The organism is Klebsiella sp. JB_Kp031 (assembly GCF_040064295.1).
Classification (GTDB): Bacteria; Pseudomonadota; Gammaproteobacteria; order Enterobacterales; family Enterobacteriaceae; genus Klebsiella; species Klebsiella quasipneumoniae.
In genome coordinates, this window is record NZ_JBEAJW010000001.1 from 57,672 (window position 1) to 115,342 (window position 57,671).

50 protein-coding genes, 1 tRNA gene and 2 pseudogenes (1 of these 53 only partly in view) are annotated in these 57,671 nt (G+C 58.9%); 21 read left to right on the top strand and 32 right to left on the bottom strand.

Annotation, left to right across the window (positions count from 1 at the left end; all coding sequences use genetic code 11):
• The first annotated feature begins 324 nt into the window (after positions 1-324).
• Positions 325-1,824, top strand: coding sequence for an APC family permease (locus tag ABLV64_RS00245; protein WP_002892820.1), 1,500 nt, complete (start codon positions 325-327; stop codon positions 1,822-1,824).
• Positions 1,802-2,395, top strand: a complete 594-nt coding sequence (locus ABLV64_RS00250) for a DUF3156 family protein (protein ID WP_080935934.1) — start codon at positions 1,802-1,804, stop codon at positions 2,393-2,395. Before ABLV64_RS00245 ends, ABLV64_RS00250 begins: the two co-directional genes overlap by 23 nt.
• A 6-nt stretch (positions 2,396-2,401) precedes the next feature.
• On the opposite strand, the gene ABLV64_RS00255 is transcribed toward ABLV64_RS00250, so the two are convergent.
• The 3 genes from ABLV64_RS00255 to ABLV64_RS00265 all read right to left on the bottom strand — a co-directional run bounded on the left by ABLV64_RS00255 (position 2,402) and on the right by ABLV64_RS00265 (position 5,507).
• On the bottom strand, positions 2,402-3,517 hold the full coding sequence (locus ABLV64_RS00255; RefSeq protein ID WP_271039998.1) for a class II histone deacetylase: 1,116 nt from the start codon (positions 3,515-3,517) through the stop codon (positions 2,402-2,404).
• Positions 3,518-3,533: 16 nt separating this feature from the next.
• Positions 3,534-4,706: an MFS transporter gene (locus ABLV64_RS00260; protein WP_117137612.1), complete on the bottom strand. Its 1,173-nt coding sequence runs from the start codon at positions 4,704-4,706 to the stop codon at positions 3,534-3,536.
• A 117-nt stretch (positions 4,707-4,823) separates the two neighbouring features.
• Positions 4,824-5,507: a helix-turn-helix transcriptional regulator gene (locus ABLV64_RS00265; RefSeq protein WP_004202446.1), complete on the bottom strand. Its 684-nt coding sequence runs from the start codon at positions 5,505-5,507 to the stop codon at positions 4,824-4,826.
• Positions 5,508-5,932: 425 nt separating this feature from the next.
• On the opposite strand from ABLV64_RS00265, the gene ABLV64_RS00270 reads away from it, so the two are divergent.
• From ABLV64_RS00270 to ABLV64_RS00285, 4 genes are all read left to right on the top strand, one after another.
• Entirely contained in the window at positions 5,933-7,120 is a 1,188-nt protein-coding gene (locus ABLV64_RS00270) for an anaerobic sulfatase maturase (RefSeq protein ID WP_017900833.1), read from the top strand.
• 45 nt (positions 7,121-7,165) lie between these two features.
• Positions 7,166-8,899, top strand: coding sequence for an arylsulfatase (locus ABLV64_RS00275; protein WP_348843411.1), 1,734 nt, complete (start codon positions 7,166-7,168; stop codon positions 8,897-8,899).
• Positions 8,900-8,985: 86 nt separating this feature from the next.
• On the top strand, positions 8,986-9,762 hold the full coding sequence (locus ABLV64_RS00280) for an SDR family oxidoreductase (RefSeq protein WP_004202438.1): 777 nt from the start codon (positions 8,986-8,988) through the stop codon (positions 9,760-9,762).
• Between the two features lie 25 nt (positions 9,763-9,787).
• Positions 9,788-10,579, top strand: coding sequence for a MoaF C-terminal domain-containing protein (locus ABLV64_RS00285; protein ID WP_017901098.1), 792 nt, complete (start codon positions 9,788-9,790; stop codon positions 10,577-10,579).
• An 897-nt stretch (positions 10,580-11,476) separates the two neighbouring features.
• On the opposite strand, the gene ABLV64_RS00290 is transcribed toward ABLV64_RS00285, so the two are convergent.
• From ABLV64_RS00290 to ABLV64_RS00300, 3 genes are all read right to left on the bottom strand, one after another.
• Positions 11,477-12,430: an aldo/keto reductase gene (locus ABLV64_RS00290; protein ID WP_004202435.1), complete on the bottom strand. Its 954-nt coding sequence runs from the start codon at positions 12,428-12,430 to the stop codon at positions 11,477-11,479.
• Positions 12,431-12,558: 128 nt separating this feature from the next.
• Positions 12,559-13,335 (bottom strand): ABC transporter substrate-binding protein, encoded by a 777-nt coding sequence (locus ABLV64_RS00295; RefSeq protein ID WP_004202434.1) that lies wholly within the window; start codon positions 13,333-13,335, stop codon positions 12,559-12,561.
• Positions 13,336-13,354: 19 nt separating this feature from the next.
• Complete coding sequence (locus tag ABLV64_RS00300) at positions 13,355-14,533, bottom strand: M20 aminoacylase family protein (protein ID WP_348843118.1); 1,179 nt, start codon at positions 14,531-14,533, stop codon at positions 13,355-13,357.
• 233 nt (positions 14,534-14,766) lie between these two features.
• Here ABLV64_RS00300 and ABLV64_RS00305 point away from each other — a divergent pair, with 233 nt between their 5' ends.
• Entirely contained in the window at positions 14,767-15,354 is a 588-nt protein-coding gene (locus ABLV64_RS00305) for a YSC84-related protein (protein ID WP_100051316.1), read from the top strand.
• A gap of 60 nt (positions 15,355-15,414) precedes the next feature.
• Here ABLV64_RS00305 and ABLV64_RS00310 read toward each other — a convergent pair whose 3' ends face one another.
• Together ABLV64_RS00310 and ABLV64_RS00315 are read right to left on the bottom strand one after the other, a co-directional pair.
• A complete protein-coding gene (locus tag ABLV64_RS00310; RefSeq protein WP_048294342.1) occupies positions 15,415-15,870 on the bottom strand; it encodes an RcnB family protein in 456 nt (151 codons plus the stop codon).
• Positions 15,871-16,048: 178 nt separating this feature from the next.
• Positions 16,049-16,438 carry a hypothetical protein gene (locus tag ABLV64_RS00315; protein WP_002892699.1) on the bottom strand — a complete coding sequence of 130 codons (390 nt, stop codon included), beginning with the start codon at positions 16,436-16,438 and terminating at the stop codon, positions 16,049-16,051.
• A gap of 269 nt (positions 16,439-16,707) precedes the next feature.
• Here ABLV64_RS00315 and ABLV64_RS00320 point away from each other — a divergent pair, with 269 nt between their 5' ends.
• The 3 genes from ABLV64_RS00320 to ABLV64_RS00330 are packed head-to-tail and all read left to right on the top strand — an operon-like array spanning position 16,708 to position 19,709.
• The gene (locus ABLV64_RS00320; protein ID WP_017898794.1) at positions 16,708-17,826 is read left to right on the top strand and encodes an ABC transporter substrate-binding protein; all 1,119 of its coding nucleotides are present in this window, start codon (positions 16,708-16,710) and stop codon (positions 17,824-17,826) included.
• A gap of 60 nt (positions 17,827-17,886) precedes the next feature.
• Positions 17,887-18,915 carry an iron ABC transporter permease gene (locus ABLV64_RS00325; protein WP_072140534.1) on the top strand — a complete coding sequence of 343 codons (1,029 nt, stop codon included), beginning with the start codon at positions 17,887-17,889 and terminating at the stop codon, positions 18,913-18,915.
• Entirely contained in the window at positions 18,912-19,709 is a 798-nt protein-coding gene (locus ABLV64_RS00330; protein WP_017898796.1) for an ABC transporter ATP-binding protein, read from the top strand. Before ABLV64_RS00325 ends, ABLV64_RS00330 begins: the two co-directional genes overlap by 4 nt.
• A gap of 41 nt (positions 19,710-19,750) precedes the next feature.
• Here the strand turns inward: ABLV64_RS00330 and ABLV64_RS00335 are convergent, their stop codons facing one another.
• The 3 genes from ABLV64_RS00335 to ABLV64_RS00345 form a co-directional block, all read right to left on the bottom strand.
• Positions 19,751-20,893, bottom strand: coding sequence for an HlyD family secretion protein (locus tag ABLV64_RS00335; RefSeq protein WP_017898797.1), 1,143 nt, complete (start codon positions 20,891-20,893; stop codon positions 19,751-19,753).
• Positions 20,893-21,237 (bottom strand): DUF3302 domain-containing protein, encoded by a 345-nt coding sequence (locus ABLV64_RS00340; protein WP_004202413.1) that lies wholly within the window; start codon positions 21,235-21,237, stop codon positions 20,893-20,895. The genes ABLV64_RS00335 and ABLV64_RS00340 overlap by 1 nt, the downstream gene beginning before the upstream one ends.
• Positions 21,238-21,374: 137 nt before the next feature.
• Complete coding sequence (locus tag ABLV64_RS00345) at positions 21,375-22,016, bottom strand: Crp/Fnr family transcriptional regulator (RefSeq protein ID WP_072206897.1); 642 nt, start codon at positions 22,014-22,016, stop codon at positions 21,375-21,377.
• A gap of 238 nt (positions 22,017-22,254) precedes the next feature.
• On the opposite strand from ABLV64_RS00345, the gene ABLV64_RS00350 reads away from it, so the two are divergent.
• The 5 genes from ABLV64_RS00350 to ABLV64_RS00370 all read left to right on the top strand — a co-directional run bounded on the left by ABLV64_RS00350 (position 22,255) and on the right by ABLV64_RS00370 (position 28,769).
• Complete coding sequence (locus ABLV64_RS00350; protein ID WP_348843119.1) at positions 22,255-23,178, top strand: aminoimidazole riboside kinase; 924 nt, start codon at positions 22,255-22,257, stop codon at positions 23,176-23,178.
• Between the two features lie 164 nt (positions 23,179-23,342).
• On the top strand, positions 23,343-24,860 hold the full coding sequence (locus tag ABLV64_RS00355; protein WP_004202408.1) for a carbohydrate porin: 1,518 nt from the start codon (positions 23,343-23,345) through the stop codon (positions 24,858-24,860).
• A gap of 104 nt (positions 24,861-24,964) precedes the next feature.
• Positions 24,965-26,335 carry a sucrose-specific PTS transporter subunit IIBC gene (locus ABLV64_RS00360; protein WP_004202407.1) on the top strand — a complete coding sequence of 457 codons (1,371 nt, stop codon included), beginning with the start codon at positions 24,965-24,967 and terminating at the stop codon, positions 26,333-26,335.
• Entirely contained in the window at positions 26,335-27,735 is a 1,401-nt protein-coding gene (locus ABLV64_RS00365; RefSeq protein WP_049117075.1) for a sucrose-6-phosphate hydrolase, read from the top strand. The genes ABLV64_RS00360 and ABLV64_RS00365 overlap by 1 nt, the downstream gene beginning before the upstream one ends.
• A 23-nt stretch (positions 27,736-27,758) precedes the next feature.
• Positions 27,759-28,769: a LacI family DNA-binding transcriptional regulator gene (locus tag ABLV64_RS00370; protein WP_017898803.1), complete on the top strand. Its 1,011-nt coding sequence runs from the start codon at positions 27,759-27,761 to the stop codon at positions 28,767-28,769.
• 53 nt (positions 28,770-28,822) lie between these two features.
• On the opposite strand, the pseudogene ABLV64_RS00375 reads toward ABLV64_RS00370, so the two are convergent.
• From ABLV64_RS00375 to ABLV64_RS00395, 5 genes and pseudogenes are all read right to left on the bottom strand, one after another.
• Positions 28,823-29,426, bottom strand: a pseudogene (locus ABLV64_RS00375) (hypothetical protein).
• A 184-nt stretch (positions 29,427-29,610) separates the two neighbouring features.
• Positions 29,611-30,633 carry an ABC transporter permease gene (locus ABLV64_RS00380; RefSeq protein ID WP_004152946.1) on the bottom strand — a complete coding sequence of 341 codons (1,023 nt, stop codon included), beginning with the start codon at positions 30,631-30,633 and terminating at the stop codon, positions 29,611-29,613.
• Positions 30,634-30,652: 19 nt separating this feature from the next.
• On the bottom strand, positions 30,653-32,137 hold the full coding sequence (locus ABLV64_RS00385) for a sugar ABC transporter ATP-binding protein (protein WP_004202401.1): 1,485 nt from the start codon (positions 32,135-32,137) through the stop codon (positions 30,653-30,655).
• 32 nt (positions 32,138-32,169) lie between these two features.
• Positions 32,170-33,093, bottom strand: coding sequence for a sugar ABC transporter substrate-binding protein (locus tag ABLV64_RS00390; protein WP_002892597.1), 924 nt, complete (start codon positions 33,091-33,093; stop codon positions 32,170-32,172).
• Positions 33,094-33,522: 429 nt separating this feature from the next.
• A complete protein-coding gene (locus ABLV64_RS00395) occupies positions 33,523-34,542 on the bottom strand; it encodes a LacI family DNA-binding transcriptional regulator (RefSeq protein ID WP_048294337.1) in 1,020 nt (339 codons plus the stop codon).
• Between the two features lie 103 nt (positions 34,543-34,645).
• On the opposite strand from ABLV64_RS00395, the gene ABLV64_RS00400 reads away from it, so the two are divergent.
• Entirely contained in the window at positions 34,646-35,653 is a 1,008-nt protein-coding gene (locus ABLV64_RS00400; protein WP_004202399.1) for a Gfo/Idh/MocA family oxidoreductase, read from the top strand.
• A 377-nt stretch (positions 35,654-36,030) separates the two neighbouring features.
• On the opposite strand, the gene ABLV64_RS00405 is transcribed toward ABLV64_RS00400, so the two are convergent.
• The 3 genes from ABLV64_RS00405 to iolE are packed head-to-tail and all read right to left on the bottom strand — an operon-like array spanning position 36,031 to position 39,161.
• The gene (locus ABLV64_RS00405; protein ID WP_049093707.1) at positions 36,031-37,062 is read right to left on the bottom strand and encodes a Gfo/Idh/MocA family oxidoreductase; all 1,032 of its coding nucleotides are present in this window, start codon (positions 37,060-37,062) and stop codon (positions 36,031-36,033) included.
• Between the two features lie 9 nt (positions 37,063-37,071).
• The gene (locus tag ABLV64_RS00410) at positions 37,072-38,244 is read right to left on the bottom strand and encodes a Gfo/Idh/MocA family oxidoreductase (RefSeq protein ID WP_004202397.1); all 1,173 of its coding nucleotides are present in this window, start codon (positions 38,242-38,244) and stop codon (positions 37,072-37,074) included.
• Complete coding sequence (iolE, locus tag ABLV64_RS00415) at positions 38,241-39,161, bottom strand: myo-inosose-2 dehydratase (RefSeq protein ID WP_023319878.1); 921 nt, start codon at positions 39,159-39,161, stop codon at positions 38,241-38,243. Before iolE ends, ABLV64_RS00410 begins: the two co-directional genes overlap by 4 nt.
• A 573-nt stretch (positions 39,162-39,734) precedes the next feature.
• Between iolE and ABLV64_RS00420 the strand changes: the two genes are divergently transcribed.
• The gene (locus ABLV64_RS00420; RefSeq protein WP_202678164.1) at positions 39,735-40,160 is read left to right on the top strand and encodes a hypothetical protein; all 426 of its coding nucleotides are present in this window, start codon (positions 39,735-39,737) and stop codon (positions 40,158-40,160) included.
• A 131-nt stretch (positions 40,161-40,291) separates the two neighbouring features.
• Here ABLV64_RS00420 and lysS read toward each other — a convergent pair whose 3' ends face one another.
• From lysS to ABLV64_RS00455, 7 genes are all read right to left on the bottom strand, one after another.
• Entirely contained in the window at positions 40,292-41,809 is a 1,518-nt protein-coding gene (lysS, locus tag ABLV64_RS00425) for a lysine--tRNA ligase (protein ID WP_004202393.1), read from the bottom strand.
• A gap of 319 nt (positions 41,810-42,128) precedes the next feature.
• Complete coding sequence (dtpD, locus tag ABLV64_RS00430; protein WP_004202391.1) at positions 42,129-43,604, bottom strand: dipeptide permease DtpD; 1,476 nt, start codon at positions 43,602-43,604, stop codon at positions 42,129-42,131.
• A 59-nt stretch (positions 43,605-43,663) separates the two neighbouring features.
• A complete protein-coding gene (gene cadA / locus ABLV64_RS00435; RefSeq protein WP_002892486.1) occupies positions 43,664-45,811 on the bottom strand; it encodes a lysine decarboxylase CadA in 2,148 nt (715 codons plus the stop codon).
• Between the two features lie 82 nt (positions 45,812-45,893).
• Positions 45,894-47,228, bottom strand: a complete 1,335-nt coding sequence (gene cadB / locus ABLV64_RS00440) for a cadaverine/lysine antiporter (protein WP_004202389.1) — start codon at positions 47,226-47,228, stop codon at positions 45,894-45,896.
• A gap of 365 nt (positions 47,229-47,593) precedes the next feature.
• On the bottom strand, positions 47,594-49,162 hold the full coding sequence (gene cadC / locus ABLV64_RS00445; RefSeq protein WP_004202388.1) for a lysine decarboxylation/transport transcriptional activator CadC: 1,569 nt from the start codon (positions 49,160-49,162) through the stop codon (positions 47,594-47,596).
• 290 nt (positions 49,163-49,452) lie between these two features.
• Entirely contained in the window at positions 49,453-49,725 is a 273-nt protein-coding gene (locus tag ABLV64_RS00450) for a DUF1471 domain-containing protein (protein ID WP_004202387.1), read from the bottom strand.
• 100 nt (positions 49,726-49,825) lie between these two features.
• A complete protein-coding gene (locus ABLV64_RS00455) occupies positions 49,826-50,746 on the bottom strand; it encodes a Kdo(2)-lipid IV(A) acyltransferase (RefSeq protein WP_017898813.1) in 921 nt (306 codons plus the stop codon).
• A 508-nt stretch (positions 50,747-51,254) separates the two neighbouring features.
• On the opposite strand from ABLV64_RS00455, the gene ABLV64_RS00460 reads away from it, so the two are divergent.
• The gene (locus tag ABLV64_RS00460; protein WP_004202384.1) at positions 51,255-52,121 is read left to right on the top strand and encodes a GNAT family N-acetyltransferase; all 867 of its coding nucleotides are present in this window, start codon (positions 51,255-51,257) and stop codon (positions 52,119-52,121) included.
• Positions 52,122-52,193: 72 nt separating this feature from the next.
• Here the strand turns inward: ABLV64_RS00460 and ABLV64_RS00465 are convergent, their stop codons facing one another.
• The 4 genes from ABLV64_RS00465 to ABLV64_RS00480 form a co-directional block, all read right to left on the bottom strand.
• On the bottom strand, positions 52,194-53,498 hold the full coding sequence (locus ABLV64_RS00465) for a citrate synthase (protein WP_049004659.1): 1,305 nt from the start codon (positions 53,496-53,498) through the stop codon (positions 52,194-52,196).
• Between the two features lie 45 nt (positions 53,499-53,543).
• Positions 53,544-53,684, bottom strand: coding sequence for a hypothetical protein (locus tag ABLV64_RS00470; protein ID WP_181962758.1), 141 nt, complete (start codon positions 53,682-53,684; stop codon positions 53,544-53,546).
• 368 nt (positions 53,685-54,052) lie between these two features.
• Positions 54,053-54,454: a hydroxyisourate hydrolase gene (gene uraH, locus ABLV64_RS00475; RefSeq protein ID WP_002892366.1), complete on the bottom strand. Its 402-nt coding sequence runs from the start codon at positions 54,452-54,454 to the stop codon at positions 54,053-54,055.
• Between the two features lie 393 nt (positions 54,455-54,847).
• Entirely contained in the window at positions 54,848-55,141 is a 294-nt protein-coding gene (locus ABLV64_RS00480; protein ID WP_004202381.1) for a hypothetical protein, read from the bottom strand.
• Positions 55,142-55,439: 298 nt separating this feature from the next.
• On the opposite strand from ABLV64_RS00480, the pseudogene ABLV64_RS00485 reads away from it, so the two are divergent.
• Positions 55,440-55,577, top strand: a pseudogene (locus tag ABLV64_RS00485) (integrase); the annotation flags it as partial.
• Positions 55,578-55,592: 15 nt separating this feature from the next.
• On the opposite strand, the gene ABLV64_RS00490 reads toward ABLV64_RS00485, so the two are convergent.
• A tRNA-Arg gene (locus tag ABLV64_RS00490) sits at positions 55,593-55,669 on the bottom strand.
• 339 nt (positions 55,670-56,008) lie between these two features.
• On the opposite strand from ABLV64_RS00490, the gene folD reads away from it, so the two are divergent.
• Both folD and ybcJ read left to right on the top strand, forming a co-directional pair.
• Positions 56,009-56,875 (top strand): bifunctional methylenetetrahydrofolate dehydrogenase/methenyltetrahydrofolate cyclohydrolase FolD, encoded by an 867-nt coding sequence (folD, locus tag ABLV64_RS00495; protein ID WP_288464461.1) that lies wholly within the window; start codon positions 56,009-56,011, stop codon positions 56,873-56,875.
• 1 nt (position 56,876) lies between these two features.
• The gene (ybcJ, locus tag ABLV64_RS00500) at positions 56,877-57,089 is read left to right on the top strand and encodes a ribosome-associated protein YbcJ (protein ID WP_004143016.1); all 213 of its coding nucleotides are present in this window, start codon (positions 56,877-56,879) and stop codon (positions 57,087-57,089) included.
• Positions 57,090-57,134: 45 nt separating this feature from the next.
• On the opposite strand, the gene cysS is transcribed toward ybcJ, so the two are convergent.
• Positions 57,135-57,671: the 3' end of a cysteine--tRNA ligase gene (gene cysS / locus ABLV64_RS00505; RefSeq protein WP_114506120.1), read on the bottom strand. It continues 849 nt past the right edge of the window; 537 of the gene's 1,386 nt are visible here — the last part of the coding sequence; its start codon lies off the right edge, out of view; it ends in the stop codon at positions 57,135-57,137.

Consider the following 57,671-nt stretch of genomic DNA (forward strand, 5'->3'; position numbering starts at 1 on the left):
CACCGGGAGTTTTGAGGCCGCCAACACCGGCAGTTTCAGTCAGCATGGTGAATAAATTAAAGGCAGGCCGCGCGGATCGTAGGCCGGGTAAGGCGCAGCCGCCACCCGGCAGAAACAGGCGCAACGTGGCAAGACGGATGGCCCCGGTTTTCGGGGTCATCTTGTTTATCCACCCTCACATTCATGGACTGCGTCACAGAATCATGCGCCACCCTCCACCTTCCGGACGATATTCGTTGAGTAGGATGCCCGCCTAAATTATGACTATCCGGGAGTGGCGCTGGCTATTCCCTGCCCTACCCCATTATTGTGCAGAGGTTGACTATGTTTAGTAACAGACTTGCCAGCCATCTTGAGCGCGGCGTCGTCGGCTTCCCGACCACCCTCGCCAGCTCCGTCGGGCTGATTATGGCCAGCCCGGTGATCCTGACGGTGACCAGCGGCTTCGGCATGGGCGGCGATACCTTCGCGCTGGCGGTGCTGCTGGCCTTTATTATGATGCAGGCGCAGGTCACCACCTTTGCCGAGGCGGCAACGCTCATTCCCACCACCGGTTCGGTGTACGACTATATCTCCTGCGGCATGGGCCGCTTTTTCGCTATCACCGGCGCGCTGTGCGCCTATCTGATCGTCCATATTTTCGCCGGGACGGCGGAGACGATCCTAGCGGGCATTATGGCGCTGGTGAACTTCGAATCGATCAACGCCCAGATGGCCGCTCACCAAAACACCTGGATGGTGGGCGTCGGCATGGTGGTGATTTTCGGCCTGCTGAACGCCATCGGCGTGGAAATCTTCGGCAAGGTCGAAGTGGTGCTGACCTTCGGCATGTGGACCACGCTGACCATTTTCGGCCTGTGCGGCATTTTTATGGCGCCGGTGACCCATCTTTCCGGCTGGTTCGGCACGCCGCTGAACGTTAGCGATATCAACGGCCTGTTCGGCTATATCGGCATGGCGATGTTTATGTTCGTCGGTTGCGAACTGGTGACGCCGATGGCGCCGGAGATCAAACAGGCCCACCGCACCATACCGCGGGCGATGGCGCTGGGCCTGCTGGGGGTCGCCAGCTGCATGTTTATCTACGGTGCGGCGATCAACCGCCAGGTGGAAAATACCGTGCTCGACGCGGCCAACAACGTCCATCTGCTGGATACGCCGATGGCGATCCCGGCCTTCGCCGAGCGGGTGATGGGCCACGCCGGCCAGTACTGGCTGGGGGTCGGGCTGCTGCTGGCGGGCTGCGCCACCATCAATACGCTGATGGCCGCCGTGCCGCGCATTATCTACGGTATGGCGCTGGACGGCGCGCTGCCCCGCTTCCTGACCTGGCTGCATCCGCGCTTTAAAACGCCGGTAATCGCCATCGCCATCGGGGTGGCGATCCCCTGCCTGCACGCCTGGTATCTGAACGGCGATCTGGACCGCATCGTGCCGCTGATCCTCGCCGCGGTCTGCGCCTGGGGCGTCGCCTATCTGCTGGTGACGCTGTCGGTGGTGATGCTGCGCATTCGCCGCCCGGACCTGCCGCGCGCCTACCGCTCGCCGTGGTTCCCACTGCCGCAGATTATCTCCAGCGTCGGCATTATCATCGCTATCGTCAATATCACCCCGCCGGGGATGGACAGTCGCCAGGTGCTGGTGCCGTTCGGCATTATGCTCGGCCTGACCGCCGCCTACGCCCTGTTCTGGACGGTGTGCGTGCAGCGCGTCAATCCGTTCAAGCCGCTGGTGGTGGAAGAGGTAGTGGAGCGCGCCATCAACAACTACGAAAAACAGACCCGCGGGGAGATGACGCCAGATGTCCTCCGTCCCCTGGTTTGAAACGCCGTTAATGAACGCGGTGCAGCGCGATCTGGCCGGCTGGCCCTGCGAAAAGCTGAGCGAGCGCAGCGCGCTGCTGCGCTTGAACAACGCCACCGCCGTGACCTTCAGCGTGCGTCAGAAGCGGCTGTTTATGGCCAGCATTCACAGCTGCGAGTTTGTCGTCGAGGGGCCGGTGACCCGGCCCGTACGCGGTAAAATTCGCGCCCATCAATCCGGCTGGTGGAAACGCCAGCCGATCCGCTTTATCGGCGGCAAAGGCAACGAGGCACTCGCCGGCTATCTCAATGGTTTCCCTAATCTCCAGCAGACCTTAAGCGAGCTGGACTACCGCCGCTTTTCGCTGACCTTTGACGGTCGCGGCTGGCGCTGCAGCATTGAACCCTGGGCCGCCAGCGAAGTGGTCTGTAAAATGCCGCCGCTGCGCCGTTATCTGCGGCTGGAAGCGCAGCAGCGGATGCTGCTGCTCAGCGTGCTGGCGATGATCGATCAGGCAGTAAGTCTGTGGATGCGCGGTGAAATCGTAGAAGAGAAAGCATTGACTTCCCCGCCATCACCGCGGGGAAGCTGAGGCGTTTTATAGCAGGCCAAACTGCTGCGCCAGCCGATCGAGAGCCTGCCTCTGGAACTGCGCAAACTCTGCCCGCGGCTGTTGTTGTTGAATAAATTCCCGCAGCGGATCCTGGACCTCGGTGCGGATGCCGCTCAGAGCCTCCATCACCGCCAGGCCGCAGAACGGCACGTAGGATTCGGCGTAGCCGCCTTCGTGCACCATCACCAGTTTCCCGCCGCACAGGCGATCCGCCGCCTGCTGGACCTGTTCAGTCATCGCCCGGAAGCTGTCGCTGTGCAGCTGCATGCGCGCCAGCGGATCCATGGCGTTGGCATCATAGCCGCAGGCGATGATAATCAGCTCCGGCTCAAAGCGCGCCAGCGCCGTAATAACGATGGTTTCCAGCGCATAGCGCCAGCTGTCATCCCCCGCGCCGGCCAGCAGCGGAATATTGATGTTGTAACCCTCCCCCGCCCCCACGCCGCGATCCTCCTCGCCAGAGTAGCCCGGCGGGAAGCAGCCGTCCTGATGCAAGGAGATAGTCAGCACGTCGTCGCGCTGCAGGTAGATGTGCTGGGTGCCGTTGCCGTGGTGAACGTCCCAGTCAATGATCGCCACCTTGCCGAGCCCGAGCAGCGCTTTCGCTCGCTCCACGGCAATGGGGATATTGGCAAGAAAACAGAAGCCCATCGACTGGTCCGGCAGGCAGTGGTGTCCGGGCGGACGCGACAGCGAATAGGCGTTATCCAGTTCCCCCTTCAGCACCGCTTCCACCGCCGCGCAGGCCAGCCCGGCGGAAAGACAGGCGATTTCATAACTGCCCGGCCCCAGCGGCGCCTCTTTGCCGAGCATGCCGCCGCCGTTATCGCTAATCGCCTTGAAGCGCTCCAGATAACTGTCGGGATGGATCCGCCGCAGGTCCGCAAGGCTCGCCGGCGCCGCGCTGCGCAGCGCCAGCTGTGGCGTCAGCCCGGAGACATCCATCAGGTTTTTCATCCGCCGTTTGGTCTCCGGCGATTCGGCATGACCGCCGCCGGCGGGTGGCTGTACCCACCCGCCCACCGGCAGCGTCACTGCGTGCAGCCCGGTACTGTGCCAGAAACAACGTTCATCAAAGAAGAAACCGGTTTTTCTTTTCACTCTATCCTCCCGTGGGCTAACCCTTCCCGGCGGCGGAAGCCGCCACAATTAAAATCAGTGACAGCAGCGCGCAGACGCCTGCCGCCGCCAGCAGCGGGTCGGCGCTGGCGAAGCGTTGCAGTAAGGCCCCCGCGAGCGCCGGGCCGGCCGCCATGCCGCCGCCGATCACCAGATTGATGCTGTTCATCAGCCGACCGCTGTTATCGAGCCCGGCGACGCGGGCGAGAATAAAGGGCAGCACGAAGGTCCAGGTGAACTTAAACAGCAGCGCCGCGATGGCGTAGCGCGCCAGCAGCGGCTGGCCAACCAGCAGCCCGACGCTGACTATCAGCAGCCCATAGCCCAGCCACACCGGTAAGCGATCGGCGCGCCGGGTGCCGCGCAGGGCCGCGCCGCCGGCGCCGATAATGCCGCAAACCGTCGCCGCCGCCAGCACCAGCCCCACCTGCGTCGGGCTCAGCCCCGCCGTGCTGCCGATGGTGCCGATAAAGGTCCACACTGCGCTGAGGCTGATATAGAAAGTGAGCACCGCCAGCACCGCCAGCGCCTGACGCCACAGCGCCGTCGACGGCTGCTGGCGGGAGGCAGAGAGCGGTTGAAAGCGCGGCGGGAAAGCGGACACCAGCGGCAGGCAGCAGAGCATGATGGCGGCGAGGATCAGATACACCACCTTCAGGCCAAAGGTCGCGAACAGGCCGGGCAGCGCCAGCAGGCCAAGCATCCCCAACAGCAGTTGCCCGAGCACCCAAAAGGCGTAGACCCGCGACGGGTTCGGCGTTCCCGCCGCGCAGCTGATGCACAGAATCATCAGCGTGCCGCCCGCCAGTGAGGCGATAAAGCGCGCCGCCAGCAGCGTCTCATACTGGGTGACCACCGCCGAGGCGAGGTTGGCGGTCAGAAACACCGCCCCGGCCATCAGGGCGACCCGCCGCCAGTCGAGGCGACTCATCCACCACCACGCCGGGAGCGTCGCCAGGCTCATCGCCCCCAGCTCCGCTGAGAACAGCCAGCCTACCTGCCTGGGTTTTAGCTGCCATTCGCTGGCCAGCTGCGCCGCCACCGCCGGCGCGGTCATCAGAATACCCGGCGCAATAGCGGCAAAAATCACAATCGCCGCCAGCAAACGCAGGGACACCACCAGCCCGGCGGGCCGGGAAAGCGCATTATCAGTGACAGGTGTACTCGACATCGTAGGGCGTGCTCCGGTCAAAAAAGCCTCCCCCCGGAGGATCCTCCAGGGAGTGATACCCACAGGCATCAGGAAAACGCCGTGTTGCCACGGCGCGCGCGGGATGTGAAAGTCAGATCACAGATGCAGCGTACGCTGAGCAGCCGGCATCCAGGTTCGGGAAACCAGTTCGGTACGATTGACCACTTCGGTCTTGGCGAAGATATTGCGCAGGTGCGTTTTCACCGTCGAGAGCGAGATATCCAGCTGGCGGGCAATCAGCTTATTACTGGCCCCTTCGCGCACCATGCCGACGATTTCCCGCTCTTTGGCGGTCAGGATAGCGGGCAGGTCATCTTCTTCCTGCAGGCAGTCGCGGATCGCCAGCTCCACCAGCGGCAGCACCGCCTGGGCCCGATGACGCTCTTCGCTGGAGAAAGGCACGTCGCGCATCAGCGAGATACCGGCGATGATCCGCCGCTCGCGGCGGATGAAGATCTCGGTCATGTCACGCACGTTATTCGGCAACATAAATTCATGATAATAATGCCGGTTGCGATCGCAGAGCCGCGGCGTCATCGCCGCCACGGTGGTGTTCTGGTGGCTAAAGTGCGCCGGTAAATGCGGATCCAGCGGCTGGAAGTTTTCCAGATATTGTTGGTGCGTATTATCGGAAATATTATGCAATATATAGTTTTCGGGTTTTAACCGGTTATTTACTCGATAAAACACCGCTGAAGTCAGTGGAATTAACTGAGATATAGTCTGTAAACAACGGGCTATTATCGCATCATTACGGCTGGCTTTTAACAAAGCAGACATGATAGGGCCTCCCCGTCGAGATGATGGTGCATGACACATGGATGACTACCGATAATTGAAGCATACATTTCACATTTAAGTAACACAATCATTAACATATTAACAATGTGATAGCCGTTACAAAATTTTCAGCAATACATTGTTATATAAAGCATTTAAAAAACACACTCGCCATGCCTTACGATAGCGGCGTTAAAACATAAACAAAAAAGATTAATACCCGGCGTACCTGCCTCTGGTGATAAAAAAAACCTATCCCGGACGCGTCTCTCTCATCCTTAAGAACGATGGATTTCTGTTTTTTTTCACTTATACCCTTAACAGGATGCCATTAATTTTCGCCGCGGCTTAATCATGTGATTACGCCTGACCCGCTGTTGCCAAAATAATAGCAACAGCGCCGGTCATTAACCGAGGATAAGCCGATGCTGAATATCGCCGCCCTGCGCCAGCAGCAAATTCCGCTGGCCGCTGAGCCGCGCTCGCCGGTGCCGTTTCATATTCTGATGAAGCCGATTGGCCCCGCCTGCAATCTCGCCTGCCGCTACTGCTATTACCCCCAGGATGAAACGCCGGTCAACAAAATGGACGAGGCGCGGCTGGAGCAGTTTATCCGCCGCTACATCGCGGCCCAGCCCGTCGGCGCGCGGGAAATCAACTTTGTCTGGCAGGGCGGTGAGCCGCTGCTGGCCGGCCTGAGCTTTTACAAAAAAGCGCTCGCCCTGCAGGCGCGTTATGCCCCCGACGGCGTCACCATCAGCAACAGTCTGCAGACCAATGGCACGCTGATCAACGACGCCTGGTGCCGGCTGTTCCGCGAGCATCGCTTTATTATCGGCTTGAGCCTCGAAGGCAGCGAAGCGCTACAGGACCAGCATCGTCCGGATAAACGCGGCCGGGCCAGCTGGCCGGCGGCACTGCGCGGCATCGGCTTTCTCCACCAGCATCAGGTGGATTTTAACCTGCTGGTGGTGGTGCATAACGAGATGGCGGCCCACGCGGCGGCGATTTATGACCGGCTGGTCAGCCTCGGCGCGCGCTATCTACAGTTTCAGCCGCTGATGAGCGAAGGCGCAGCGTTGCGCGAGGGCTATCAGCTGAGTGCCGATAACTGGGGGCGTTTTATGGTCGGCATCTGGCGGCAGTGGCAGAAGCGCTGCGACAAGGGGCGGGTGTTCGTCATCAATATCGAGCAGGCGTGGGCGCAGTACTTCACTCACACCAGCGGCAGCTGCGTGCACAGCGCCCGCTGCGGCAGCAATCTGGTGATGGAGCCCGACGGAGAGCTCTACGCCTGCGACCATCTGATCAACGCCGAACATCGGCTGGGCCGCCTTGACGACATGACGCTGGCGCACGCGGTCGACGCCTCGGTGCAGCTGCCTTTCGGTCAGCAGAAAAGCCTGCGCCGCGAATGCCAGACCTGCGCGGTCAAAATGGTCTGCCAGGGCGGCTGCCCGGCGCATCTGAACGCCGCGGGCAACAACCGCCTCTGCGGCGGCTACTACCGCTTCTTTAGCGAAATTCTGGCGCCCGTGCGCCCCTTTTCCCGCGACCTTCAAGGGCTACAAGCCTGGCGGGCCGCGTTTGTCGGGGCCGCGCATCCGGCGTAGCCCATTGCTCTGAAAGTGATACCCGCAGAAACAGGAGAATCCGTTGTGAATAAAACAGCCATGGCCGCGGCGGTCAGTGTGATCCTCGCCGGTGGCGCGCACGCCGCCCAGCAAGAGCGTCCGAACGTCATCGTGATTATCGCCGATGATATGGGCTACTCTGACATCAGCCCCTTCGGCGGCGAAATCCCCACCCCCAACCTGCAGGCGATGGCCGAGCAGGGGATGCGCATGAGCCAGTATTACACCTCGCCGATGTCGGCCCCGGCGCGTTCGATGCTGCTCACCGGTAACAGCAACCAGCAGGCCGGGATGGGCGGTATGTGGTGGTACGACAGCACCATTGGCAAGGAGGGCTACGAGCTGCGGCTGACCGACCGCGTCACCACCATGGCCGAGCGTTTTAAAGACGCGGGCTATAACACCCTGATGGCCGGCAAGTGGCACCTCGGTTTTGTTCCCGGCGCCACGCCGAAGGACCGCGGCTTTAACCACTCCTTCGCCTTTATGGGCGGCGGCACCAGCCATTTTAACGACGCCGTCCCGCTCGGGACCGTTGAAGCCTTCCACACCTACTACACCCGCGACGGCGAGCGCGTCTCCCTACCGGATGATTTCTACTCCAGCGAGGCCTACGCCCGGCAGATGAACAGCTGGATTAAAGATACGCCGCCGGAACAACCGGTCTTCGCCTGGCTGGCCTTCACCGCCCCGCACGACCCGCTGCAGGCGCCCGACGAGTGGATCAAGCGCTTCAAAGGCCAGTATGAGCAGGGTTACGCCGAGGTCTATCGCCAGCGCATCGCCCGCCTGAAAGCGCTGGGAATTATCCATGACGACACCCCGCTGCCGCACCTTGAGCTGGATAAAGAGTGGGAGGCGCTGACCCCGGAGCAGCAGAAATATACGGCGAAAGTGATGCAGGTCTACGCGGCGATGATCGCGAATATGGACGCGCAAATCGGCACCCTGATGGAGACGCTGAAACAAACCGGGCGCGATAAAAATACCCTGCTGGTCTTTTTAACCGATAACGGCGCCAACCCGGCGCAGGGTTTTTATTACGAATCTACCCCGGAATTCTGGAAGCAGTTCGATAACCGCTATGACAACATCGGCCGCAAAGGCTCGTTTGTCTCCTACGGCCCGCACTGGGCCAACGTCAGCAACGCTCCCTACGCCAACTACCATAAGACCACCAGCGCCCAGGGCGGGATTAACACCGACTTTATGATCGCCGGTCCCGGGATCACGCGCCACGGTCACATCGACGCCTCGACGATGGCGGTGTACGACGTAGCGCCGACCCTGTATGAATTCGCCGGTATCGATCCGAACAAATCGCTGGCGAAGAAGCCGGTGTTGCCGATGATCGGCGTCAGCTTTAAGCGCTATCTCACCGGCGAAGTACAGGCGCCGCCGCGCGGGAAATACGGCGTTGAGCTGCACCATCAGGCGGCGTGGGTCGATGGTGAATGGAAGCTGCGGCGGCTGGTGCCGCGGGGCCTCACCGCCGGTGACGCGCCGTGGCAGCTGTTTAATCTGCACGACGACCCGCTGGAGACCCATGACGTCGCGGCCCAACATCCCAATCGGGTCAAAGCGATGAGCGAGGCCTACGAGGCGTTCGCCAGACGCACCATGGTCACCAGGGCGCAGGGCAAGATGATCGATTACGTCGGTATTGACAGCAAAACCGGACGCTATCTGGCGGTCGATCCCGCCACCATGAAGCCGGTTCCGGCGCCGCAGGCGATCCCGGTGAGCGAGATCCATTAACCCCGCGGCTATCGTTCTTCCGGGCGATAGCCGGGAGCTGACGCGCTTTTTAAGGTAATCGGAAACCCCATTACAGGAGAGAGCGAATGGCGAGAGTCGTGGTGATCACCGGCGGCGGAACCGGAATTGGCGCCGCCTGCGCGCGGCTGATGCGCGCCGCGGGCGACCGGGTGTTTATTACCGGACGGCGCGAGGCGCCGCTGCAGGCTGTCGCCGATGAGACCGGCGCCACGGCGCTGATGGGCGATGCCGCCGACGGCGAGGTGTGGCGCCAGCGGCTGTTGCCGGCCATTCTCGACCAGAGCGGCGGTGTTGATGTCCTCATCTGCAGCGCCGGCGGGATGGGCAACAGCCCCGCCGCCGAGACCAGCGACCGCCAGTGGCGCGAGGCGCTGGACGGCAATCTCACCAGCGCCTTCGCCAGCGTTCGCGCCTGCCTGCCCTCGCTGATTACCCGCCGTGGCAACGTGCTGTTTGTCGCCTCCATCGCCTCGCTGGCCGCCGGTCCGCAGGCCTGCGGCTACGTCACCGCCAAACACGCCTTAATCGGCCTGATGCGCTCCGTCGCCCGCGATTACGGTCCCCAGGGGGTGCGCGCCAATGCCGTCTGCCCCGGCTGGGTCACCACGCCGATGGCGGATGAAGAGATGCTCCCGCTGATGCAGGCGGAAGGGCTATCGTTGACTGAGGCTTATCAGCGAGTCTGTCGCGACGTTCCGCTGCGCCGCCCCGCCAGCCCCGAGGAGATAGCCGAGGCTTGTCAGTTTCTCTGTTCGCCGCAGGCCGCCATCATCAGCGGCGCCACGCTGGTCGCCGACGGCGGCGCCAGTATCGTCGATGTTCCCACTCTGGCGTTTGCCTAACGCCCTACTCTGTTCAGGAGCCCCTATGACTTCAGAAGCCGTATTTATCCAGGTCGGCGCGCTGGCCGATGGTTTTGCGCCACACGGTAATTTACTCGCCACCGCCAGCCTGCCCGCAGGCGAGCGCTTTACCTTTTATGTCGCCGGAAGTGAGCCGCAGCAGCTGATCATCGAAGATGAGCAGACGCTAAGCTGGAACGGCAAGCGCGCCCCCTGGCGGGCGACCGCCCTGCGCCCGGATATTCTGTTTATCGACTTCCTTGACCCGGAGCGGGATAACGCCAGCGTCAGCGCGGTATGCAACCTGACGCAGCGCAACGCCACCCTGGTCTACGGCCAGCTGCCGGACGAAGCCGCCGCGCGGCTGGACGCTTTCAGCCGGGTGGAGCGAGGCCTGCCGCTGACCGCGGTAGAAACGCGCTTTGTCTTCGCCCGCCTGGATGCGCAGCCGGGGCCGCTGCCGGGCTTTACCGATGCGCTGGTCGGCATGCGCAATCAGTACACCTACAGCCCGACTGAGCGCTATGAGCACATCTATCTCAACGATAATTTTTACGCCTGGCAATGTCTGGACGGCGTGGAAAAAGGGCTGGCGGATGTTGACCGCTGCCACTACGTGCAGGTGGCGGAGGATCTCTATCTGTTTGTCTGGCGCGAGAAAATCATTCCCACGCTGGGGGTGATCCTGATCGATCTTCAGCAGATGCGCACCGACGGCAAGATCATGGGCTATCAGGGCAGCGACTTCGGCGCCCTCAGCAATTTCCCGGTCGGCGCCAGCGCGAAGATCCTCAACCTCACCCGCCATCAGGAATAAAGGGCCGCCGCCGGGCACGCTTTCAGGCCCCCTGCCCGTCATGTTGCCGGGTGGCGGCTGCGCCTGACCCGGCCTACAGGGTTCGTGCGACCTGTCCTTGATTTACCCACTTGCGCGACTGAAACTGCCGGTGCTGACGGCCTCAAAATCGCTGAGACGTTCCCGGAAGGCCGGGGCAGCCCGCATGGATGCGGGCTGAGGGCCGTGTTTTGCACGGACGCTGCCTCGGCCCGACCCGAAGCCTGCAGGGATAAGTCGAAGGGACCGCGCAGCGGCGATTTTGCTGGCCGGAGCCCGGGGGTACAGGGGGCGGCGGCGACTGGCCGCCCCCTGTGCGCTCCCAGCGCCATAAGAGACATAGCGCAGAAGACATATCGGGAGCGCAATCTGTCCGGAAATCACATAGAAGTTGTAGCCCTGCCAGGCGCATTGCAAACAGGGAAATTGACGATTGTGCCGTTATTTCGCCGGGTGGCGGCTGCGCCTTACCCGGCCTACGGGCTCCTCTCACAGGCTGACACATCGTAGGCCCGGTAAGCGCAGCGCCACCGGGCGATGACAGCGGGTACGGAGCCGCTTTTGTGCCGGGTGGCGGCTGCGCCTGACCCGGCCTACAGGTCCCTGTCACAGGCTGACACATCGTAGGCCCGGCAAGCGCAGCGCCACCGGGCGATGACAGCGGGTACGGAGCCGCTTTATGCCGGGTGGCGGCTGCGCCTTACCCGGCCTACGGGGTCCTCTCACAGGCTGACACATCGTAGGCCCGGTAAGCGCAGCGCCACCGGGCGATGACAGCGGGTACGGAGCCGCTTTTATGCCGGGTGGCGGCTGGCGCCTTACCCGGCCTGAGGTCCGCGTCATTTGTCCACCCTCTCCCCGCCGGGAAGAGGGCGTGACTCAGGCGCTAGCGCTGTCCAGTCGCGCCACCTGCTCCGCGCTCAGGCTCAGCGCCACCGCGCGGGCAAAACTTTCCACCTGGGCCACGCTGGTGGCGCTGGCGATCGGCGCGGTCACCCCTTCGCGGCCGATCAGCCACGCGAGGGCCACTTCCGCCGGCTTCGCCCCCTGCTCATCCGCAACCGCCACCAGGGTATCGATAATCCGCATCCCGCGCGGATTCAGGTACTTACCAATCCCCCCTCCGCGCTGGCTCTGCGCCAGGTCCGACGGCTGACGGTACTTACCGGTTAAGAATCCCGAGGCCAGGCTGTAGTAGGTCACCACCCCGATATCGCGGCTGACGCAGAGATCGCACAGCGCGCCTTCAAACGCGGAGCGGTGATAGAGGTTATATTCCGGCTGCAGCACCTGCCAGGCAGGCAAGCCGCCCTTGCGCGCTACCTCCAGCGCCCCCGCCAGCTGCATTGCATCGAGGTTAGAGGCCCCCATCGCGCGAATTTTCCCCGCCTGTTGCAGGCTGTGGAAAGCCTCCAGCGTTTCCGCTACCGGGGTTTGCGGATCCGGCCAGTGGGAAAAGTAGAGGTCGATATAGTCGGTATTGAGGCGGCGCAGGGAGTCGTCTACCGCCTGCTGGATCCAGGCTTTGCTGAGTCCCTTATGGCCAGGAAGGCCGAGATCGGAGCCGACTTTGGTGAAGATTTTGACCTTATCGCGCATGCCGGGACGCGCCTGCAGCCAGCGGCCAATAATGGTTTCGGATTCGCCGCCCTGGTTGCCCTCTGCCCAGCGGGAATAAACATCCGCCGTATCGATAGCGTCAAAGCCGTGGTCAACAAAAGCATCAAGAAGGGCAAAACTGGTTTTTTCATCAATGGTCCAGCCAAAGACGTTACCGCCAAACACTAACGGGGCGATGGAAAATCCGGTTTTGCCCAAGGGACGTGTCATCATGCCGAGTACTCCTTAGCTTATATTCTGCTTCCCTCAGGTAACCACAGGGGTCAGGAGAGGAGGTCGATTGGATAATCAGAAAAGGAATCTTACGGCGGGCGATCCATGCCCGCGGGTACACTCAGACATTATGTCCCGGAATAAACATCAAAGCTAAAATATTTGCTGGCTAATTTTTTATAGGTGCCGTCGGCAAGGATCTTCGCAATCGCGCCGTTTATTTCCTGACGCAGCGCCTCATCGTCTTTACGTAAGCCGATAGCCGCCCCGGCGCCAAACAGCGTATCATCCTGCAGATGGCCGCCGACAAAGGCGAATTCCTTACCCTGCGGCTGCTGCAGGAAGCTGTAGTCGGCCATCATGCCGGAGAGCACCGCGCCGTCGATGCGCCCGGACTCCAGATCGCGCACCACGCTATCGGCCCCCTGGTAGGCCACAATGTTGATCCCCTGCGGACGCCAGTGCTGATTAACGTAAGTCTCCTGCGCCGAGCCCTGCTCGACGCCAATGGTTTTGCCCTTCAGCTGCTCCGGCGTATTGCCTTTCAGGGTATTTTTACGCGCCACGAGGAACACCGGCCCGTTATACAGCTTGTCGCTAAAGGCAATCTGCGCTTTACGCTTCTCGGTCATGTACATCCCGGAAAGGATGGCGTCGAATTTCCGCGCCTTCAGCGCCGGGATAATGCCGTCGAAATTGCTTTCCACCCACACGCATTTCGCCTGCAGCTGCTGGCAAATGGCGTTGCCTAAATCGATATCAAACCCCGCCAGCTTGCCCTGCGGATCCTTCCATTCAAACGGCGCGAAGGTCGGGTCGACGCCAAAGCGGATCGCCTTTCCCCCTTCGGCCAGCGCCGACGTCGACGCCATTAACGCCAGCCATAGCAGTAGTGATTTTTTCATTCCAGTTCTTCTCCAGAGGTTAACGGCAGTGCTTTTCCACCAGACGGGCGAACAGCGTCGCGCCGGTGGTGATAATGTCATCGTTGAAGTCGTAGCCGGGGTTATGCACCATGCAGCCGCCTTTCTCCCCCTTCTCGCCGTTGCCCAGCAGGAAGTAGCAGCCCGGACATTCGCGCAGCATAAAAGCGAAATCCTCACTGGCGTTCATCGGCGAGACCGACTCCAGCACCCCTTCGCGGCCAAACACCTCCAGAGCCAGCGCTCGGGCGAAGTCAGTCTCTTCAGGGCTGTTGGTTAATACCGGGTAGGAGTCGTAAACCTCCACCGCGCTGCTGGCGCCATAGCTTTTAGCGGTAAATTCGCTGAGCTCGTGAATACGTTTGATCAGCAGGTCGCGGATTTCCGGCTTCATCGCCCGCACGCTGAGCTCCATCACCGCGCTCTCCGGAATGACGTTGGAGGCGATACCGGCCTGGAAGGTGCCGACGCTGACCACCGCCGTTTCGCCCGGCGGCACGTTGCGCGCCACGATGCTCTGCAGGGCCATCACCAGCGCCGCGCCGGCGACGATCGGGTCGACGGTGCGCTCCGGATGGGCGCCGTGGCCGCCGTAGCCGGTAAGGGTGATTTTGACGGTATCCGCCGAGGCCATAAAGTTGCCGGCGTAGAAGCCCAGCTTGCCCACCGGCAACCCCGGCATGTTGTGCAGACCGAAAATGCGTTCGCAGGAGAACTGCTCAAACAGGCCGTCTTTAATCATTAAATCGGCGCCGCCGATAGCCTCTTCCGCCGGCTGAAAAATCAGATGCACCGTGCCATTGAACTGACAGGCCGGCGAGGCGATGTATTTCGCCGCCGCCAGCAGAATGGTGGTATGGCCGTCATGACCGCAGGCGTGCATTTTCCCCGACACCGTACTGGCCCAGGGTAAACCGGTGGTTTCCTCGATCGGCAGTGCGTCCATATCGGCGCGCAGGCCGATGGTGCGCGGCGAATCGCCTTTGCTCAGGCTGCCGACCACCCCGGTCTTGCCGAGGCCGCGCGTCACCTGATAGCCCCACTCGGTCAGCTTGCTGGCGACCAGTTCGCTGGTATTAAACTCTTCCAGACTTAATTCCGGATTGGCATGTAAATAATGACGCAGAGAAATCATTTCCGCTTCCGTCGCTTTAATTTCTGGAATTACATAATCACTCATGCCGCTCTCCGGGAAATATCGTAAGGACTTAACACGGTATCGTGGTGAAAACTTTATGCAAGCAGGATTTCTAATATCGGAAATGACGGCATCTTATTTAATAATGCGTTCGCGGCAGTGTAAAAAGCATTCGAAACGGTGAAATTTAAAAATAAATGTTTATTTTATGGAGGATAAACCGTTATTTACCCTACTATTTCCGGCCGTATTCAGATTTAAATAAAAAGACTTCTATGAGATTACAGACGCTTTTCCTCGTCGCCATAACCGCGCTGGCGGGCTGCAGCGCGCAGGGGGATACCGCCAGCCAGCAGCGGGCCAGTATTCAGAAGATGCGCAACGAAACCCTCAATAAACTTTACACCCTGCAGCCCGAGGCCCGCAGCGATATTCAGCATGCGAAGGGTTATGCGGTCTTCGCCAACAACAGCAGCAAGATCCTGCTGTTCGGATTTGGCAGCGGCTACGGCGTGGTGCGGGATAAGGCCACCGGGAAGGACACCTATATGAAAATGGCCCAGGGCGGCGCCGGCCTGGGGATGGGGATTAAACAGCAACGCACGGTGCTGGTTTTTCATGATAAAGCGGCCCTGGAGACCTTTATCCGCCAGGGATATATGGTCGGCGCCGATGCGAACGCCGCGGCGAAATATGATGACAAAGGCATCGCGCCGATCGCCGCCTCCGCGAACGGCGTAGCGAAGGACACCTCCTCGCTGCCGTCAAAAGTGAACGTCTATGAAATCACCGACAAGGGGCTGGCCGCCCAGGCGATGGTCAATGGCTATAAATACTGGCCGGATGACGAACTGAACCCGTAGCCCCGGCGGTGATCCATCGCCGGGTCAGGTGTTCCCTGCCCGGCGTTGGGAGACGTGCATTTAGTGGCCGAGGGCGCCGCTCACCAGAATCGAGGTGATGATCCCGGTCGCCGCGGCGATCAGCACATAGTTACCGTCGATATAGGACCAGTGATGGCCCTCCGGCGGGGGCGGCAGGCCGCGGTCGCTCCAGTCACGGACGCGATACTCATCGCCACGGAACGGCGCCGGAGCCGGGTGGCCTTTGCGGAAATCGTTACCGCGCCAGGCGAAATGGTCCTGCTCATGCCGTGCCTGATCGCGCTTGTCATGCCCGTCACGATCCGGGCCACGCTGGTCATGGTCACCCTGACGATGCGCGTCAGGTCCGCCCTGCGGCGCATGCCCATGATGATCCGAACCGTTCTGCCACACCGTTGGCTGCCCCGGACGATGGCCGTCGTTTGGGCCATCGGCAAAGGCCTGGACGCTCAGCACAGTGGATAATATTACCGCCAGAGAAATCATCTTTTTCATCGTACACCTCCTGATTGAAGTTCTTTGTAACGGGAAAATGTGAAGAAAGAGTGAGTATCCGCTTAACCAGGACGATTCCTGGCATCTGGGGTTTCTGCTGTCGGGGAAGGCATTATGGGGGAGTACGAGCAATAAAAAAGGCCGCTCTCGCGACCTTTATTCAGACTGATATCAGGACTTACTCAGTCACTTTATTTTTTAACTCTTCAGCGCCGGTTTTGGTTTTATCCCAGCCCTTTTCTGCGCCGGATTTGGTGGCGTTCCAGCCTTTTTCGCTGACCTCTTTGGTCTTATCCCAACCTTTCTCAGTCCCTTCTTTGGTCTTGTTCCAGGTCTTCTGCGCGCCTTCGCTCACCTGGCTGCCGACGCTATCCTGTTTGCCTTCGGCCGCATGTTTCGCCTTCAGCTGCTGCTCTTCGCCCTCGTGCTGGGCCTGGTGCAGCTTCTCTTTAGCGGTGTTGGCGTTGGCATTGGCCGCCGCGACGGTATCATCTGTTGCATGTGTTGTCGCAGCAAAAACCGGAGCCGCAACCAGAATAGCCGATAACGCAATCATTGCTTTTTTCATAATATCCTCTCTCACGTGTCGTGTTATGAGTCGTATTCAGGATGGCACAACGAACCGGGGATGACATTAGGAATTAGCCTGAAAAACGTCTTCGACCTGCAACCATGGCAGAAAATGCTGCCGCTGTGCGCCCTGTCGGCGTTGGCATAATTTCCAACATGTTTGTTACATTTCGTGAAATTTGCGCTTGATATACTTGCCGTTGACGTTTACTCGAGAATAATTCTCAGAATCATTATATTTATAAATTGGCAAACGGAACTCATTTTATGGCAAGAAAATCAGTAAGATCGCTGTTGCTTACTGCGCTGATCGCGACTCCCTTCTTCAGCTATGCAACCCAATATCCTCTGACGGTTACTGACCTCGACGGCCGGCAGGTCACCCTGGCTAAAGAGCCGCAGCGTATTATTTTGCAGGATGGCCGCGACATTATGACCCTCGCCCTGCTGGACCGGGACAATCCGTTTAAGCGGCTGGTGGCATGGAATAATCTGGCGAAAAAGCAGGACGTTGCCACCTGGCAGATGCTGAAAACGACGTGGCCGCAGTCGGCTACGATCCTAGACATGGGCTTCAGCGACAAAGGGAACGTCGATCTTGAAAGCGTCATCGCCCGCCAGCCGGATCTGATGATCGCCCAGCTGCGCGCCAGGCCAGCGCTGATGGAGAGCGGCGTCATCGACAAGCTCAGCGCCCTGCACGTTCCGGTGCTGTTTGTCGACTATGAGATCGACCCGGCGAAAGATACCGCTCCCAGCATCGACCTGCTGGGCAAAGTCCTCAACCGCGAGAGCCAGGCCAAAGCCTTTACCGATTACTATCGTCAGCAGCTGCAGTCGATTCGCCAGAAAACCGCGACCATCACGCCGAAGGCCAACGTCTTCGTGGAAGCGCTGGCCGGCAACAGCGACGCCTGCTGCTTTACTCACGGCCACAGCGGCTGGGGCGGGCTGGTGGAGGCGGTCGGGGCGAACAATATCGGTTCGCAGCTGCTGCCGGGCGCCTCCGGGTTCGTCTCGCTGGAGAAAATCATCAGCATGAAGCCCGACGCCTGGATCATGACCGGCTCGAAGCGCGGAAACAGCCAGGTGCTGCCCCTCGGCTATGAGGTTAAGCCGGAGGCGGTGAAAGCCCAGGCGCAGACGCTGCTGGCGCGACCGGGGGTCAGCCAGATCCCGGCGGTGCAGGAAAAGCGGGCCTATGGCGTCTATCACCACTTCTATAACCATCCGTGGAATATTGTCGGCATGGAATATCTGGCGAAAGATATCTATCCGCAGGCCTTCCGCGATCTCAACCCCGATGAGACTTACCATTATATCGTGCGTCACTTCACCGACCTGCCGGACCAGCCGTTCGTCTTTTCCTGGCAGCAGAGCGAGTAATCCGGCATGCGTTTAACCTCCGACTCCGTGCTCGACGAGCTGCCCGCCGGGACTTCTGGCGTGATGGATCATTATCGCCATATCGTGCGTCGCCGCCTGCTGCTGTTGCTGCTGCTGGCGCTGTTGATTGTCGCTTCACTGCTGTTCGATTTTATGCTCGGCCCTTCCGGACTGCCGCTGCAGAGCCTGTGGCAGACGTTAACCGATCCGGCCAGCGCCGATCCGGGCATTCGCGCCATCGTCTGGGATATCCGCCTACCCTATGCGGTGATGGCGATTATCGTCGGTCTGGCGCTGGGACTGGCTGGTGCCGAAATGCAGACCATCCTCAATAACCCGCTGGCCAGCCCGTTTACCCTGGGCGTCTCCTCGGCTGCGGCGTTTGGCGCCGCGCTGGCGATTGTGCTGGGTATTGGTCTGCCTGGTATTCCCGGCCAGTGGTTTATCTCGGCCAACGCCTTTATCTTCGCCCTGCTGGCGGCCCTGCTGCTGGATGGCATTACCCGCTGGACCCAGGTGGCTACCTCCGGCGTCATTCTGTTCGGCATCGCGCTGGTCTTTACCTTTAACGCCCTGGTCTCGATGCTGCAGTTCATCGCCAATGAAGACACTCTGCAGGGGCTGGTGTTCTGGACCATGGGCAGCATCGACCGCGCCTCCTGGAGCAAAGTCGCCATCCTGCTGGTCGCCCTGGCGCTGGTGATGCCCCTGTCGCTGCGCAGCGCGTGGGCGCTGACCGCCCTAAGGCTGGGCGAGGACCGGGCCATCAGCTTTGGCATTAACGTTCGCCGTCTGCGCCTGACCACGCTGCTGCGGATCAGCATTCTGTCGGCGCTTTCGGTGGCCTTTGTCGGGCCAATCGGCTTTATCGGCCTGGTGGCGCCGCATATTGCGCGGATGCTCTTCGGCGAAGATCATCGCTTTTACCTGCCCGCCAGCGCGCTGATCGGCGCCCTGGTGCTCTCCCTGGCCTCCATCGCCTCGAAGAACCTGATACCGGGGGCCATTATTCCGGTGGGGATCGTCACTTCCCTGGTAGGGGTCCCGTTCTTTTTGAGCATTATTTTACGTCACCGGGGGCAAGTATGAGCGACCAGACGTTATCCGGGCTGTCGCTGTCTCACTTCAGCGCTGGCTACCCCAGACGCAAGGTGATCGAGAACCTGACGGTTCCCCATCTGCCGCGGGGGAAAATCACTGCGCTGCTGGGGCCAAACGGCAGCGGTAAATCGACGTTAATGCGAGCGATGGCGGGACTGGGCCCCTGCCGCGGCGAGCTGCGCCTGGAGGGAGAAAATCTGCTGACGCAGCCGTTCTCACGTCGCGCAGAACAGGTGGTCTATCTTCCGCAGACGCTGCCCGCCGGCGTGCATCTGCATGTGCTGGAGTCGATTATCGTGGCCCAGCGCGCCGCCGGGGGACGCCACAGCGCCCAGCAGCAGGAAGAGGTGATGGCGTTGCTGCGACAGCTGGGAATTGCCCACCTGGCGATGAGCTACCTCGATCAGCTCTCCGGCGGGCAAAAACAGTTGGTGGGTCTCGCCCAGTCGCTGATTCGCCAGCCGCGCCTGCTACTACTCGATGAACCGCTCAGCGCGCTTGACCTCAACTACCAGTTTCACGTGATGGATCTGGTGCGCCGGGAGACCCGGCGGCGCAACATCGTGACTCTGGTGGTGGTGCACGACATCAATATTGCCCTGCGTCACGCCGACCACGTGCTGATGCTCAAAGCGGGCCAGCTGCTCGGCGACGGCACCCCGGCCACGGTCATCACCCCTGAGACCCTGGCGGCCGTCTATGGCGTGCGCGGCCGTATTGAACCCTGTTCGCAGGGGGTACGGCAGGTGATTATTGACGGGCTGGTGGACCGCGAGGCCTGACCGCGGCGCGGGGATGGTTGGTCCTCCCCGCGCCCGCCAGCTTAGTGATCGAGATAGATGTAGTTTTCCCAGCTCTTCATGCGGATCAGGATCTTCCTGATCAGCGACAGCTCTTTCAGGTGATCTGAGTAGACCGCCGCCTCGAGGGTAGCACCCTGCGGCAGAGCGTATTCGGCAAAACGTGGATCGGTCACCTTTAGTACCACCAGCGCCCGGCCATGGGTATTGAGCGCGTCCGTGGTCAGCAGTTTGCCCTGGCCCTGAAACTGACTCTCGCCAATCGCCGGCAGCACATCGGCCACTTCCCCGCGGAAGACGGTGCCCGGGATGGCCGGAAACATCAGCTCCGCGGGCTCGCCTTTGTACAGACGCTGCAGGGCGTTCTGGCGAAATGCCGCGACATACTCCCGCGAGGCGTCGCCCTCCACCGGCACAAAGGTCATCAGCGGCAGCATTCCCAGCGCGGTGGACATGGTGCCAGGGCGTAAGCCGACGGTGCTGACATAGCCGTCTTCCGGGGCGCGGACGACGGTGTTATCCAGCTGAAACTGCGCCTTCTGCAGCTGCGCCAGCAGGGAGGCCACGGTGGTATTTTTGCCCTTCACCACCGAGTCCAGCGCGTTACGCGCCTGAACCACTTTCGCCTGAGCCGCGCTGACGCTGGCTTCATCGGCTTTCCACGTCTGCAGACGGGTATCGACCATTTGATCGGAGAAGGCGCCCTGGGCATGCCCCTCCCGAAAGCGGGCATACTCCCGCCGCGACTGGTCGCGCTGAGCCACCGCTCTGCTCAGCTCGGCCTCCGCCTGGCTTAACGCGGCGTTGAGGGAGAGCGCATCCTGGCTGGCCGCTTTAATCTGCGCCTGCAGATCGTCCACCTTTGCCTGGAACGGCGTCGGGTCGAGAGTAAACAGCACATCGCCCTTATGCAGCCTCTGGTTAGGCCTCACCGGTACGCTCTGCACCCGACCGCGCACCTGCGACACAATCGGTACGGTGCGAAACACCTGATTACCGACGTCGGTATAGGGGAAGTTGTAATTCATCCCGAAGATCACCGCGCCAATCAGGGCGATACCGCCGAGCACCGCCGTCGGCACGGTCCACTTATTGAGCGGGATGCGGAAGACTTTAAACACCACGATGCATAGCGCGGCGTAGGTCAGCAACATTAACGTTTCCATTATTTTGCCTCCTTCGCTTTCAGAAGGTCCACTTCGCGCTGCACCTGCTCCAGCCGCTGGACCACCGTTTCCAGACGCTGATGCAGCACCTGCTGGTCGTCGGCGATGCGGCGCATCCCCCATCCGCGGTCTTCGCGCCACAGCGTCGCCCAGATCCACAACAAGGGCCACAGGGCATGCAGGGTAAATAAGCTGACCCAGCCGGCATAATGAATCGCATCCTGATGAGGATGGCGCCGCTCTTTGGCGATTTCATAAGGAATATCGTGAATAACAATCACGCCATAAAAAAGTATTAAGGCCACGGCGATCAGAATCGCCAGCGCCACATAGTCCAGGGTCATAAAATAACTCCAGAGTGCAAGGTTAAATAAATAAAACGGCCAGATTCAGGCATAGCAGGGCCGGGAGAAAACGCGCGCTTAGCGCTTTCCCCGGGCGGGTTTTAGCGACGTTATGTCGGGGAACCGACGAATCTGAATCAGAATTTCTCAGGAATAGGGCGGTCGATGGAAATCAGTTTGCCTTTTTTCACCGTGATATATCCCCCCTCGCGCAGGGCGGCCAGCACCTGATAAACATAGCTGCGCGAGAGATTGGTCCGTTTAATAATAAATGCCGACAGACTTTCATGTTGCCCACCATCGATTTCACCGCGATATAAATAGCGCGACAGCATCGACTTAATAGTCTGAAAGCTAGTCTGGCTGCCGCGTTCATAGTGGGCATCAAGGGCAAATATACCCATATAGGCCAGGATCGTGGTCAGCTCTTGCATATAGCCCGGCGACGAATGAAAGAATATCCGTTCAAAATCGCTGGCGGATATTTTCGCCAGCTGGCATTCGCCCAGACACTGATAATAGAGCGCCACCGACGGACAATAATGTTCCAGCAACCCTAACGGCATATGCGCGATAACAATCCCGATCAGGTTCTGCTCGTCACCAAAGGCCAGCGTCATTTGCCCCTGCAGCAAAAAATAGAGATAGCCCGGCTGCGGCAGAAACGGCTGGTCTTTACTCAGGCTCAGGGTTTCACTGCAGGCGATCACCGCCGGCAGGTGCGTGGTCAGCGTCAGCTTCTGGTACCGATCGTAAATATCGCCAAAACTGGGGTTCATCGCGCTACGCACTCCTTCACCTTTTATCACCGCGACGGGGCTAACCGCGGCCTGTGGAACTATACCTAAGCGGGTCAGGAAGGAAAAGTCCAGATCTGGAGTGGCGAAATATTCCGCCTGGCTCACATTTTTCACCCTCGCCCCGCCCTTTCGTCCGCCAATCGTTCCGCTTGCTGCCAGGGTGTGCTTTAATTAGCTAAAACGGTTTAACAAAGTTTAGCTAAGAGGAACTAGTCCTATGAATGGTAAAATCTGGGTACTCGGCGATGCGGTCGTCGATCTCCTGCCCGACGGAGAGGGCCGCCTGCTGCAATGCCCCGGCGGCGCGCCGGCCAACGTCGCGGTCGGCGTGGCGCGGCTCGGCGGCGATAGCGGGTTTATCGGCCGCGTCGGCGACGATCCCTTCGGCCGCTTTATGCGTCACACCCTGGCGCAGGAGAAGGTGGATGTGAACTATATGCGCCTCGATGCGGCGCAGCGCACCTCCACGGTGGTGGTCGATCTCGATCGCCACGGAGAGCGCACCTTTACCTTTATGGTCCGCCCGAGCGCCGACCTGTTTCTTGCGCCTGAGGATCTTCCGCCGTTTTCCGCCGGTCAGTGGCTGCACGTTTGCTCTATCGCTCTCAGCGCGGAGCCGAGCCGCAGCACGGCATTCGCGGCGATGGAGGCGATAAAGCGCGCCGGGGGCTATGTCAGCTTCGACCCCAATATCCGCAGCGACCTGTGGCAGGATCCTCAGGAACTGCGCGACTGTCTCGACCGGGCGCTGGCCCTCGCCGACGCCATAAAACTCTCGGAAGAGGAGCTGGCTTTTATCAGCGGCAGCGACGACATCGTCAGCGGCATCGCCCGGCTGAACGCCCGCTACCAGCCGACGCTGTTGCTGGTGACCCAGGGCAAAGCGGGGGTGCAGGCCGCGCTGCGCGGGCAGGTTAGCCACTTCCCTGCCCGCCCGGTGGTCGCCGTCGATACTACCGGCGCCGGCGATGCCTTTGTCGCCGGGCTGCTCGCCGGACTCGCCGCCCATGGTATCCCTGACAACCTCGCCGCCCTGGCTCCCGACCTCACGCTGGCGCAAACCTGCGGCGCGCTGGCCACCACCGCCAAAGGCGCCATGACCGCCCTGCCCTACAGGGACGATCTTCAGCGCTCGCTGTGATCCCGTTGGGCCGGCTAACGGCCCACTTTGCTGGCGACATCACAATTCTTAAACCGGTTTAGCAATTTTTATTTTCACCGCATTACCGACATGTTTACCATATTAACTAAACCGGTTTAGCAAACGTTAGCACACTCACTGATTTACCTTTGGATGTCACCAACATGTATAAAAAACGGAAGTTAGCCATTCTTATTGCTTTGCTAACCGGCGCCGCCGCCGCCCATGGGCAGACAGACCTGAACAGCATTGAAGCGCGTCTCGCCGCCCTGGAAAAACGTCTGCAGGATGCCGAGACTCGCGCCAGCACTGCCGAAAGCCGCGCCGCCTCGGCGGAGCAGAAAGTTCAGCAGCTAACCCAGCAGCAGCAACAAACCCAGGCCACCACCCAGCAGGTGGCCAAACGCACCACCCAACTGGAAGAAAAAGCCGAACGGCCCGGCGGCTTTGAGTTCCACGGCTACGCCCGCTCCGGGGTGATCATGAACGACTCCGCCGCCAGCACGAAATCCGGGGCCTATATGACCCCCGCCGGGGAAACCGGCGGCGCCATTGGTCGTCTGGGCAACCAGGCCGACACCTATGTGGAAATGAACCTCGAACATAAGCAGACCCTGGACAACGGGGCGACCACCCGGTTCAAAGTGATGGTGGCCGATGGGCAAACCACCTATAACGACTGGACGGCGAGCAGCAGCGACCTGAACGTGCGCCAGGCGTTCGTCGAGCTGGGCAACCTGCCGACCTTCGAGGGTCCGTTCAAAGGCTCGACCCTGTGGGCCGGGAAGCGCTTTGACCGCGACAACTTCGATATCCACTGGATTGACTCGGATGTGGTGTTCCTCGCCGGGACCGGCGGCGGGATCTACGACGTGAAGTGGAACGACAGCCTGCGCAGCAACTTCTCGTTATACGGCCGCAACTTTGGCGATATCGCCGACAGCAGCAACAGCGTGCAGAACTATATCGTCAGCATGAATAACTTTGCCGGCCCGGTGCAGATGATGGTCAGCGGGATGCGGGCGAAAGATAATGACGACCGCCAGGACGCGAACGGCAATCTGGTGAAAGGCGATGCCGCTAACACCGGGGTTCATGCCCTGCTGGGTCTGCACAATGAGAGCTTCTATGGCCTGCGCGACGGGACCAGCAAAACGGCCCTGCTGTACGGTCACGGCCTGGGCGCCGAGGTCAAAGGCATCGGCTCCGACGGCGCGCTGCGTCCGGGGGCCAACACCTGGCGTTTCGCCAGCTACGGCACCACCCCGCTGAGCGATCGCTGGTTTATTGCCCCGGCCGTGCTGGCGCAGAGCAGTAAAGATCGCTATGTCGATGGCGACAGCTATCAGTGGGCCACTCTCAACCTGCGTCTGATTCAGGAAGTGACGCAGAACTTCGCCCTCGCCTGGGAGGGCAGCTATCAGTACATGGATCTGCAGCCTGAAGGCTACAACGATCGCCATGCGGTCAATGGCAGCTTCTACAAGCTGACCTTCGCCCCGACCTTCAAGGTCGGCAGCATCGGCGACTTCTTCTCGCGCCCGGAGATCCGCTTCTATACATCGTGGATGGACTGGAGCAAAAAGCTGGATAACTACGCCAACGACGACGCGTTAGGCAGCAACGGGTTCAAATCGGGCGGCGAATGGTCGTTCGGTATGCAAATGGAGACCTGGTTCTGACGTGAACCCGGGCGACAGGGTAAGTAAAACATAAATATAAGGTTCGCGGTGCCAGCCATGGCCGGCGCCGCCCACGCCATATCATCATGCATTCAGAGGGTACTATGGATTTTGAACAGATTTCCCGCTCACTGCTTCCCCTGCTGGGCGGCAAGGAAAATATCGCCAGCGCCGCGCACTGCGCCACCCGGCTGCGGCTGGTGCTGGTCGACGACGCGCTCGCCGACCAGCAGGCGATTGGCAAAATCGACGGCGTGAAAGGCTGCTTTCGTAATGCCGGACAGATGCAGATCATCTTCGGCACCGGGGTGGTCAATAAAGTCTATGCTGCCTTTATCCAGGCGGCGGGCATCAGCGAATCGAGCAAATCCGAAGCCGCCGACCTGGCGGCGAAAAAGCTGAACCCGTTCCAGCGCATTGCCCGCCTGCTGTCCAACATCTTTGTGCCGATTATTCCCGCCATCGTCGCCTCCGGCCTGCTGATGGGCCTGCTGGGGATGGTGAAAACCTACGGCTGGGTAGACCCGGGCAACGCTATCTATATCATGCTGGATATGTGCAGCTCGGCGGCGTTTATTATTCTGCCGATCCTGATCGGCTTTACCGCCGCCCGCGAATTTGGCGGCAACCCTTATCTGGGCGCGACCCTAGGCGGGATCCTCACCCACCCGGCGTTGACCAACGCCTGGGGCGTCGCCGCCGGCTTCCACACCATGAATTTCTTCGGCATCGAAGTGGCGATGATCGGCTATCAGGGCACGGTCTTCCCGGTGCTGCTGGCGGTGTGGTTTATGAGCCTTGTCGAAAAACGGCTGCGCCGGGTTATTCCTGACGCGCTGGATCTGATCCTCACGCCGTTCCTGACGGTGATTATCTCTGGCTTTATCGCCCTGCTGCTGATCGGCCCGGCCGGCCGCGCGCTCGGCGACGGCATTTCGTTTATCCTCAGCACGCTTATCAGCCATGCCGGCTGGCTGGCTGGCCTGCTGTTCGGCGGCCTCTATTCGGTGATCGTCATTACCGGTATCCACCACAGCTTCCATGCCATTGAGGCGGGTCTGCTCGGCAATCCGTCGATCGGCGTCAACTTCCTGCTGCCTATCTGGGCGATGGCCAACGTCGCTCAGGGCGGCGCCTGCTTTGCCGTGTGGTTTAAAACCAAAGATGCCAAAATCAAAGCCATTACCTTGCCGTCGGCGTTTTCGGCGATGCTGGGGATCACCGAGGCGGCGATCTTCGGGATTAACCTGCGCTTTGTGAAACCGTTCATCGCCGCGCTGGTGGGCGGTGCCGCCGGCGGCGCCTGGGTGGTGTCGATGCACGTCTACATGACCGCGGTGGGCCTGACGGCGATCCCGGGAATGGCCATCGTGCAGGCCAGCTCGCTGCTGAACTACATTATCGGGATGGCGATCGCCTTCGCCGTGGCATTCGTACTCTCTCTGACGCTGAAATACAAAACGGACGCTGAATAATGTCATTACCGTCACGCCTGCCTGCGATCCTGCAGGCCGTTATGCAGGGCCAGCCGCAGGCGCTGGCCGACGACCATTACCCGCAATGGCATCTGGCGCCGGTCAGCGGACTGCTGAACGATCCCAACGGTTTTTGCCAGGTCGCCGGGCGTTATCACCTGTTTTATCAGTGGAATCCGCTCGCCTGCGACCACACCTATAAGTGCTGGGGACACTGGAGCTCAGCCGACCTGCTGCACTGGCGGCATGAACCTATCGCCCTGATGCCGGATGAAGAGTATGACCGCAACGGCTGCTACTCCGGCAGCGCAGTCGAGTTCGAGGGTACCCTGACCCTGTGCTACACCGGCAACGTGAAGTTCCCCGACGGCGGGCGCACCGCCTGGCAGTGCCTGGCGACGGAAAATGCCGATGGCACCTTCAGCAAGCTGGGGCCGGTACTGCCGCTGCCGGAAGGCTATACCGGCCATGTACGTGACCCTAAGGTGTGGCGCCAGGACGGGCGCTGGTACATGGTCCTCGGGGCGCAGGATGTGCAACAGCGCGGCAAAGTGCTGCTGTTTACCGCCAGCGACCTGCGGGATTGGCGCCTGGTGGGCGAGATAGCCGGGCATGACGTTAACGGCCTGGCGAACGGTGGCTACATGTGGGAGTGCCCGGACCTGTTTCCGCTGGCGGACACCCACCTGCTGATCTGCTGCCCGCAGGGGCTGGCCCGCGAAGCACAGCGTTTTCTCAATACTTATCCTGCGGTGTGGATGGCAGGCCGTTTCGACGCCGAACGCGGCGCCTTCGACCATGGCCCGCTGCACGAGCTGGACAGCGGATTTGAGTTCTACGCGCCGCAGACCATGCTGGCCGAAGATGGCCGCCGCCTGCTGGTCGGCTGGATGGGCGTCCCGGACGGGGAAGAGATGCATCAGCCCACCCGCGCGCAGGGATGGATCCACCAGATGACCTGCGTGCGCGAACTGGCCTGGCAGTCGGGTGCCCTGTATCAGCGTCCGCTGCGCGAACTGACCGCCCTGCGTGGGGAAGCCCAGGGCTGGCGCGGGCAGACCCTGCCCCTCGCCCCGATGGAGCTGGCCTTTGACATCGCCCCCAACAGCACGCTGGGGCTGGATTTTGCCGGCGCCCTGCAGCTCACCGTCAACCGCGACGGCCTGCGCCTGTCGCGCCGCGGCCTGCAGACGGCGGAGATGCATCATCGCTACTGGCGCGGCGAGGCGCGGCGGCTGCAGATCTTTATCGACCGCTCCAGTGTGGAAATTTTCATCAACGATGGCGAAGGGGTAATGAGCAGCCGCTTCTTCCCGGGCTATCCGGGGCAGCTCATCTTCAGCGGTGCGACGCCGGTGGCATTCTGCCGCTGGCTGCTGCGGCCATGCATGGTAGAATAAGCGTTTTGCTTTCAGGCTCCCGGGTGCTGATGAAAACCAAACGCGTAACTATCAAAGATATCGCCGAACTGGCGGGCGTCTCCAAAGCGACCGCCAGCCTGGTACTCAACGGTCGTGGCAAAGAGCTGCGCGTGGCGCAGGAGACGCGCGAGCGCGTGCTGGCGATCGCCCGCGAGCAGCACTATCAGCCGAGCATTCACGCGCGCTCGCTGCGTGATAACCGCAGCCATACCATTGGCCTGGTGGTGCCGGAAATCACCAACTACGGGTTTGCCGTTTTCTCCCATGAGCTTGAGACGCTCTGCCGGGAAGCCGGCGTGCAGCTGCTTATCTCCTGCACCGACGAAAACCCCGGCCAGGAGAGCGTGGTGGTCAATAACATGATTGCCCGCCAGGTCGACGGCCTGATCGTCGCCTCGTGCATGCACAGCGATGCCGACTACCTGAAGCTCAGCGAACAGCTGCCGGTGGTGCTGTTTGACCGCTCCCCCAGCGACAGCGCCCTGCCGCTGGTGATGACTGACTCGGTCACCCCAACGGCCGAACTGATCTCCCGCATCGCCCCTCAGCATGCGGACGAGTTCTGGTTTCTCGGCGGCCAGCCGCGGCTATCGCCTTCGCGCGACCGGCTGGCGGGATTCACCCAGGGCCTGGCTCAGGCGGGGGTTACGCTGCGTCCCGAATGGGTGATCAACGGCAACTATCACCCCAGCTCCGGCTACGAGATGTTCGCCGCGCTCTGCGCGCGGCTGGGACGGCCGCCGAAGGCGCTGTTCACCGCGGCCTGCGGCCTGCTGGAAGGGGTCCTGCGCTATATGAGCCAGCACCATCTGTTGGACTCCAATATTCATCTCGCCAGCTTCGACGATCACTATCTGTACGATTCACTTTCCCTGCGCATTGATACCGTGCAGCAGGATAATCGCCAGCTGGCCTGGCACTGCTACGATCTGCTCAGCCAGCTGATCGACGGCCAGGCGCCGGAGCCGCTCCAGCGCTATCTGCCCGCTACCCTGCAGTTTCGCCATGCCTGACGGCGCCGGCGGCGATTAGCGTTTTCGCCGGGCGCGCGACGCCTGCCTCAGCGTCAGCAGCACGCTGGCGAGCACCACGCCGAGGCCAATTGTTACCTGCCAGCGGTAAGCCATCAGCAGCGAGGGCAATCCGCCGTCCGGCGCCAGCATCACGAGATTCCAGCCCGCCAGGCCGGCATTGCCGTTCAGCGCCCGGCTTAACATCCGCTGATGCGGGGCGAAGGGCTGAATGGTCTGGTAATGGCTGCCGAACAGCGGCGGCTGCATCTCCCGCGGGAACTGTGCCTGCACCTGGGCCAGCACGCTGGCCGGCAGCGCATGCGATGCCGCCAGCAGATGCCCGTCGCCATTCACCAGCAGTAGCCGATAATGCCGCTGCCGGGCCAGGGTATGCAGATCGGCGCGCATCACCGCCAGCGGCCAGGTCGCTTCCCGCTGCGGAGCGGGGGTGTTCATCCGCTGTTCAAGGCGTTCCGCCACCCACCGCGCATCCTCCTCCAGCTGCCGGGTATGCATCTCACGGTAAACCTCTCTGGCCGGCAGGTTCACGCCCCGACTGAGGATCAGGATCGCCAGTCCCGCCAGCAGGCTGACGATAATGCCCCTTCTCCCCGGTCGCGAGAGCGGCGAGGATTTGATTAAGGATGGTGTATTCATACGACTCCAGAAACAGGGGGCAAGGCGTGGCCCCCTGGCGAATGGACAACAAAAGTCGCGAAACTGTACAGGATGCGCAGCGCGGGAAAAATAGACAGCCGGCGCCTGGCGGGACGTATTTTGTTTATTTCTGGACAGGGCTGGCGGCAACGACGCGCTTCGCCGTTGCCGCCAGTTGATAAGATTAGTGTTTTTTCCGGTTGCGGCGCATGTCGATGGTCACCGCCGCGACGATAATGATCCCTTTAATAATATCCTGCACGTAGGCATCGACGCCGACAAAGGTAAAGCCGCTCTTGATCAGGCCAAGGATCATCGCGCCAATCAGGGTGCCGGTAATGCGCCCCACCCCGCCCATTAAGCTGCTGCCGCCGATCACCGCCGCGGCAATCGCGTCCAGTTCGTAGGACATCCCCATGCTGGACTGGCCACTGCTGACGCGCGCCGCCAGCACTACCCCAGCCAGCCCGGAGAGCGCCCCGGCGATGGTGTAGACGATCACCAGGTATTTATTCACGTTGATGCCGGACACTTTGGCCGAGGTCATGTTGCCGCCGATGGCATACACATATTTGCCATACCGGGTATGCTTCAGCGCAATGTGAAACACTGCGGCAATCACGAAGAAGATGATCACCGGCATCGCCCCCTGGCCTATCGCCGTAAAACTGTCGGAGAGGAAGCTTATCGGATTGCCCTGGGTGTAATACTGCGCCAGACCGCGCGCCGAGACCATCATCCCGAGGGTGGCGATAAATGGCGGGATGCCGGTTCGCGTCACCAGGAAACCGTTGGTCAGCCCACACAGCAGGCCGACGCCGATCCCCGCGCAAATCGGGATCACCGCCGGCAGGTTGACCAGCGCCGGGAACATTGGCGACAGGCTGTCGGAGGTTTGCGCCAGGCTCGCCGCCACCACCGCCGCGAGGGCGATAACCGAGCCGGAGGAGAGGTCAATCCCGGTGGTGATGATCACCTGGGTGACGCCGACGGCGATGATGCCGATGATCGCCACCTGCAGCACAATCAGCACCAGGCGGTTGGTATTGAGCAGGAACGACTGGTCGCGAACATACCAGCCGGCGATTTCAAAGGTCAGGGCAATCACCAGCATCACCACAAAGATGCCGGTATCTTTCGGCATTTTATGCCGCAAATTAGCGAAGAAGGAGGAACCCTCGCTGGCCGGAGCCGCCGTTAATTTCATATTACTCATTCTCTGTGCCTCAATGGGATGCCAACGACAAAATGGTTTCCTGGTCGGCTTCGTCTTTTTCCAGGATGCCGGTGATACGGCCTTCATGCATCACCATGACCCGGTCACTCATGCCAAGGATTTCCGGCAGCTCAGAGGAGACCATAATGACCGCCACCCCCCGGTTCGCCAGTTCACTGATAAGATGATAAATTTCCGCCTTCGCCCCGACGTCGATGCCGCGGGTCGGCTCATCGAGAATTAAGATTTTCGGTTGCGCTAACAGCCAGCGCGCAATCAGAACTTTTTGCTGATTCCCCCCGCTGAGGTTATTAATAATTTGATCCATCGTCGGCGTTTTAATATTGAGCCGACGGATTTGCTCCATGCAGTCTTCGGCCATTTTCACGTGCTGGACAAAACCGCTCTTGCCGATATATTCCGGCATTTTGACGATACTCATATTTTCCAGCACCGACAGCACCAGAAACAGGCCCGACTTTTTACGGTCTTCGGTTAATAACGCCATTCCCTTTTCAATCGCCACGGAGGGGGAATCAATGGTCACCGGCGCCCCGTCGATCAGCACTTCGCCGCTGTCGAAGCGTTCCATGCCAAACAGGCTTTCCATCACCTCGCTGCGCCCGGCGCCCACCAGCCCGGCCACGCCGAGGATCTCGCCGCGACGCACGGTAAAGCTGACATCATGGAACACGCCCTGGCGCGTCAGATTGCGTACCGTCAGCACCTCTTCGCCGATGGTGTTATTAAATTTCGGGAACAGCTGGGTTAATTCGCGGCCCACCATCTGGGTAATCAGCGACTGGCGGGTAAATTCGGTGGTGTTTTTGCTCCCCACCCAGGTCCCATCGCGAAAGACGCTGATCTCATCGGTGATAGCGAAGATCTCATCCATTTTATGGCTGATATAGATGATCGCTTTGCCCTGGGCCCGCAGGTCGCGGATGATGGTGAACAGGTGAGCTACCTCGCCTTCGGTCAGCGCCGAAGTGGGCTCATCCATGATCACAATATCCGCGTTCCATGAGACCGCTTTGGCAATCTCCACCATCTGCTGGGCGGCGATGCTCAGGTCGCCCACCAGCCGGTCGGCGGTTAAGCGAATATTCAGCTTATCCAGCAGCGCCTGGGTCTGGCGGGTCAGCTGGCCGTGGTCGACAAAGCCGTACTTCATCGGCTCGCGCCCCAGCCAGATATTCTCCGCCACCGTCATATGCGGCACCAGATTCAGCTCCTGGTGGATCATCGATATCCCCGAGCGCAGCGCATCCATGGTGTCGGTAAACTCCACCGGCTCTCCTTTCACGCGAATCGATCCTTTATCCGGGCGATAGATACCGATCAGGCACTTCATCAGCGTGGATTTACCGGCGCCGTTCTCACCCATCAGGGCGTGCACCGTTCCCGGGCGCACGCGTAATGAGACATTATCGAGCGCCTTCACGCCGGGGAAGAACTTACTGATACCTTCGGCTTCAAGGGCAAAAGCGTTCATACATCCACCTCCGTACAGCGGGTTGGCCAGGATTATTTCTGATTACGATTGGTAAATTCAGCCATGTTCTCTTTGGTGATCAGCTGATACGGCACGTCGATGATTTTCTCCACTTTCTCACCGTTCGCCAGCTTGATGGCCGCGTCTACGGCGCCCTCGCCCTGGCCTTTCGCATCCTGGAAGATGGTGGCGATCATCTTGCCGCTCTTCAGCATCTGCAGCGCATCCGGGGTGCCATCCACGCCGGCGATGAGAATATGGTTCGGGTTTTTACCCAGCGCCTGCAGGGCGCCGATCGCCATTTCATCGTTGTTGGAGGCGATGGCCTGGATATCCTCGCCGCTGGTCATCCAGTTGCTGACCACGTCCACGGCGTCATTGCGGGTGAATTTCGCGGTCTGCTTCTGCACGATTTTGATGTTCGGGTATTTGGCGACGACCTCTTCCACCCCTTTGGTGCGGTCGCGAGTAGATTCATTCGCCAGGTCGCCGAGCAGGATCGCCACATTGCCCTTGCCGTTCATCGCTTTCGCCAGCGCTTCCATCTGCAGACGGCCGGCGAGAATCGAGTCCGACCCCACATAGGCCATCTTGTCGGTCAGCTCCGCCTGCGGGCGACGGTTCACAAATACCAGCGGGATCCCGGCCTTGGTGGCCTGATCCATGATCGGTTTCACCGCATTGGTATCCACCGGGTTAACGATAATGGCGTCCACCCCCTGGCCTATAAAGTTCTGCACCTGCTGCAGCTGCTGGGAGACATCCCCTTTCGCGTCCTCGATCTGCGATTTCACCCCATCTTTTTTCATCTCTTTTTGCATCGAGGTACGCAGGATCGTCAGGAAGTTATCGTCAAACAGCGCCATCGAGACGCCAATGGAGACATCTTTTGCCATAACCACCGCAGGCAGCATGCAGGCTAACAAAGAGGCAACAATCGTTTTCTTAATATTCATAGTTGATCCTTGATTTTGTAGGTACGCCGGTGAATGAAACAAAATGAAAAATTAATTTCAATCAGGTTGCGACAAATGTCTGTTATGACGGCGACGGCGCTGCGGGGTTTTCCGCATTTCGCCGTGATCGGAATCACAAATAATGACTGTTTTATCATCACTTTTTTGAAACATCAGTCCATTTATGCCACACCGTGAATTCCAGACCATTTATTTCATTAACAAGACATTTGAAACTTTTATAAGTAAATAACTGAAATGAAAATTTTAAAACTATGCAGTAACAGAATTTTGACAGACATCTAACATTGCTGCATAAATGAGCGAAAAATGAGAGGCAGACAACGCTTTAAAGCGATCGCCCCCGGCGGGGTTGGCATTTACCCGCCGGGGAAATCCGTGTTGTCAGGAAGGGAGGCGCCGCACGCCTTAGTCCACGTTCTCGGCGCTGTAGAGGATAAAGTCGACTTTCCCGTCGGCATAGGTTTGCGGCTGATAGCCGGACTCCAGATGGCGCAGCATCAGGTCGATCGCCAGCTGGGCGTGCTGGCGGGTGTTCTGATCGAGCGTTAACGCCAGGCTGCCCCGGGCCAGCTGCTGGCGGGTGGTATTGTAGCGCTCATGGGTGATCCAGCAGACGTCGCTTTCGCGGCGGTGGCGAGCCAGCGCCTCGGCAATCTGAGTATTGCCAAGCCCGGTATTATAGATCCCGACAATATGCCGGCTGCGGCACAGGGCCTGCTCCAGCAGGCGGGTGATCTGCTCCCGCCGCTCCTCGCCTGCCAGTACCTCATTAAGCTGCAGGTGGGGAAAGCGCTGGCTCAGCACCTCGCGGAACCCCTGGATGCGCAGGCGATGCGCGCTGTAATCCTCCCGGCCGCTCACCATCAGCACCTCCCCGGGCCGCGGCGTCATTCTCCCCATCATTAACCCCGCGGTGCGGCCAGCCTGCAGCTGATTGATCCCGACGTGGCAGAGCCGGTCGGCGCCGGGCAGATCCGTCGCCAGGGTGATGGCGGGGACGCCCGCTTCCCGGCAGCGGCGCAGCGCGTCATGCACCACAGGGTGGTCATTGCCGAAGACGATGATCCCCTGACGCTGCTGGCAGCTGCGCATAATGCGCCGGGCCAGGGTCGCCGGCTGCGACTCCGGGACAAAGGTGCGGTGCAGGGTCAGACGGCGATAGCCGAGGCTATCCGCGACGGCGGCGAAATCCTGCGCCAGCTGCGGAAAAAAGAACGAGTCATTGCTGCTGAGAAAGAGCTCAATCTGCCACGGAAAGCGGTGCTCCTCCGGCAGGATCCGCTTCAGCCCCGCCTCCCGCGCCGCCTGCAGCACTTTGCGCGTGGTCTGCGGCGATACGCCGCCGCGTTCGTTCAGCACCCGGTCCACAGTGGCCACGCCGACGCCAATCTGTCTGGCCAGCATCGCCAGTGACATGTTTTTCATCGCCCCTCTCTTCAATGATGGAAATACATCAAAACGGCAGTGTCAGTGAGTTTAGCAAACCGATTATGGTGGCACCGTCCCTTCGCCATTCTGGAGAAAAATAATGAATTGCAAACGTTTTGCCCTGGTAGGCAGTGGTTTTATCGGTCAGGTTCATGCCGCCAGCCTCGCCCGTCATGACGGGAGCGAGTTGACGATGGTAGCCGATGTCGCGCCGGAGCGCGCCCAGGCGCTGGCCGCCCGCTATGGCGCCCGGGCGGTGACGGTGAGCGAGGCTCTCCGTAGCGACGCCATCGACGCTGTGCTGATCGCCAGCTCGACCCCGTCGCATGCCGAACTGCTGGAAGCCGCCGCCCGGGCGGGCAAGGCAGTCTATTGCGAAAAACCGATCGACCTCTCCCTGGCGCGCGCCCGCGAGGTGGTGGAGCGGGTGCTTCCCCTGAACGTGCCGGTCACCGTCGGCTTTAACCGGCGCTTCGACAGCAGCCATCAGCAGCTCCGCCGCCAGCTGGAGCAGGGCGCGATCGGTCGGGTGGAGCTGGTGCAGATGGTCTGCCGCGCCTCCAGCATGCCGCCGCTCGACTATCTGCGCAGCTCCGGCGGTCAGATGCGCGATCAGGCGATTCACTTCTTCGACCTTCTGCGCTTTCTCACCGGCGATGAAGTGCATACCGTGGCGGCGATGGGCGCGGCGCTGGCCCTGCCGGAAATCGCCGAATTTGGCGATGTTGACACCTCCATCCTGATGATGCAGATGCGCGGCGGCGCGCTGGCGCAGCTGGACAACACCCGCCGCACCGGCCACGGGTATGATGAACGGATCACCCTGCTGGGCGCAGAGGGCGCGCTGGAGTCCGGTAGCCAGTCGCCGGTGGGCCCTACCCTGTGGCGCGGCAATCAGCGCATTGAGCCAGGCCTGTGGCCGGACTGGTTCAGCCGGGTGCAAGGATCTTATTACCAGCATCTTGACGCCTTTATCCGCGCTCTGAATGGTGAAACCGTGGCCGACCTGCCCGGCCTGGTGGACGGCCTGCAGGCGCAGGCGATTGCCGAAGCGGCGGTTCAGTCTCTGCAGCGCGGCCAGTTTGTCGCCGTCGACGACTGTCGATGAGGGGTTGCGTGGCACCAGCTATCAGGCTCTGAACCTGCCTTTATGCCGGGCGGCGGCAACGCCTTGCCCGGCCTACATAACACAGGCATTAATCTGCTTTAATATCAAATGGTTGCATAGATATCCCAGGCCCGCGCAAGCGCAGCGCCGCCGGGCAAGGACGGCCGACGCGGAGCCGTTTGTATGCCGGGCGGCGGCGACGCCTTGCCCGGCCTGGGGGGCCATGATAATCATCCATATCAAATAGTTGCAGTGACATCCCAGGCCCGCGCAAGCGCAGCGCCGCCGGGCCAGGACGGCCGGCACCGTGCGCGTCCCGGTGCCGGGCAATGGCGGACACGCTCGCGCTGCCTGCAAACCAAAGCCCGGCCGGCCCCTTAGCGTTCTTCGTTAAACACCGCGCCCACCTGGCGCCGCACCTCATCCATCACTTGCAGATTCTGCAGCACCCGACTGAGCGGCCGCAGCGGTGAGTCCTGCAGCCCCTGACCGATGCACCAGGCAAAATGCTCCGCCTGCCAGAACAGCTGGTCGTAGCGATTGCGCGGCTCTTCCCAGCGCAGCGCCTGCCCGCCCTGGCTGGCGGCGAGGGTGAACCCGCCGGGGGCGTAAAACTGACCGTCGATCGTCAGGGTCGCCTGGCGTCCGGCCACCACTGCCCCGCCCGGCGTGTTGCTGAACAACGTCGTGTTTAACAGCCCCTGCATCCCGTTCCGCCAGCTGAACAGCATCGACGTCTGGCCGTTAAGCCCCTCTGCCGTCGCGCTGCCGCGGGCGACTATCTCCTGCGGCATGCCGCCCACCATTAGCGCAAACGAGGTCAGATAGCTGCCGAGATCCATCATCGGCCCGCCGGCAAGGTCGGCATTAAAGATGCGGTGGTCGGTAGTAAAATACTCGCCGTGATCGGCCAGCAGGGTATGCAGGTCGCCGAGTACCCCATCCTCCAGCAGCTGGCGGATCACATCATACTTCGGCGCGTAATCGCACCACATCGCCTCCAGCGCCAGCTTTCCCTGGCGGGCGGCTTCGGCCTGCAGTTCACGTCCTTCGCCAAGGTTGAGCGCGAAGGGCTTCTCAATCAGCACGTGTTTGCCCGCCTTCAGCGCCTGCATGCCGTCGGGAAAGTGATGGTTGTGCGGCGTCGCAATATACACCGCATCAATATCCGGACGCGCCAGCATCTCCGCCACATGGCCGTAAGCCTGGGGGATCCCCCATTCCGCGGCTACCCGGTCGGCCTTCGCCTGGCTGCGGGAGGCAACGGCCACCACCTGCTGCCGGCTCTGGGTTTTCAATGAGTGCACAAAGCGCTCGGCGATCCAGCCTGGACCGATGATGCCCCAGCGCAGGGAGGGAATGCTCTGCGCCGCCGGGCGGCGCGGGGTCGGTAATTGTGAGGGAAACATAACGGCTCCTTAATCCTTAACCACGTTAACCCAGCGACGGCTGACCATTGAGGCTTCAATCGCCGACAGCACGCGCTGATTCTGTAAACCAAATTCAAAGCTGGGATAGCAGTCGTCGTCCCCGCAAATCCCCTGCACCAGGTCATGCACTTCAATCACCTTGACGTCAAAATAGCCCAACCCACCGCCGCCAAAATCGAAGCCGAAGAAGCCGGCATAGGCCGGGATCTGGCTCCCGGCATACAGCGTTTTAAAGCCGCGGTCGTGTTTGTCATCGCGGAAGCGATAGACCTGCAGTTCGTTAAAGCGCTCCCCGTCCATATACAGCGTGCCTTCGGTGCCGGAGACCTCCCAAAAGACGCCGAAGATGCGCCCGGCGGCGATGCGCGAGGCTTCAATCACCCCCGCGGCGCCGCTGTCAAAATTGACCAGACACTGAACCTGATCGTCATTTTCCACTTCCCGCCACTCGGCATCGGCCGCGACCCGGCTGGCATACCCGGCATCGGTCTGCGGTACCGGACGCTGGCGCAGACAGGTTTGCGCGCTGGCGGTCACTTCACGGATCCCGCCCATCAAAAACTGGGCGACGGACAGGGTATGGGCGCCGAGGTCGCCAAGCGCCCCGCTGCCGCCGAGGGTTTTCGAGCAGCGCCAGGACCAGGGCAGGTTCGGGTCGTTATAAAACCCCTGATCAAAGGTGCCGCGAAAGCGCACCGGTTCGCCAATATCGCCCCGTGCGATAATCTGCTTTGCCAGCAGCGCCGCCGGGGTTTTGATGTTATTAAAGGCCACCATGGTCTTCACCCCCGCGCGCCGGGCCGCCTGCGCCATCTCCTGCGCCTGCTGCTCGTTAACCGCCAGCGGCTTCTCGCAATAGACATGTTTACCCGCCGCGATCGCCGCCATCGCCATCGTGTAGTGCAGATGGTTCGGCGAGGTAATATCCACCACGTCCACCAGCGGATCGTTCACCAGTTCGCGCCAGTCACCGTAAGCCTTCTCCGCCCCCAGCTTCACCGCATGACGTTCGGCCAGCGCCTGATCCTGATCCGCCAGCGCGTAAAGATAGGGGCGCTTCGGCAGATCGGGATAGAACATGGCCGCGCGACGGTAAGCGTCGGCGTGCGCCTGGCCCATAAAACCGGAGCCGATGAGACCAATATTTAACCGTGCGCTCATGATGCGTGCTCCTCTGATGATGAAGGGGACGAGAAATGGTGTGCCAGCCAGGCGAAGGCGCGGCGGGCGGTGGCCAACGGCGGCGCCATCGCCGGGTCCTGCTCGGCTTCGATAATCAGCCAGCCGCGGTAGTCGCTGTCGCGGGCAAAGTCGAGGATCGGCGCATAGTCGATGCAGCCGTCGCCTGGGATGGTAAACAGCCCGGCGCGCACCGCCTCGTTAAAGCTCAGGTTTTCGCGATACAGGCGCCCCAGCACCTGCGGACGGACGTCTTTCAGATGCAGATGGCGTATACGGTGACCATATTTTTCCAGCACGCGCGGGATATCGACCCCGGCGACGAAGGCGTGTCCGGTATCAAACGCCAGCCCGACGTTGTCATGGGTCTGTGACAGAAACCGCTCCAGCTCATCGTCGTGCTCCACCAGCATCATCAGGTGATGGTGATAGGCCAGCCGCAGACCGTAGTCCCGCAGCAGCAGGTCGGCAAAGGTATTCAGCTTATGGCAATACGCCGTCAGACTGACGCGGCTTAACGGCGGTGAGAGCGAGATCGGCTCATCAAGCGGCGTTTCACCGGGCAGTTGCCCGCACTCGCCATAGACCATGACCCTGGCGCCGAGCTGCTGGAGGAGCTGCGCGTGGCCCCGCACCGCCTCCAGCTCCGCTTCCACGCTGCGGTCAGCCAGTAAGCCGCTGTACCAGCCGGACGCCAGCCGCAGGTCAGCCGCCGCCAGCAGAGGCCCCAGCGTCTCCGCCTGGCGGGGAAACTTGCGCCCTAACTCAATGCCCTGAAATCCCGCCTCCCGCGCCTCGCGCAGACAGGTGTCGAGAGGGATATCGCCGCCTAAATCCTCCAGCACATCGTTGGTCCAGCACAGGGGGCTAATGCCCCACTGCAGGTGCTCTGTCGCCATGTTTATCTCCTTTTCAGCCAGTCGTCTGGTGTGCCGTCACTATAAGCAGGCGACGACCAGCGATGAAAACGGAGAAATGATGGAAATCCATCATTGCCGCGGGCGGAATATCCGTTGTCGCCAGTAGCCCTGAAAAATTAATGGAAATAATGCTTGCCGCAGGCTTATTTTGCAGATAAAAATTACTGGCTTAATAACCCGTTTCAGAGGTTATCCCTTTCATTCGAAATATGATGATAGCAATATGAAAAAAACTCAATATCGCACCAGCGCGGGCTTTAACCCTGCGCCCAGGCCTGGCCTGCTGTTATTTGCGTAAGTGACAAATAATCGCTTTTAAAACATCAATTACTTAACATTCTCTCTGCAATAATATGACAAGCAGCGGGAAGATACGGTGATAAATAAAATCAGGGTAATGATGTTCTTACAAATAAATAACCCTTCGCCTTTCTGCTCATTATTTGTCAGGAATGGCTGCGGTTATATTTATTCTGACGCCCCCGGAGAATACACCAATGTGTATCAACCTTTATGACAATGCGCGCCGCTATCGCAATGAGAAACAATAAGATGAATAAGACCTGGCTTTTCACCACCCTCACCCTGGCGCTGGTCGCCGCCGCGCCGGCCCACGCCATTAGCGCGAAATACCGGGAGCAGCTTGAACGCTCCGGCTGTACGCAGATGACCGACGGGACCACCTGCGATATTCATAAAACCAAAGCCGAGAATGCCGCCGCCGCGCAGCAGGCCAGCAGCGGCTTCGGCCCCTGGCTGGGCACCTGGTATGTTTATACTCAATATGGCGATAAAATTGATGAGATTACCGTCACCGCTAAAACGGTGAAAACTCATGGTCATCTGGTGGAGGACGCGAAAGCGAGCCAGGGTAAGCTGACTTTCCGGGTGAAAAACTCAACCTTTACTCTCAACGACGCCTTTAACGGCAACTGGACAAACGGCAGCCAGCGCGGCACTTTGCAAAAAATAGAGTAAACTCCCTGCTCCCCGGCGGGGGCACACCATGCCGATAGACTGCGGTGACCGGTTCATCCGGCCAGGCAAGCAATGTGATGTGACTCATGCGGGGAGACCTCCCGGCGCGGGCCGGGAGGGAGTGCAACAGATTACTTCTGCGGACGCATGGCCGGGAAGAGGATTACGTCGCGGATGGTATGGCTGTTGGTAAACAGCATCACCATGCGGTCGATACCGATGCCCAGACCGGCGGTCGGCGGCAGGCCGTACTCCAGCGCGGTGACGTAGTCTTCGTCATAGAACATCGCTTCGTCATCGCCCGCCGCTTTGGCGTTGACCTGATCCTGGAAACGCTGCGCCTGATCTTCCGCATCGTTCAGCTCGCTGAAACCGTTACCGATTTCGCGGCCGCCGATGAAGAACTCGAAGCGGTCGGTGATTTCCGGGTTCACGTCGTTGCGGCGCGCCAGCGGGGAAACTTCCGCCGGGTATTCGGTAATGAAGGTCGGCTGAATCAGATGCGCTTCCGCCACTTCATCGAAGATTTCGGTGACGATGCGCCCCAAACCCCAGCTTTTCTCTACCTGAATGCCGAGAGATTCCGCCAGCGCTTTCGCCGCGTCGAAGTTATCCAGATCCGCCATGTTGGTTTCCGGACGATGTTTTTTGATCGCCTCGCGCATGGTCAGTTTTTCAAACGGCTTGCCGAAGTCAAACACCTGGTCGCCATACGGCACTTCGGTTTTGCCCAGCACCGTCTGCGCCAGGGTGCGGAACAGCGACTCGGTCAGTTCGATCAGGTCTTTGTAGTCCGCGTACGCCATGTACAGTTCCATCATGGTGAACTCTGGGTTATGACGTACCGAGATCCCTTCGTTGCGGAAGTTACGGTTGATTTCAAACACGCGTTCGAAACCGCCGACCACCAGACGTTTCAGATACAGTTCCGGCGCGATGCGCAGGTACATATCGAGATCGAGCGCGTTGTGATGAGTGATGAACGGACGGGCGGACGCGCCGCCAGGGATCACCTGCATCATCGGGGTTTCCACTTCCATAAAGCCGCGAGCCACCATGAACTGACGCATGGTCGCGAGGATCTGCGAGCGGATGCGGAACGTATGGCGCGACTCTTCGTTAGCGATCAGATCCAGATAGCGCTGGCGATAGCGGACTTCCTGATCCTGCAGGCCGTGGAATTTATCCGGCAGCGGGCGCAGGGCTTTGGTCAGCAGGCGCAGCTCGGTGCAGTGGATGGAGAGTTCGCCGGTTTGCGTTTTGAACAGCTTGCCGCGGGCGGCAATGATGTCGCCGAGATCCCATTTCTTAAACTGTTCGTTGTAGACGCCTTCCGGCAGGTCATCGCGGGCCACGTACAGCTGGATACGGCCGCCGACGTCCTGGAGGGTGACGAAGGAGGCTTTGCCCATCACGCGGCGGGTCATCATCCGGCCGGCCACCGCAACTTCAACGTTCAGGGAAGCGAGTTCATCGTTATCCTTCGCATCGAATTCAGCGTGCAATTGGTCAGAGGTATGATCGCGACGGAAATCGTTGGGGAAAGCTACGCCCTGCTCACGCAGCGCAGCCAGTTTTTCGCGACGAGTTTTCAGTTCATTATTAAGGTCAATGGCCTCATCGGCACCTTGTGCTTGTTGTTCAGACATATGGGTTCCTCATAACCTTGCTTTCAAACTAGCTTCGATAAATTGAACCAGGTCACCCTTCCGCGCGGCCTGTCTCCGGCTTTACACCGAAGAACAAGAGTAACGAATCTGGCTTCACTTCAAGCTGATCTCACTCAGCTATGCCTTCACTAACGGTATTTTTTATCGTTGGCTTCCGCGCCTGCCAGAATATCCTCCTCCTGTTCACTACGCTGTGCAAGGAGCGGCTTTGCGCTCCGCTGTTGATGGGATACCCCCGGTCGCGCTGCGCTTACCGGGGCGATAAATCGCGCTGGCCGATAGCCCGCCGGGACGCGCATCAGGCGCCGCCGCCGGGAAGTTCGCCAGCCGCCGCGCGGCGTTTGCCGACGCTACAGGCTGCGGCAAAGGCGATAATCACCATCACCGCCACGCAGCCGAGGGTCCATTCCCCCATCTGCGAGAAGAAATGCTGATAGGCGGCAATCGCCGTATCGCTGATTTGCGATTCGGTGGTCTGCTGGGCGACCACGCCCGCCAGCCAGTTGGCCACCGCGCCGGTGGCCAGCATGTAGATCCCGGTCAACACCCCGGTGACGCCGGGCATGTTCAGGCGGGTGATTTGCGCCATCGCCACCGGGTCGATAAACAGTTCGGCAAAGCCCATCATCGCCAGCCCGGCGACCATCATGCCCATCGAGGCCTGACCGTCAGCGGCGCCGTGGCGGGCATTAAGCGCCAGCAGCATAAAGCCGCCGCCCATCAGCAGCAGGCCGAAAGCGAATTTCAACCAGACGCGCAGCACCGAACGTACGCTGCCTTCCGGACGCATCAGCCACGCCAGTACCACGCCGGCCGCCATCACCGCCACCGCATTAACCGACTGGAACAGCGCCGTCGGCACCTCCCAGTTCAGCAGGCGGCGGTTAACAAAGTGGTCGATAAACAGGCTAATCGAGCTCCCGCCCTGCTGAGCCAGCACCCAGAACAGCGTCCCGGCAAGCATCAGCAGGACGATCTGCCATAGCGCGCGACGATGCTCGGGCGCTTTGATCATGATCCGCGCCACCATCTGGGCGGCAAACAAGCAGACGATCGCCAGCAGATAGCCGGACCAGTTGTTTTGCAGTAGCAGCGTGAAGAACACCGGCGCAAGGCACAGCATCACCAGCAGCCAGCCCCAGGTCGGCAGCACGAATTTCACCGCCCGCAGCGCCGGTTTATCGACGCCACGGGTATGCCGGAAATGGCGGCTGCCGCTTAAGAAAATCATCAGTCCGATGAACATACCGATTCCCGCCAGGGCGAAGCCGATATGCCAGCCGTACCACTGGGCCGCCAGCCCGCAGGCGATGGGCGCGGCGATGGAGCCGACATTGCCGGCGGCGTACAGCAGCGAAAAGCCGCCGTCGCGACGCGGATCGTCGTGGGCGTAGAGTTCGCCAAGCAGGCAGCTGATATTGGATTTGAACAGGCCATAGCCGCAGATAATGATCGCCAGCGCGACGTACAGGCTCCATGCGGAGGTCGACTCAACGCCCAGCACCACGTGGCCGAGAGTCATCAACAGCGCCCCGGCAATCACCGCCGTGCGGTTGCCGAGCAGGCGGTCGGCAAGCCAGCCGCCGAGAATAGGGGTAACGTAAACCAGAGATGCGTAAGCGCTGAACAGGCTGATGGCGTGGCTGTCGTCGAAGCCAAGCTGGTGGGTGAGGTAGAGGATGAGTAAGGCGCGCATGCCGTAAAAGCTGAAGTACTCCCAGATCTGGATCGCAACGATGTAGTAAATCGCGCGCGGCTGTGAGGGTGTTTTCATGTGTTCTCCTTGCAGCGTGAAAAAGGGAAGTGGCAAGCCACTTCCCTGGTGTGCGTCTATTACTTGTTATTCTCTTCTTTCAGCACTTTAACGGTGTAACGACCATCCGCCTGACGATAGGCGCCGTGGATATCGGTTTCGAAGCCCGGGTAGTGGGCGCCGATTTCGCACAGCATCTGCAGGAACTCCAGCACCGGACGGCTCTCTTCGGTGATCATTTCACCCGGCATCACCAGCGGCACTCCCGGAGGATACGGCAGGATCATGTTGGCGTTGACGCGGCCGACCATCTCTTCGAGGTACACTTCTTCCGTCTGACCGTGCAGCTCTTTCTGGAACGCGGCATACGGGGTCATCACCATCGATGGCAGCACTTCGAAGGCGCGGAACATCAGATCCGGCAGGTTGTGGTGCTCAATCAGTTTGTGAATGTTCTGCGCCAGGTCCTGAATACGCATGTTCTCATAGAATTCAGGATCTTCACGGTACAGCGACGGCAGCATGTTTTTCACCCGCAGGTTCAGGTCGAACGCGCGTTTGAAGTCGGTCAGCGCACGCAGCAGGCTCAGCGCTTTGGTTTTGTCGATACCGATGCTGAACAGGAACAGCAGGTTGTACGGACCGGTTTTCTCCACCACGATGCCGTGTTCGTCGAGATATTTCGCCACGATGCTTGCCGGAATACCGAAGTCATCCATGGTGCCGTCTTTCTTCATCCCCGGAGTCAGCAGCGTGACTTTGATCGGGTCGAGGTACATGTGTTCGTTATCGATGTTTTTGAAACCGTGCCATGCACTGTCGGAGCGCAGCGGCCAGCATTCAGGGCCGTCGATATGTTCCGGCTGCCATACGTCGAAGAACCAGCCGTCAGACTCGCCTTTCAGACGTTTGATCTCTTTACGGAACTTGATGGAACGTTCGATAGAGCCGTCGATCAGGCGCTTACCGGCGTTGCCTTTCATCATCGCTGCCGCGGTTTCGGTGGACGCCACGATCCCGTAGTGCGGAGAGGTGGTGGTGTGCATCATGTAGGCTTCGTTAAAGGTCTCTTCGTTAACGTCGCCTTTCACGTGGATCATCGACGCCTGAGAGAACGCCGCCAGCAGTTTGTGCGTGGACTGGGTTTCGTAAATCACTTTCCCTTCGACGCGGCCGCCGCTCATCCCGCATTTGCCTTCATAGATCGGCGAGAAGTTGGTGTAAGGCACCCACGCGGAGTCAAAGTGGATGGATTTCACATCCAGGGTTTTCTTGATGAAGTCAGTGTTGTACAGCAGACCATCGTAAGTCGAGTTGGTGATCACCGCGTGTACCGGCCAGGTCGCGTTCGGCGTCTCTTTCACACGCTTGGCGATAGTCGCGTGCTGGAATTCGCTCTGCGGGATACCGCCGAGGATGCCGTAGGCGTTACGGGTCGGACGGAAGTAGATCGGCGTAATGTCGCTCATCATCATCAGGTGAGTCAGCGATTTGTGGCAGTTACGGTCAATCAATACGGTGCTGCCTGCCGGCGCGGAGTACATACCGACGATTTTGTTGGCGGTAGAGGTGCCGTTGGTCACCATATAGCTGCGTTCAGCGTTGAATACGCGAGCGATATACTCTTCCGCTTCTTTGTGCGGGCCGCTGTGGTCCAGCAGGGAACCCAGTTCAGAAACCGAAATCGAGATATCGGATTTCATGGTGTTGGAGCCAAAGAAATCGTAGAAGATGCTGCCTACCGGGCTTTTCTGGAAGGCGGTACCGCCCATGTGGCCCGGGGTACAGAAGGTGTATTTGCCTTCACGCACATATTTGAACAGCGCTTTGGTCAGCGGCGGCAGAATGGTGTCGATATATTCGTCAGTGTTCTGTTTGATTTTGTTCGCGATATCTTCCGCAGCGCCCAGCGCATATTCGAAGAAGCGAACCTGCATGCGCAGATCGTTCAGGCTAACGTCCAGCGTGGAGTAGGTGTTAGCGAACGCATACAGCGGCATGTACTCGTTCATTTTGCTGATTTCTTCGCACAGCTCGAGATTGTATTTATCCCAGTCGAAGATCACGCCGCACAGACGAGAGTTGTTTTCGATCAGTTTTAATAAGTCGTCACGGTCGTTCGGGTAGACAATGCGGAAGTCCAGGCGTTCGAGAGCACGATGCAGTTCACGGATGGGTTCTTCTTTGAAGTAAACCCCCATGTGATTCATGATTGCAATAACGTTCATAGTCAAATCTCCAGATGTAGAAAGCCCCTCCCGTCGCGCTATGACAGGTGATGGAAGGAGCCTCAGGAAAAAGGGTTACTGATTAGTGCGCGTTAGCGGGGCTGTTGCTATCCGATGTGTTGTTCTGGCGCTGGTGCATTTTGCGACCATAGAACATCAGGATAATCAGGCTAACGATAAAGGTGCCGGCCAGTTCGAAGGAGCTTGCGCCCATCAGCGCGATGAAGCAGAACACGCAACCCAGTACCGAACAAATCAGGCTGACAAAGTTACGGATGTTGATGCCTTCGAAACGAATCAGGTCAACACAGGAGTAGAAGTAAGGCAGCATGGTCAGCAGTACCGCGATACCGGTCAGTTCGCCGAACAGGTCAGAGGCTTTACCACCGGCGGAGTTCATCAGGGTAATCAGTACCATCAGCGCGGTCATTTTCACCGCGGCCAGCAGCAGGCCTTTTTTCGGGATACCGTTGCTATCAACTTCACCATACACTTTCGGGAAGTTACCGTCGTTGGCGGCGCGGACACCTGCCTGGCCAACCAGCATCATCCACGAGCCCAGAGAAGTCAGGCAGGCAAAGGCGGTGAAAGCGGATACCATCGGCGCAGCCCAGCCGCCGAGGATGGTGGAGGCGCTAATCGCGAACGGCGCACCCGACGCGGCCATCTGAGAAGCAGGATACATACCGGCGATAACCTGAGTCGCGGCGATATAGACGATACCGGCCATCGCAGTACCCAGCATGGTAGCCAGCGGTACGGTACGTTTCGGGTTTTTCACCATCCCGGTACTCACGGCGGCGGATTCTACGCCAACGAAGGCCCACAGGCAGAGCAGGATACTTTTAATGACCGCGTGGCTATCGGTGGTGCTGGAGGTGTTCCAGTTCGCCTGATAGGTAGCGACATCAAACCAGTGCCAGCCGACGACCGCGGTCATCACCACTGGAATAAGCACCAGCACCAGACCAATGGTGGTCAGACGGCTGACCCAGGTCCCGCCGAGCATATTAACGAAAGTAAAGATCCACACGATGGCAATACAGGCAATCCCTGCTGGCACCGGGTTATTTAAAATGGGGAAGAACGTAGACAGATAAGAAACCGCGGTAATCCCGATAGCCAGGTTACCAATCCAGTTTGCATGATAATAAAGCACACCGGTCTGGAAACCGAATGCCGGAGATATTTCTCCTGCGTAAGCAATTGGGCCACCCTGCTGCGGGTTTTTAGTGGCCAGTCGGGCATAAACATAAGCCAGAGACATCGCACCAATAATTGAAATTACCCAGCCCCAAATGGCAATACCACCGATGCTGGCCAGGTTCGCAGGTAATAATGCAATACCGCTCCCCATCATATTACCGGCGACGACACCGGTACAGGCAAATAGCCCGATCTTCTTGGCAGAACTCATGGTTGTTTTTCTCCTAAGTTTATTTGGGAGGTACAGATCATGATACAGAACCATTAATTGACCCGACCAACTGCCAACAAGATTACTGATTTGTACGAGATAAGTCCTAAAGATAAAGTGAAATAACAACAAACATCAGACAAATGATATTTTGACCTTTTTCGCTTAACATATAAACATGACAACAGGGTGTCAGAAAAAGATAAACATTGTTATTTTACATGCACTTAAACCAGATGCGGTGTGTTGCCGAACTGTTATTTAAAGCCTCCTGAATGCTAAATACAAATAACAACATGAGGCTTCATGAGAAACATAAATTTAACCTCATCATGCCCAAAACCTTGTACACGATGAGGGTTTACTTATTCTGAAGAGAGGAAATTATCGAGATACGGAACCACCCGGTTGACCGACGTCTGGAAAACCCCGTTTTCAATCCAGTACAATGTGTCTCCCCCGGGGCGTAAATTAAACGCCGTAATGTAAGAATCCGCTGCCAGCCGGTTCTCACCTTTCATCTCATAGACTTTGCCTAACAGCACATAATTCAGCCACGACATCTCTAAATCGATCGCACTGTTAATCGCGGTATTCGCTTCATCGACTTTGCCCTTCCCCAGTAAATCCACCGCTTTTACTTGATAATAAATCGCCATGTCTTTAATACCCGGCATCTCCCCTACCCGCTCAACTTCGCTATAGAGGGCTGCCAGCTGTTTATCATCCAGCGGCTGTTGCGAATGGCGTAATACATCCACCAGCGTTTTTTCGGCATACGCGTAAATAAAATCAGGCGCCCGCTTAATCACATCATCCAGCAGGCTGCTGGCCTTGCTTAATGAGTCAACATCGCCCTTCATTAACAGCTGATGCGACTGGTAGAAATAGGTTAACGCCACGCTTTGCGAGGGTTGATACTGCCTGAGCATCGCCTGCATCCGCGCCGGCCACGGCTGCGTCAGGGCATCCGACAGGCTGTTCATCAGATCGTTCTGGATGGTGAGCTGGTTGTCATTGGTCACAAAGTAGCGCTTATCGAGCATCGTCGAGCTGTCGGCATTATCCACCAACTGGACCGACATAAAGCACTGCTGCGCCCGGTAGTGGCGCTGATTGACGAACTCAATGGTTAGCGTTTTACCGGAACTGCTCGGCTCATTGATGTTGTAGTCCGTTTTGTCATGCACCATAAAGGTCGAGAAGGTGTTCAGCGAGGTGGTGATCAGGCTGGCCAGGCCGACCGCGTAGGAGTGCTGCGACGACCAGTTGGTGCAGGAGTTACCATTCACCAGGTGGATATCGATATCGCGCGGATTAAGCAACAGGCGCGCCTTGTTGACCGGCGGCCGCGATTCCATGCTCGACAGCGCCACCAGCGCCACGCAGGTGCCCAGCGCCAACAGGAACAGTCCCCACACCAGGGCAGTGGTGAGCCGTTTACGCACTGACGGCGCGCTGGCCACTGTCGGAGCGGGAGCTGGCACGGCGGGATCGGCGGCGGAGACGGGCGCATCGGGCGGCGCACCGGCAGCCGGCGGCGCGGTCGCGGCGACCGAAGGCGAAGGCGTCAGCGCCTCCATCTGTGGGGCGAGTTCCTCCCCTTCTTCGGTGCACCAGATCACCGGCACCGTGAGCTTATACCCCCGTTTGGGTACCGTCGCGATGTACTCAAGGCTAACGTCGTCGCCGTCTTTGAGCGACTTGCGCAGTTCAGAAATACTCTGCGTGACGACGTGGCTGGTCACAACATTCCGGGTCCAGACGTTTTCGATAAGCTCGTCCCGGCTAAGCACTTCCCCCGGATGGCGAGCGAAAAAGACCAGAAGGTCGATTAAACGCGGTTCAAGGGTAAGCTGGCGCCCCTTCCTGCTGATTTGGTTTACAGAGGGGGTTACCAGCCATTCACCGACGCGAACAACAGGTTGTAGCATACAAGAAAGCCCCAGACAAAAAGGGAAAGGCGCGATGATAACACATTTGTCCTACCTATTTTTGCCAGGGGTCACTCCCTCAGGCATTAGGTTGGAATTCGCCTTTTAGCGACAATAAAAAGCAATATTTCATTAACATCGTGATCATCAAATTGATATATAGCGATAAAAAACGTTTTTCGCTTCCGCTTAGCCGGCGGAACGTGGGCAGCGGAAAAAAATAAGCCCGGAGGCGTAATGCGCTCCAGGCTCAGTCAATGGCGTGCCGTTATGGCACGCGGAAGAATCGATTATTTATACACTTCCGCTGTGGCTTCAAAGTTAGGACCATGCTCACGCGCAGCAGTAATCACGTAGTACTTTCCGCCTTTCTCATCGGCCAGCTTAGAGAGCTGATCGTGCAGATCGGAAGGTGAAGAGAACTGCCCACCTGACGGCCCCACCGAGATCGGTCCGACCTTGGTCAGTTTGAAGTGTTTAGCTTCTTCTTTGGTGATCAACTGCGCGGCGGACGCGCCAAATGCAACGGCGGAAAGGGCTAACGCGACTATCACTTTTTTCATCCTGCAATCTCCTTGGAATGGGCCTTAGATCAGGCTCTTTCAGTATAGACGGCGATTTAATAAGCGTGCTACCGGTGCGCTGATTTTTTGGCCGCAGCGTTCAGTAACGCGGCGGCACCCCTTCCGGGCGGGTCTTAAAGCGCCGGTGCAGCCACATATATTGTTCAGGCGCCATCAGGATGCACTGTTCGATAATCTGGTTCATCCACGCCGCGGTAACCTCGGCGCTGGCCAGCGGCGGCGTGCGCTCCGGCGTCAGGGAGATCAGCTCATATCCCATACCGTTAGGCTTGCGTCGCGGAACAAACGGCACAATCGTCGCCCCGGACATCTTCGCCAGCATCCAGGTGCCGGTGGTGGTCGCCGCCTGCTCGACAGCAAACAGCGGCGCAAAAACGCTGCTGGCCGGCCCGTAGTCATGATCCGGCGCGTACCAGAGGATCTCTCCCTCTTTCAGCGCCCTGACCATGCCTTTCAGATTTTTTCGATCCAGCATGGTCTTGTTCGAGCGCAAGCGTCCCCAGGTCTGCAGCCAGTCAATCAGTGGGTTATCATTGGGCCGGTAGACGCCGATCCCCGGGGTAAACATGCCATACATTCGCGCCCCCATTTCGAGGGTCAGAAAATGGATACCGATCAGTAAGATGCCCTGCTTTTGTTCCAGAAGTTCGACCACCTCGTTTACGCCGCTGGTCTCGGTCCAGCGCGCCACCCGGTGCGTCGGCCAGAACCAGGCCATGCCGGTCTCCATCAGCCCCATGCCCAGCGATTCAAAGTTTTTCACCAGCAGTGCCTCACGCTCGGCGACGCTCATCGCGGGAAAGCAGAGTTCGAGATTACGTCTGGCAATCCGTGCGCGGCTTTTCATCACCCGCATTGCCAGCCGCCCGAGCGCAGTGCCCAGTCGGTAGATCACCGGATACGGTAATTGCACCAGCAGCCATAAGAGGCCAATTCCCAGCCATAACAGCCAGTAACGCGGGTGCAACAGCGCGCGGGAAAATTTGGGTAAATTTGACATAGTAATCCTGTTAATTCACTCAATAATAGCTGAGCAAAAACCGCGAAATAAAGTAGCGGATCCTGCCGGTTGTATTTTTCCAATTCGTGCGGTAACACTAAGACACAAAGCACGATATTATACGTTGTTCAATCACTAATTTCAGTCTTGCGATTGCGGCTACTCTATTATTAGCCACATCGCGTAAAACTTCCTTTTTTACGCATAAAAAAATAAACCAGACCTCTACAGCGCGACTGGTTGCCCAAAAAACAAACAGCATATTTTCTCATCGCCTGTTGCATTGGCCCCTTGGTTGCTCTGCAGCACGGAGATAACGTGCTGCGCGGCGGGATGTTCAACGTCATTTGTGACGCCTTCATGCGGTTATTTGTGACTCGGGCAAAGGTTAAGCATCGACATTGCGGATCCTTTTCCCAGATATGCTACGTTTACAGCGCTCATTCGACGCAAGTGCCTTTGCCGACGTCGTCGCTTTCAGAAGCCATAGTGAGAAGGAACTATGACAATGAATTATCAATTAGTGAAGCAAGTCAGAGAAAATAACATATTAAGAAAAAGCTTCATTGACCTTGCCGTTAAGACTTTCGACCTGTCTTTTGAAGAGTGGTATCAGCAAGGTTACTGGACCGACGCCTATATCCCCTACGCCTTTGTCGAACGTAATAAAATTATCGCTAACGCCTCGGCCAACATCATCGATCTGCGCTGGCAGGGCGAGCCCCGGCGGTATATTCAGATTGGTACCGTGATGACCGAACCGGACCACCGTAATAAGGGATTAGCCGGCCAGCTTATCCACCATATTCTGCAGGACTGGCAGCAGGAGGCGGACGCCTTCTTTTTATTTGCCAATCCCACCACGGTGGATTTTTACCCCAAATTTGGTTTCACCCGCAGCGAAGAGCATCAATATATTATGCCGGTCGCTCCGCGCGCTGGTGATTTTCGCAAACTGGATATGGACAGCGCTGACGATGTCGCCCTGCTCCGCCATTACTATGAAAAATCCAACCCGTTCTCACCGCTGCGGGTGGAGCACAACTTTGGCCTGCTGATGTTTTATTGCTCAGCCTTTATGAAGCATTTCGTTTACTATTCGGCAAAAAATGAGGCAGTGGTTATCGCCATGCAAAACGGTCCGGTGCTGATCTGCTTTGACCTGTTCTGCGATGCGGGCAAAAGCCTGTCGACGCTGGTCAACGAGCTGGCCGATGACCATGTTTACCAGGCTATCCTCGGCTTTACCCCCAATGAAGACCGGCTCGGCGAGTACGAGAAGATTGAGGGAGAAGATATCCTCTTTGTCTATGACCAGAAGGAAAACTTGTTTAAAGACAGGAAGTTGATGTTTCCTTTACTGGCACATGCCTGACGGCGCCGCGCCGTCAGGCCGATCAGTTATAGGTCACCACGAAGGTCGCGCTGACGTTCGCCTCGCCCGCAGTCACTGCGGGCCCGTTGACCGCTCGCCGCGTCGGGAGACGTAATCCCGATAGCCCTCGCCAACGTAAATCTGCCGTGGCCGGTAGATGGTCAGCGGCGCCTGGTGCATCTCGTTCCAGTGCGCCACCCAGCCGACCGTCCGACCGACCGCGGTGACCACCGCAAACATCGACGAAGGCAGATTCATCGCCTTGAGGATCACCGCGGTATAAAAATCCACGCTCGGCGACAGGCCATTTTCCACAAAGTAGGGATCGGTCAGCGCCACGTCCTCAAGGGCCATCGCCACCTGCAGCAGACGGTCAGACATGCCTACCTCCGCCAGGACCCGATGGCTGGTTTCACGCAGGATATCGGCGCGCGGGTCACGGTGACGGTAGCGTGAGTTGCCAAAACCGAGGCGGCGAAATGCCTGCGGGTCGCGCTTTGCCTGACGCAGAAACGCCGGAACCTGATCGACGCTTTCAATTTCCTCCAGCATCCGCATGCTCGACTCATTGGCGCCGCCGTGCATCGGTCCCCATAATGATGCCAGCCCGGCGGCGACGCAGGCGAATAAGTTCGCTCCGGAGGAGCCCGCCGCGCGCACCGTGGTGGTGGAGGCGCACTGCCCGTGATCGGCATGCAGGACCAGGATCTGGTTCATCGCCTGCTCGATAACCGGATTGAGGACGTACTTTTCGGCCGGGATAGCAAACAGCATCTGCAGGAAATTTCCGGCATAGGAGAGATCGTTGCGCGGATAGGCGGCGGGTTGTTCAATGGTGTACTTGTAGCTCATGGCGGCGATAGTGGGCATTTTCGACAGCAGCCGCGTGGCGGCCAGCGCCCGGTGCTGCGGATTTTCCACGTCCAGAACATCATGATAGAACGCCGCCAGCGCCCCCACCAGAGCACACATCAGCGCCATCGGGTGCGAATCGCGGCGAAAGCCGCTGCACATGCGGGCTATCTGCTCGTGCACCAGGGTATGGCGGGTGATGGTCTCGCGAAACGTTTGATAGCTGGCCTCATCCGGCGCGTCGCCCCGCAGCATGATGTACGCCACCTCGAGAAAATCACACTGGCGAGCCAGCTGATCCACCGGATAGCCGCGGTGCAGCAGCACGCTGTTTTCCGTATCGATCCACGAGATCGCCGACTGGCATCCGGCGGTGTTGGCAAAGCCAGGGTCGTAGCTGCAGAATCCGGAGTGATTCAGCTCGCGTATGTCGACTCCCACATGGCCCCGGGTTCCCGGCACCTGCGGCAGGGTGATGGGCGTCGGTTGCCCGGCAATAGAAAGCGTTAACGGTGTGGTGCTCATCCTGTCAGTTCCCCCAGCAGCTTATCAGCGACCTGAAGTCATTCTTCAGGCGGAAAGACCAACATAACCAATGTGATGCAGCTTATTCATTGATGTCATCACTATAACTTTGACAAAGAGGATATTTTGCTGGCCTTCCCGGGGAAACAGGCCATCTTTCCCCACCCCATCGTCGGATAGCGGCACAAATCGCCAAGGATAAAGGCGATCAGCGCTGTCAAAATTTACGCTGAGTACAGAAAGGATGAAGAGGAGCTACCATGAATTTTGTGCTGTCGATGACGCTTATCTGCATCGCCATCGCCTGGCTGATGATGAGCCTCCTGCCGGTGTAGGCGCAGCGCTTTCCGGCCCGCCAGAGATTTATCCCTGGTATTGACCTTTCCTCACGGTCTGCGTATCTGAGGATTTCCCACCCTGCCAGCGATGTCCGGCGAGGCCATTAACACGTAAAAGAGGAAGAGACCGGGCGTTAGGCGTGGAGGTCGTTGTGCGGGGAAAGGGTGACGCCTGCGGGAGACGCGCAGGCGTTGGCTGGATAGCGGCTTGGGTCATCAGCTGCCGCGGTAGGTAGAGTATCCGTACTGACTGAGCAGCAGCGGGATATGCAGTTTTTGATTTTGCTTTGTGACATTGAAAATAACCGGAATCACCGGGAAGAACGTATTCATGTTTTGGCTTTTAAAATAGTCACCGGTTTTAAACGTCACTTTATAAACCCCCGGCTCCATATTTTCCGCCTGCGGATAGAGCGATTTAATCCGCCCATCGGCATCCGTTTTGCCGGTGGCGATATGCTGCCAGCTCTCCCCTTGCTGCTTATCCAGCTCAATCTGCACCCCCGGCGAAGGGAGCCCGGTTTGCTGATTAAGAATGTGTACGCTGAGCGTGCCCTCTGGCGCCGCCAGCGCGCTGAAGCTGAGAAGGGAAATTACGGAGGCGATAACTAATTTCATAATCGTGACCTTTTGGGCAAGTGAAAGTGCCCTAACTATAGTCAGGGCGGCGGGGAAAAAAATTAAACTTTTTGTTATCAGATTGAGTTGATGGGTACTGTCTCCACACACAACACGCTGAACCGGTTTTGTCGTGAGAAGAGGGAGTGTCTTATGTGTGAGTAACCCCGTGCTCTTCGTAACAGGATACGTGGCACTTAATCCGTCAGAGAGGGGAAAAATATTAGCTGGGGTCAAATATCACAAGGTTAAATAATATATGCCGTGGCCTCTGCCGCCTCTAACAGAACAGTGCTTACTGCAAATGGCCTGCCGTATTCGAAATAATCATTTAATATTATTTAACCTACAATTCCAGTGTAAGTAATCACCTGGTTCAGATAATGATTATTATCATTGATTCTCTTGTCGCCACGCCTTCACCATTTCCTTTGTTACCTCTTTCTTGTAGCAAATAGGTGAGTACCCACCAGCTTTGCTCCAGGCACTGCGGCCACCGCACGAGCTGCCGTTCCGGGCGGTATTGAAGGGACAGGCACAGGTACCGGGATAGGATGCGACAGAGTCATCAATAATTCTTTGCCTGACCTGATCATCGCTTAAGGAATTCGATTTGGCGATGGAAATATCTGATGCAAAGACACACACAACAGCGAATACGGAGATGGCGACGAATTTGATGTTCATTTGGATCTTTCCAGGCAGTGGATGAACATCGAGGGTATGCTTTCAAATAGTGTTCAATATTGATCTTTAACAACTGTACTTCACGCCAGCTTAAAATGCGATACTTAACCCAGTCAGACATAACCTAAAGCTATAATGACTATTAGCCTGTTACCGTCAACATATTTTCACATTCCTGCAGAGCGCTTATTCTGCACTCAGCTATAACCAGCATTAACCATTCTGTTCGATATTGCAGAGCCGTAATGCTGTACTCTCACTGGCCATCGTCCGACAGATACTGCAAGACATTAGAATCATCGAAATGGTCCGTCGCTATGCTCACCTGGCGCCGAACCACCTGACTGAACACGCACGGAAAATTGACTCGATTTTTGCAGAAGATGTCCCACATATGTCCCACAAGGAAAAATCAGCGACTGGAGGAAGTAATTAAGTGATTGATTATTAATGGCACGCCCTACAGGATTCGAACCTGTGACCTACGGCTTAGAAGGCCGTTGCTCTATCCAGCTGAGCTAAGGGCGCCCTGAGAAGCGAGTGCTTCGCGGAGTGAAACGCCTGGAATTATACGGTCCACGTCGGTTGAGTCAATCCATTTTGCCAGGAAACTGTGGAGCTTATACGACGCTGGCGAAATATCCTCCACCAACTGTACAAGAAGCGTACCAGCGGGGCTCTTACGCCAGTAAATCGACTGAGTGGCCAGGCGCAACGCACCAATAACCATGTAATAACCAGGGTCAAAACAGGCTAAATTCGCCCCGGACAGGATAAAACAGCAAACGAGGACTGACAGCGAGGCCGGCTTCTGACAAAATATCCTCATCCCCCTTTCGTAAAGATACAGATGGAATCCTCTCTCTGATGGCAGCAAAAATTATTGACGGTAAAACGATTGCGCAGCAGGTACGCTCTGAGGTTGCGGAAAAAGTGAAGGCTCGCGTTGCGGCCGGAAAACGCGCCCCTGGGCTGGCCGTCGTGCTGGTCGGCAGCAACCCGGCCTCGCAGATTTATGTCGGCAGCAAGCGCAAAGCATGTGAAGAAGTGGGCTTCGTCTCCCGCTCTTACGATCTCCCGGAAACCACCAGCGAAGCCGAGCTGCTGGAGCTTATCGACACCCTGAATGCCGATAAGACCATCGACGGTATTCTGGTTCAGCTGCCCCTGCCTGCAGGGATAGATAACGTCAAAGTTCTTGAGCGCATCGCGCCGGATAAAGACGTTGACGGCTTCCATCCTTACAACGTTGGCCGCCTGTGCCAGCGGGCGCCGCGCCTGCGTCCGTGCACCCCACGCGGTATCGTGACTCTGCTGGAACGCTACAATATCGACACCTACGGCCTGAATGCGGTGGTCATTGGCGCCTCCAATATCGTCGGCCGCCCGATGAGCATGGAGCTACTGCTGGCCGGCTGCACCACCACCGTCACCCACCGCTTTACCAAAAACCTGCGCCATCATGTCGAAAACGCCGACCTGCTGATCGTCGCGGTGGGTAAACCGGGCTTTATTCCTGGCGAATGGATCAAAGAAGGGGCGATTGTGGTCGATGTCGGCATTAACCGTCTGGAAAGCGGCAAAGTGGTCGGCGACGTCGTGTATGAAGATGCCGCTGAACACGCGTCCTACATCACCCCGGTTCCCGGCGGCGTTGGCCCGATGACCGTCGCCACCCTGATCCAGAACACGCTGCAGGCGTGCGAAGAGTACCACGACGTTGAGGAGGCCTGAGATGGCGACATTTTCCTTAGGAAAACACCCGCACGTTGAGCTGTGCGATCTGCTGAAACTCGAAGGCTGGAGCGAAAGCGGCGCCCAGGCGAAGATCGCCATCGCCGACGGGCTGGTAAAAGTCGACGGCGCGGTGGAAACCCGCAAACGCTGCAAAATCGTCGCTGGTCAGACGGTGAGCTTTGAAGGCCAGAGCGTCACCGTCACGGCCTGACAGCGAAAAGAAAAACGCCCGCTTTTGCGGGCGTTTTTTTATGGCTTACTTCCGGCGCCAGGTGGTGCCCTGCGGGCCATCTTCCAGCACGATACCCATCTCGTTAAGACGATCGCGCGCCGCATCCGCCGCCGCCCAGTCTTTCGCTTTACGCGCGTCCAGACGCTGCTGGATAAGCGATTCAATTTCCGCCACTTCCGCGTCGTCAGCCTGCGCACCGCTCTGCAGGAAAGCGTCCGGCTCCTGCTCCAGCAGCCCCAGCACCGACGCAAGCTTACGCAGGTGGGCCGCCATGGCGTTCGCCGCGACCGCGTCCTCGGTTTTCAGACGGTTCACTTCGCGAGCCATATCGAACAGCACCGAGTAGGCTTCCGGGGTGTTGAAGTCATCGTCCATCGCCTCGATAAAGCGTGCTTCGAAGGCTTCGCCGCCCGCCGCGTCGACGGATTTGTCGGTACCGCGCAGCGAGGTGTACAGACGCTCCAGCGCCGAACGCGCCTGCTTGAGGTTCTCTTCGCTATAGTTCAGCTGGCTGCGATAGTGGCCGGACATCAGGAAGTAGCGAATGGTCTCGGCATCGTA

Coding starts and splice junctions, on each gene's coding strand:
- ABLV64_RS00340 (WP_004202413.1), bottom strand. CDS start 21,237: ATGACCCTGGACTATGTGGCGCTGGCGATTCTGATCGCCGTGGCCTTA.
- cadA (WP_002892486.1), bottom strand. CDS start 45,811: ATGAACGTTATTGCAATCATGAATCACATGGGGGTTTACTTCAAAGAA.
- ABLV64_RS00405 (WP_049093707.1), bottom strand. CDS start 37,062: ATGTTTCCCTCACAATTACCGACCCCGCGCCGCCCGGCGGCGCAGAGC.
- ABLV64_RS00465 (WP_049004659.1), bottom strand. CDS start 53,498: ATGAGCACCACACCGTTAACGCTTTCTATTGCCGGGCAACCGACGCCC.
- ABLV64_RS00420 (WP_202678164.1), top strand. CDS start 39,735: ATGAATAAGACCTGGCTTTTCACCACCCTCACCCTGGCGCTGGTCGCC.
- dtpD (WP_004202391.1), bottom strand. CDS start 43,604: ATGAAAACACCCTCACAGCCGCGCGCGATTTACTACATCGTTGCGATC.
- ABLV64_RS00480 (WP_004202381.1), bottom strand. CDS start 55,141: ATGAACATCAAATTCGTCGCCATCTCCGTATTCGCTGTTGTGTGTGTC.
- ABLV64_RS00310 (WP_048294342.1), bottom strand. CDS start 15,870: ATGAAAAAGATGATTTCTCTGGCGGTAATATTATCCACTGTGCTGAGC.
- ABLV64_RS00270 (WP_017900833.1), top strand. CDS start 5,933: ATGCTGAATATCGCCGCCCTGCGCCAGCAGCAAATTCCGCTGGCCGCT.
- ABLV64_RS00320 (WP_017898794.1), top strand. CDS start 16,708: ATGGCAAGAAAATCAGTAAGATCGCTGTTGCTTACTGCGCTGATCGCG.
- ABLV64_RS00410 (WP_004202397.1), bottom strand. CDS start 38,244: ATGAGCGCACGGTTAAATATTGGTCTCATCGGCTCCGGTTTTATGGGC.
- cadC (WP_004202388.1), bottom strand. CDS start 49,162: ATGCTACAACCTGTTGTTCGCGTCGGTGAATGGCTGGTAACCCCCTCT.
- cadB (WP_004202389.1), bottom strand. CDS start 47,228: ATGAGTTCTGCCAAGAAGATCGGGCTATTTGCCTGTACCGGTGTCGTC.
- ABLV64_RS00290 (WP_004202435.1), bottom strand. CDS start 12,430: ATGATGACACGTCCCTTGGGCAAAACCGGATTTTCCATCGCCCCGTTA.
- uraH (WP_002892366.1), bottom strand. CDS start 54,454: ATGAAATTAGTTATCGCCTCCGTAATTTCCCTTCTCAGCTTCAGCGCG.
- ABLV64_RS00385 (WP_004202401.1), bottom strand. CDS start 32,137: ATGAACGCTTTTGCCCTTGAAGCCGAAGGTATCAGTAAGTTCTTCCCC.
- ABLV64_RS00460 (WP_004202384.1), top strand. CDS start 51,255: ATGAATTATCAATTAGTGAAGCAAGTCAGAGAAAATAACATATTAAGA.
- lysS (WP_004202393.1), bottom strand. CDS start 41,809: ATGTCTGAACAACAAGCACAAGGTGCCGATGAGGCCATTGACCTTAAT.
- ABLV64_RS00355 (WP_004202408.1), top strand. CDS start 23,343: ATGTATAAAAAACGGAAGTTAGCCATTCTTATTGCTTTGCTAACCGGC.
- iolE (WP_023319878.1), bottom strand. CDS start 39,161: ATGGCGACAGAGCACCTGCAGTGGGGCATTAGCCCCCTGTGCTGGACC.
- ABLV64_RS00330 (WP_017898796.1), top strand. CDS start 18,912: ATGAGCGACCAGACGTTATCCGGGCTGTCGCTGTCTCACTTCAGCGCT.
- ABLV64_RS00345 (WP_072206897.1), bottom strand. CDS start 22,016: ATGAACCCCAGTTTTGGCGATATTTACGATCGGTACCAGAAGCTGACG.
- ABLV64_RS00260 (WP_117137612.1), bottom strand. CDS start 4,706: ATGTCGAGTACACCTGTCACTGATAATGCGCTTTCCCGGCCCGCCGGG.
- folD (WP_288464461.1), top strand. CDS start 56,009: ATGGCAGCAAAAATTATTGACGGTAAAACGATTGCGCAGCAGGTACGC.
- ABLV64_RS00250 (WP_080935934.1), top strand. CDS start 1,802: ATGTCCTCCGTCCCCTGGTTTGAAACGCCGTTAATGAACGCGGTGCAG.
- ABLV64_RS00395 (WP_048294337.1), bottom strand. CDS start 34,542: ATGAAAAACATGTCACTGGCGATGCTGGCCAGACAGATTGGCGTCGGC.
- ABLV64_RS00365 (WP_049117075.1), top strand. CDS start 26,335: ATGTCATTACCGTCACGCCTGCCTGCGATCCTGCAGGCCGTTATGCAG.
- ABLV64_RS00245 (WP_002892820.1), top strand. CDS start 325: ATGTTTAGTAACAGACTTGCCAGCCATCTTGAGCGCGGCGTCGTCGGC.
- ABLV64_RS00265 (WP_004202446.1), bottom strand. CDS start 5,507: ATGTCTGCTTTGTTAAAAGCCAGCCGTAATGATGCGATAATAGCCCGT.
- ABLV64_RS00300 (WP_348843118.1), bottom strand. CDS start 14,533: ATGAGTGATTATGTAATTCCAGAAATTAAAGCGACGGAAGCGGAAATG.
- ABLV64_RS00360 (WP_004202407.1), top strand. CDS start 24,965: ATGGATTTTGAACAGATTTCCCGCTCACTGCTTCCCCTGCTGGGCGGC.
- ABLV64_RS00400 (WP_004202399.1), top strand. CDS start 34,646: ATGAATTGCAAACGTTTTGCCCTGGTAGGCAGTGGTTTTATCGGTCAG.
- ABLV64_RS00315 (WP_002892699.1), bottom strand. CDS start 16,438: ATGAAAAAAGCAATGATTGCGTTATCGGCTATTCTGGTTGCGGCTCCG.
- ABLV64_RS00305 (WP_100051316.1), top strand. CDS start 14,767: ATGAGATTACAGACGCTTTTCCTCGTCGCCATAACCGCGCTGGCGGGC.
- ABLV64_RS00285 (WP_017901098.1), top strand. CDS start 9,788: ATGACTTCAGAAGCCGTATTTATCCAGGTCGGCGCGCTGGCCGATGGT.
- ybcJ (WP_004143016.1), top strand. CDS start 56,877: ATGGCGACATTTTCCTTAGGAAAACACCCGCACGTTGAGCTGTGCGAT.
- ABLV64_RS00450 (WP_004202387.1), bottom strand. CDS start 49,725: ATGAAAAAAGTGATAGTCGCGTTAGCCCTTTCCGCCGTTGCATTTGGC.
- ABLV64_RS00380 (WP_004152946.1), bottom strand. CDS start 30,633: ATGAAATTAACGGCGGCTCCGGCCAGCGAGGGTTCCTCCTTCTTCGCT.
- ABLV64_RS00335 (WP_017898797.1), bottom strand. CDS start 20,893: ATGGAAACGTTAATGTTGCTGACCTACGCCGCGCTATGCATCGTGGTG.
- ABLV64_RS00350 (WP_348843119.1), top strand. CDS start 22,255: ATGAATGGTAAAATCTGGGTACTCGGCGATGCGGTCGTCGATCTCCTG.
- ABLV64_RS00390 (WP_002892597.1), bottom strand. CDS start 33,093: ATGAATATTAAGAAAACGATTGTTGCCTCTTTGTTAGCCTGCATGCTG.
- ABLV64_RS00295 (WP_004202434.1), bottom strand. CDS start 13,335: ATGAAAAAATCACTACTGCTATGGCTGGCGTTAATGGCGTCGACGTCG.
- ABLV64_RS00280 (WP_004202438.1), top strand. CDS start 8,986: ATGGCGAGAGTCGTGGTGATCACCGGCGGCGGAACCGGAATTGGCGCC.
- ABLV64_RS00455 (WP_017898813.1), bottom strand. CDS start 50,746: ATGTCAAATTTACCCAAATTTTCCCGCGCGCTGTTGCACCCGCGTTAC.